Annotated in this window: 57 protein-coding genes and 6 pseudogenes (2 of these 63 running past the window's edge); 30 read left to right on the forward strand and 33 right to left on the reverse strand. The window is 68.8% G+C overall.

Annotation, left to right across the window (positions count from 1 at the left end):
* From ACGFY5_RS42885 to ACGFY5_RS42900, 4 genes are all read left to right on the forward strand, one after another.
* A protein-coding gene (locus ACGFY5_RS42885) for an Acg family FMN-binding oxidoreductase (RefSeq protein WP_392730541.1) crosses the window boundary here: on the forward strand, positions 1 to 860 show its 3' portion. The gene continues 154 nt to the left of window position 1, outside the view; the window shows 860 of its 1,014 coding nt (coding positions 155-1,014); the start codon falls outside the window, past its left edge; the stop codon is at positions 858 to 860.
* Complete coding sequence (locus ACGFY5_RS42890; protein WP_392730544.1) at positions 857 to 1,861, forward strand: Acg family FMN-binding oxidoreductase; 1,005 nt, start codon at positions 857 to 859, stop codon at positions 1,859 to 1,861. Before ACGFY5_RS42885 ends, ACGFY5_RS42890 begins: the two co-directional genes overlap by 4 nt.
* Before the next feature lie 43 nt (positions 1,862 to 1,904).
* The gene (locus tag ACGFY5_RS42895) at positions 1,905 to 2,888 is read left to right on the forward strand and encodes an Acg family FMN-binding oxidoreductase (protein ID WP_392730547.1); all 984 of its coding nucleotides are present in this window, start codon (positions 1,905 to 1,907) and stop codon (positions 2,886 to 2,888) included.
* Between the two features lie 98 nt (positions 2,889 to 2,986).
* Positions 2,987 to 3,196, forward strand: a complete 210-nt coding sequence (locus ACGFY5_RS42900; RefSeq protein ID WP_392730704.1) for a hypothetical protein — start codon at positions 2,987 to 2,989, stop codon at positions 3,194 to 3,196.
* A 45-nt stretch (positions 3,197 to 3,241) separates the two neighbouring features.
* On the opposite strand, the pseudogene ACGFY5_RS42905 reads toward ACGFY5_RS42900, so the two are convergent.
* Together ACGFY5_RS42905 and ACGFY5_RS42910 are read right to left on the reverse strand one after the other, a co-directional pair.
* A pseudogene (locus tag ACGFY5_RS42905) lies at positions 3,242 to 4,717 on the reverse strand (DUF6745 domain-containing protein); the annotation flags it as partial.
* 10 nt (positions 4,718 to 4,727) lie between these two features.
* Positions 4,728 to 5,540: a hypothetical protein gene (locus tag ACGFY5_RS42910; protein WP_392730549.1), complete on the reverse strand. Its 813-nt coding sequence runs from the start codon at positions 5,538 to 5,540 to the stop codon at positions 4,728 to 4,730.
* 174 nt (positions 5,541 to 5,714) lie between these two features.
* Between ACGFY5_RS42910 and ACGFY5_RS42915 the strand changes: the two genes are divergently transcribed.
* Positions 5,715 to 6,365, forward strand: coding sequence for a response regulator (locus ACGFY5_RS42915; RefSeq protein ID WP_392730551.1), 651 nt, complete (start codon positions 5,715 to 5,717; stop codon positions 6,363 to 6,365).
* Positions 6,366 to 6,526: 161 nt separating this feature from the next.
* Here the strand turns inward: ACGFY5_RS42915 and ACGFY5_RS42920 are convergent, their stop codons facing one another.
* Entirely contained in the window at positions 6,527 to 7,318 is a 792-nt protein-coding gene (locus tag ACGFY5_RS42920) for a CPBP family intramembrane glutamic endopeptidase (protein ID WP_392730554.1), read from the reverse strand.
* A gap of 299 nt (positions 7,319 to 7,617) precedes the next feature.
* Between ACGFY5_RS42920 and ACGFY5_RS42925 the strand changes: the two genes are divergently transcribed.
* Positions 7,618 to 8,265 carry a tyrosine-type recombinase/integrase gene (locus ACGFY5_RS42925; RefSeq protein ID WP_392730556.1) on the forward strand — a complete coding sequence of 216 codons (648 nt, stop codon included), beginning with the start codon at positions 7,618 to 7,620 and terminating at the stop codon, positions 8,263 to 8,265.
* Positions 8,266 to 8,478: 213 nt separating this feature from the next.
* On the opposite strand, the gene ACGFY5_RS42930 is transcribed toward ACGFY5_RS42925, so the two are convergent.
* The gene (locus ACGFY5_RS42930; RefSeq protein ID WP_392730706.1) at positions 8,479 to 9,045 is read right to left on the reverse strand and encodes a TetR/AcrR family transcriptional regulator; all 567 of its coding nucleotides are present in this window, start codon (positions 9,043 to 9,045) and stop codon (positions 8,479 to 8,481) included.
* A 178-nt stretch (positions 9,046 to 9,223) separates the two neighbouring features.
* On the opposite strand from ACGFY5_RS42930, the gene ACGFY5_RS42935 reads away from it, so the two are divergent.
* Entirely contained in the window at positions 9,224 to 10,561 is a 1,338-nt protein-coding gene (locus tag ACGFY5_RS42935) for an FAD-binding oxidoreductase (protein ID WP_392730558.1), read from the forward strand.
* A gap of 147 nt (positions 10,562 to 10,708) precedes the next feature.
* The gene (locus ACGFY5_RS42940; protein ID WP_392730560.1) at positions 10,709 to 11,071 is read left to right on the forward strand and encodes a DUF4267 domain-containing protein; all 363 of its coding nucleotides are present in this window, start codon (positions 10,709 to 10,711) and stop codon (positions 11,069 to 11,071) included.
* A gap of 242 nt (positions 11,072 to 11,313) precedes the next feature.
* Here ACGFY5_RS42940 and ACGFY5_RS42945 read toward each other — a convergent pair whose 3' ends face one another.
* From ACGFY5_RS42945 to ACGFY5_RS42960, 4 genes are all read right to left on the reverse strand, one after another.
* The gene (locus tag ACGFY5_RS42945; RefSeq protein WP_392730563.1) at positions 11,314 to 12,162 is read right to left on the reverse strand and encodes an alpha/beta fold hydrolase; all 849 of its coding nucleotides are present in this window, start codon (positions 12,160 to 12,162) and stop codon (positions 11,314 to 11,316) included.
* A gap of 5 nt (positions 12,163 to 12,167) precedes the next feature.
* Positions 12,168 to 12,824, reverse strand: coding sequence for an NAD(P)-dependent oxidoreductase (locus tag ACGFY5_RS42950; RefSeq protein WP_392730566.1), 657 nt, complete (start codon positions 12,822 to 12,824; stop codon positions 12,168 to 12,170).
* On the reverse strand, positions 12,821 to 13,609 hold the full coding sequence (locus ACGFY5_RS42955; protein WP_392730569.1) for an inositol monophosphatase family protein: 789 nt from the start codon (positions 13,607 to 13,609) through the stop codon (positions 12,821 to 12,823). Before ACGFY5_RS42955 ends, ACGFY5_RS42950 begins: the two co-directional genes overlap by 4 nt.
* Positions 13,610 to 14,154: 545 nt before the next feature.
* Positions 14,155 to 15,333 carry an alpha/beta hydrolase family protein gene (locus ACGFY5_RS42960; protein ID WP_392730571.1) on the reverse strand — a complete coding sequence of 393 codons (1,179 nt, stop codon included), beginning with the start codon at positions 15,331 to 15,333 and terminating at the stop codon, positions 14,155 to 14,157.
* Between the two features lie 255 nt (positions 15,334 to 15,588).
* On the opposite strand from ACGFY5_RS42960, the gene ACGFY5_RS42965 reads away from it, so the two are divergent.
* The gene (locus ACGFY5_RS42965; RefSeq protein WP_392730574.1) at positions 15,589 to 16,209 is read left to right on the forward strand and encodes a TetR family transcriptional regulator; all 621 of its coding nucleotides are present in this window, start codon (positions 15,589 to 15,591) and stop codon (positions 16,207 to 16,209) included.
* A 48-nt stretch (positions 16,210 to 16,257) separates the two neighbouring features.
* On the opposite strand, the gene ACGFY5_RS42970 is transcribed toward ACGFY5_RS42965, so the two are convergent.
* A complete protein-coding gene (locus ACGFY5_RS42970) occupies positions 16,258 to 17,112 on the reverse strand; it encodes an SDR family NAD(P)-dependent oxidoreductase (RefSeq protein WP_392730576.1) in 855 nt (284 codons plus the stop codon).
* Positions 17,113 to 17,200: 88 nt separating this feature from the next.
* Between ACGFY5_RS42970 and ACGFY5_RS42975 the strand changes: the two genes are divergently transcribed.
* Positions 17,201 to 17,788 (forward strand): TetR family transcriptional regulator, encoded by a 588-nt coding sequence (locus ACGFY5_RS42975; protein ID WP_392730579.1) that lies wholly within the window; start codon positions 17,201 to 17,203, stop codon positions 17,786 to 17,788.
* 1,879 nt (positions 17,789 to 19,667) lie between these two features.
* On the opposite strand, the gene ACGFY5_RS42980 is transcribed toward ACGFY5_RS42975, so the two are convergent.
* The 7 genes from ACGFY5_RS42980 to ACGFY5_RS43010 form a co-directional block, all read right to left on the reverse strand.
* Positions 19,668 to 20,015, reverse strand: a complete 348-nt coding sequence (locus ACGFY5_RS42980; protein WP_392730581.1) for a hypothetical protein — start codon at positions 20,013 to 20,015, stop codon at positions 19,668 to 19,670.
* Between the two features lie 62 nt (positions 20,016 to 20,077).
* A complete protein-coding gene (locus ACGFY5_RS42985; RefSeq protein WP_392730584.1) occupies positions 20,078 to 20,641 on the reverse strand; it encodes a TetR/AcrR family transcriptional regulator in 564 nt (187 codons plus the stop codon).
* Between the two features lie 18 nt (positions 20,642 to 20,659).
* The gene (locus ACGFY5_RS42990) at positions 20,660 to 22,012 is read right to left on the reverse strand and encodes an MFS transporter (RefSeq protein ID WP_392730587.1); all 1,353 of its coding nucleotides are present in this window, start codon (positions 22,010 to 22,012) and stop codon (positions 20,660 to 20,662) included.
* A 7-nt stretch (positions 22,013 to 22,019) separates the two neighbouring features.
* Positions 22,020 to 23,363, reverse strand: coding sequence for a carotenoid oxygenase family protein (locus tag ACGFY5_RS42995; RefSeq protein WP_392730590.1), 1,344 nt, complete (start codon positions 23,361 to 23,363; stop codon positions 22,020 to 22,022).
* Positions 23,364 to 23,404: 41 nt separating this feature from the next.
* Entirely contained in the window at positions 23,405 to 24,061 is a 657-nt protein-coding gene (locus ACGFY5_RS43000; protein ID WP_392730593.1) for a CPBP family intramembrane glutamic endopeptidase, read from the reverse strand.
* The gene (locus ACGFY5_RS43005) at positions 24,004 to 24,375 is read right to left on the reverse strand and encodes a hypothetical protein (protein ID WP_392730596.1); all 372 of its coding nucleotides are present in this window, start codon (positions 24,373 to 24,375) and stop codon (positions 24,004 to 24,006) included. Before ACGFY5_RS43005 ends, ACGFY5_RS43000 begins: the two co-directional genes overlap by 58 nt.
* Positions 24,376 to 24,896: 521 nt before the next feature.
* On the reverse strand, positions 24,897 to 25,823 hold the full coding sequence (locus ACGFY5_RS43010; protein WP_392730598.1) for a LysR family transcriptional regulator: 927 nt from the start codon (positions 25,821 to 25,823) through the stop codon (positions 24,897 to 24,899).
* 87 nt (positions 25,824 to 25,910) lie between these two features.
* On the opposite strand from ACGFY5_RS43010, the gene ACGFY5_RS43015 reads away from it, so the two are divergent.
* The 10 genes and pseudogenes from ACGFY5_RS43015 to ACGFY5_RS43060 all read left to right on the forward strand — a co-directional run.
* On the forward strand, positions 25,911 to 26,864 hold the full coding sequence (locus ACGFY5_RS43015; protein WP_392730601.1) for an amidohydrolase family protein: 954 nt from the start codon (positions 25,911 to 25,913) through the stop codon (positions 26,862 to 26,864).
* 8 nt (positions 26,865 to 26,872) lie between these two features.
* Positions 26,873 to 27,631 (forward strand): SDR family NAD(P)-dependent oxidoreductase, encoded by a 759-nt coding sequence (locus tag ACGFY5_RS43020; protein ID WP_392730604.1) that lies wholly within the window; start codon positions 26,873 to 26,875, stop codon positions 27,629 to 27,631.
* A gap of 47 nt (positions 27,632 to 27,678) precedes the next feature.
* Entirely contained in the window at positions 27,679 to 29,157 is a 1,479-nt protein-coding gene (locus ACGFY5_RS43025) for an aldehyde dehydrogenase family protein (RefSeq protein ID WP_392730607.1), read from the forward strand.
* 6 nt (positions 29,158 to 29,163) lie between these two features.
* Positions 29,164 to 30,720, forward strand: coding sequence for an FAD-dependent monooxygenase (locus ACGFY5_RS43030; protein ID WP_392730609.1), 1,557 nt, complete (start codon positions 29,164 to 29,166; stop codon positions 30,718 to 30,720).
* A gap of 37 nt (positions 30,721 to 30,757) precedes the next feature.
* Positions 30,758 to 31,732: an ABC transporter substrate-binding protein gene (locus ACGFY5_RS43035; RefSeq protein WP_392730612.1), complete on the forward strand. Its 975-nt coding sequence runs from the start codon at positions 30,758 to 30,760 to the stop codon at positions 31,730 to 31,732.
* Positions 31,733 to 31,743: 11 nt separating this feature from the next.
* Positions 31,744 to 32,565: an ABC transporter ATP-binding protein gene (locus tag ACGFY5_RS43040; protein WP_392730615.1), complete on the forward strand. Its 822-nt coding sequence runs from the start codon at positions 31,744 to 31,746 to the stop codon at positions 32,563 to 32,565.
* Positions 32,562 to 33,317, forward strand: a complete 756-nt coding sequence (locus tag ACGFY5_RS43045; protein WP_392730617.1) for an ABC transporter permease — start codon at positions 32,562 to 32,564, stop codon at positions 33,315 to 33,317. The genes ACGFY5_RS43040 and ACGFY5_RS43045 overlap by 4 nt, the downstream gene beginning before the upstream one ends.
* Positions 33,314 to 34,090 carry an ABC transporter permease gene (locus tag ACGFY5_RS43050; protein WP_392730620.1) on the forward strand — a complete coding sequence of 259 codons (777 nt, stop codon included), beginning with the start codon at positions 33,314 to 33,316 and terminating at the stop codon, positions 34,088 to 34,090. Before ACGFY5_RS43045 ends, ACGFY5_RS43050 begins: the two co-directional genes overlap by 4 nt.
* A 78-nt stretch (positions 34,091 to 34,168) precedes the next feature.
* The gene (locus ACGFY5_RS43055; protein WP_392730622.1) at positions 34,169 to 34,507 is read left to right on the forward strand and encodes a hypothetical protein; all 339 of its coding nucleotides are present in this window, start codon (positions 34,169 to 34,171) and stop codon (positions 34,505 to 34,507) included.
* Positions 34,508 to 34,650: 143 nt separating this feature from the next.
* Positions 34,651 to 35,159: pseudogene (locus ACGFY5_RS43060) on the forward strand (cytochrome P450); the annotation flags it as partial.
* A 160-nt stretch (positions 35,160 to 35,319) separates the two neighbouring features.
* Here the strand turns inward: ACGFY5_RS43060 and ACGFY5_RS43065 are convergent.
* The 12 genes and pseudogenes from ACGFY5_RS43065 to ACGFY5_RS43120 form a co-directional block, all read right to left on the reverse strand.
* Complete coding sequence (locus ACGFY5_RS43065) at positions 35,320 to 36,756, reverse strand: APC family permease (RefSeq protein WP_392730625.1); 1,437 nt, start codon at positions 36,754 to 36,756, stop codon at positions 35,320 to 35,322.
* Between the two features lie 32 nt (positions 36,757 to 36,788).
* A complete protein-coding gene (locus tag ACGFY5_RS43070) occupies positions 36,789 to 37,232 on the reverse strand; it encodes a hypothetical protein (protein WP_392730628.1) in 444 nt (147 codons plus the stop codon).
* Positions 37,233 to 37,237: 5 nt separating this feature from the next.
* The gene (locus tag ACGFY5_RS43075; RefSeq protein WP_392730630.1) at positions 37,238 to 37,804 is read right to left on the reverse strand and encodes a VOC family protein; all 567 of its coding nucleotides are present in this window, start codon (positions 37,802 to 37,804) and stop codon (positions 37,238 to 37,240) included.
* A gap of 10 nt (positions 37,805 to 37,814) precedes the next feature.
* Positions 37,815 to 39,431, reverse strand: coding sequence for an FAD-dependent monooxygenase (locus ACGFY5_RS43080; RefSeq protein WP_392730632.1), 1,617 nt, complete (start codon positions 39,429 to 39,431; stop codon positions 37,815 to 37,817).
* Positions 39,428 to 40,300 carry an alpha/beta hydrolase gene (locus ACGFY5_RS43085; protein WP_392730635.1) on the reverse strand — a complete coding sequence of 291 codons (873 nt, stop codon included), beginning with the start codon at positions 40,298 to 40,300 and terminating at the stop codon, positions 39,428 to 39,430. Before ACGFY5_RS43085 ends, ACGFY5_RS43080 begins: the two co-directional genes overlap by 4 nt.
* 28 nt (positions 40,301 to 40,328) lie before the next feature.
* Positions 40,329 to 41,519: an amidohydrolase family protein gene (locus ACGFY5_RS43090; RefSeq protein ID WP_392730638.1), complete on the reverse strand. Its 1,191-nt coding sequence runs from the start codon at positions 41,517 to 41,519 to the stop codon at positions 40,329 to 40,331.
* A 40-nt stretch (positions 41,520 to 41,559) separates the two neighbouring features.
* A complete protein-coding gene (locus ACGFY5_RS43095) occupies positions 41,560 to 42,417 on the reverse strand; it encodes a fumarylacetoacetate hydrolase family protein (protein WP_392730640.1) in 858 nt (285 codons plus the stop codon).
* 99 nt (positions 42,418 to 42,516) lie between these two features.
* Positions 42,517 to 43,248 (reverse strand): GntR family transcriptional regulator, encoded by a 732-nt coding sequence (locus ACGFY5_RS43100; RefSeq protein ID WP_392730642.1) that lies wholly within the window; start codon positions 43,246 to 43,248, stop codon positions 42,517 to 42,519.
* Positions 43,249 to 43,298: 50 nt separating this feature from the next.
* Positions 43,299 to 43,532, reverse strand: a complete 234-nt coding sequence (locus ACGFY5_RS43105) for a hypothetical protein (protein WP_392730643.1) — start codon at positions 43,530 to 43,532, stop codon at positions 43,299 to 43,301.
* Between the two features lie 407 nt (positions 43,533 to 43,939).
* On the reverse strand, positions 43,940 to 44,629 hold the full coding sequence (locus tag ACGFY5_RS43110) for a methyl-accepting chemotaxis protein (protein ID WP_392730709.1): 690 nt from the start codon (positions 44,627 to 44,629) through the stop codon (positions 43,940 to 43,942).
* A 385-nt stretch (positions 44,630 to 45,014) separates the two neighbouring features.
* A pseudogene (locus ACGFY5_RS43115) lies at positions 45,015 to 45,536 on the reverse strand (methyl-accepting chemotaxis protein); the annotation flags it as partial.
* Positions 45,537 to 45,551: 15 nt separating this feature from the next.
* On the reverse strand, positions 45,552 to 45,767 hold the full coding sequence (locus ACGFY5_RS43120) for a hypothetical protein (RefSeq protein ID WP_392730646.1): 216 nt from the start codon (positions 45,765 to 45,767) through the stop codon (positions 45,552 to 45,554).
* A gap of 357 nt (positions 45,768 to 46,124) precedes the next feature.
* Between ACGFY5_RS43120 and ACGFY5_RS43125 the strand changes: the two genes are divergently transcribed.
* The 6 genes and pseudogenes from ACGFY5_RS43125 to ACGFY5_RS43150 form a co-directional block, all read left to right on the forward strand.
* Complete coding sequence (locus tag ACGFY5_RS43125; RefSeq protein WP_392730648.1) at positions 46,125 to 47,678, forward strand: diguanylate cyclase domain-containing protein; 1,554 nt, start codon at positions 46,125 to 46,127, stop codon at positions 47,676 to 47,678.
* Positions 47,679 to 48,099: 421 nt separating this feature from the next.
* Positions 48,100 to 48,864, forward strand: coding sequence for a hypothetical protein (locus ACGFY5_RS43130; protein ID WP_392730649.1), 765 nt, complete (start codon positions 48,100 to 48,102; stop codon positions 48,862 to 48,864).
* 158 nt (positions 48,865 to 49,022) lie between these two features.
* Positions 49,023 to 49,190: pseudogene (locus tag ACGFY5_RS43135) on the forward strand (serine hydrolase); the annotation flags it as partial.
* Positions 49,191 to 49,275: 85 nt separating this feature from the next.
* Positions 49,276 to 49,899 (forward strand): serine hydrolase, encoded by a 624-nt coding sequence (locus tag ACGFY5_RS43140; protein ID WP_392730650.1) that lies wholly within the window; start codon positions 49,276 to 49,278, stop codon positions 49,897 to 49,899.
* On the forward strand, positions 49,850 to 50,074 hold the full coding sequence (locus tag ACGFY5_RS43145) for a diguanylate cyclase domain-containing protein (protein ID WP_392730653.1): 225 nt from the start codon (positions 49,850 to 49,852) through the stop codon (positions 50,072 to 50,074). The genes ACGFY5_RS43140 and ACGFY5_RS43145 overlap by 50 nt, the downstream gene beginning before the upstream one ends.
* Positions 50,026 to 50,319: pseudogene (locus ACGFY5_RS43150) on the forward strand (diguanylate cyclase domain-containing protein); the annotation flags it as partial. The gene ACGFY5_RS43145 and the pseudogene ACGFY5_RS43150, both read left to right, overlap by 49 nt.
* A gap of 157 nt (positions 50,320 to 50,476) precedes the next feature.
* Here ACGFY5_RS43150 and ACGFY5_RS43155 read toward each other — a convergent pair.
* The 3 genes from ACGFY5_RS43155 to ACGFY5_RS43165 form a co-directional block, all read right to left on the reverse strand.
* Complete coding sequence (locus ACGFY5_RS43155) at positions 50,477 to 50,872, reverse strand: DUF3618 domain-containing protein (RefSeq protein ID WP_392730655.1); 396 nt, start codon at positions 50,870 to 50,872, stop codon at positions 50,477 to 50,479.
* Positions 50,869 to 51,291 (reverse strand): phage holin family protein, encoded by a 423-nt coding sequence (locus ACGFY5_RS43160; protein WP_392730658.1) that lies wholly within the window; start codon positions 51,289 to 51,291, stop codon positions 50,869 to 50,871. The genes ACGFY5_RS43155 and ACGFY5_RS43160 overlap by 4 nt, the downstream gene beginning before the upstream one ends.
* 361 nt (positions 51,292 to 51,652) lie before the next feature.
* Positions 51,653 to 52,435: a DUF2382 domain-containing protein gene (locus ACGFY5_RS43165; protein WP_392730660.1), complete on the reverse strand. Its 783-nt coding sequence runs from the start codon at positions 52,433 to 52,435 to the stop codon at positions 51,653 to 51,655.
* Positions 52,436 to 52,817: 382 nt separating this feature from the next.
* On the opposite strand from ACGFY5_RS43165, the gene ACGFY5_RS43170 reads away from it, so the two are divergent.
* On the forward strand, positions 52,818 to 53,090 hold the full coding sequence (locus ACGFY5_RS43170) for a hypothetical protein (protein WP_392730663.1): 273 nt from the start codon (positions 52,818 to 52,820) through the stop codon (positions 53,088 to 53,090).
* 128 nt (positions 53,091 to 53,218) lie between these two features.
* Positions 53,219 to 53,572, forward strand: coding sequence for an STAS domain-containing protein (locus ACGFY5_RS43175; protein ID WP_392730665.1), 354 nt, complete (start codon positions 53,219 to 53,221; stop codon positions 53,570 to 53,572).
* 98 nt (positions 53,573 to 53,670) lie between these two features.
* On the opposite strand, the gene ACGFY5_RS43180 is transcribed toward ACGFY5_RS43175, so the two are convergent.
* Positions 53,671 to 54,081 carry an ATP-binding protein gene (locus tag ACGFY5_RS43180; protein ID WP_392730668.1) on the reverse strand — a complete coding sequence of 137 codons (411 nt, stop codon included), beginning with the start codon at positions 54,079 to 54,081 and terminating at the stop codon, positions 53,671 to 53,673.
* A 247-nt stretch (positions 54,082 to 54,328) separates the two neighbouring features.
* On the opposite strand from ACGFY5_RS43180, the gene ACGFY5_RS43185 reads away from it, so the two are divergent.
* Positions 54,329 to 54,607: a GlsB/YeaQ/YmgE family stress response membrane protein gene (locus ACGFY5_RS43185; protein ID WP_392730669.1), complete on the forward strand. Its 279-nt coding sequence runs from the start codon at positions 54,329 to 54,331 to the stop codon at positions 54,605 to 54,607.
* 115 nt (positions 54,608 to 54,722) lie between these two features.
* Positions 54,723 to 54,917, forward strand: a complete 195-nt coding sequence (locus ACGFY5_RS43190; RefSeq protein WP_392730671.1) for a hypothetical protein — start codon at positions 54,723 to 54,725, stop codon at positions 54,915 to 54,917.
* Between the two features lie 239 nt (positions 54,918 to 55,156).
* Here ACGFY5_RS43190 and ACGFY5_RS43195 read toward each other — a convergent pair.
* Positions 55,157 to 55,294 (reverse strand): annotated as a pseudogene (locus ACGFY5_RS43195) (putative bifunctional diguanylate cyclase/phosphodiesterase); it runs 1,685 nt beyond the window's last position.

Below are 55,294 nucleotides of genomic sequence, written 5' to 3' on the forward strand. Positions count from 1 at the left end.
CCTCCCGCCGCCACCTCACGGCCCTCGATCCCGACAGCCGCATGCTCGTCACCAGCTGCGGCGCCGCCCTCGACCATGCCCTGGTGAGCCTGCGCGCGCAGGGATACTCCGCCCGCGTCGACCTGCTCCCGCGCCCGGACGACCCGGAGCTGCTCGCGATGATCTTCCCGATCGGTCCGCAGCCGATCCGCCCCGAGGACATCCGCCGCTACCAGACCATGTTGCGCCGGCATACCGACCGGCGCCCCTTCGGGTCCGATCCGGTTTCTGCGGCAATGGTCGCAGGCCTGGCCGAGGCCGCCCTGACCTACGGCGTGCACCTCTACGAAGTCCGCGCCGACCAGGTGCCGCCGCTGGCCTCGACCGCCGTTCTCGCCGCGCTGGCCGAAGAGGCCGATCCCGCCGTGCGCGCGGACGCAACACGGTGGTCGCGCCGCCCCGCGGGCGCTCCCGGCGGCGTGACCACCGACGTCACCGTGGCCAGCGCGTCCCGCCCGGTGCCGCTGCGTCCCGCCGCCGAAGGCGCCGAGAATTCGCTCGAGTCCGGGCCGGACGACGACAGCGGGACCCGGTACCTGATCCTGTGGGGAGATCAGGACGGGCGACGCGCCTGGCTGAGCGCCGGGCAGGCGCTCTCCGCGGTGTGGCTGACCGCCGCCGACCTGGGGCTGGCGGTGTCGCCGATGACCGACCTGGTCGAAGTCGCCAGTACCCGGCTGGCGTTGCGGCGCCTGCTCTCCTGGCAGGGGCACCCGTACGTCGTGCTGCGCGTCGGCGTGGCCGCGGCCGACTCCGGTGTCCCGGCGACCTCTCGGCTGCCCCACGGCACCACCGTCGAGGTCGAGGGCCGCTCATCATGAGCACGCAGGTTCTCGACACCGAACGGTTCGCTGAGCTGGTGCGGCTGGCGATCCGCGCGCCGTCGCTGCACAACACGCAGCCGTGGTTGTACCGCCGGGCCGGCGACGCGGTCGAGGTCTTCGCCGACCCGACCCGGGCGCTGCCCGTCACCGACCCGTCGGGTTGGGGCGTCCGGATCGCGCTCGGCGCCGCGACGTACAACCTGCGCCTTGGCTACGCCCTGCTCGGCTGGACCACCGAAACCATGACCTACCCAGATACCGCAATCGACGACCTCGTCGTGCGGGTCGGTCCGGTGGCGCAGCGCCCGGCCACCCCGATCGAGCGGGAGCTGGCCGCCGCCGTCCCCCGGCGGCACACCAATCGGCGCCCCTACCTGGACAACCCCGTCCCCGTGCCGCTGCTGACCATGTTGGCCGAGGCCGCCGCTGCCGAAGCCTGCCGGCTGACCGTGCTCGACCCGCGCGGAGTCAGCGACGTGTCCGACCTGATCCAGCGGGCCGACGACGAACTCGAACACCGTCCCGGCTACGCACAGGAGCGCCACCAGTGGCTGCGCGGCCCGTCCGGCGGGCCAGACGGGGTGCGCTTCGATCGGCTCACCGGCCGCCCGCATCCCGACGAACGCCTGCGGCGGCGGGACTTCGGCGCGCCGGTCGACAGCCCGGACCGGCAGTACGAGAGCGACCCGTGCCTGGCGTTGCTGACCAGCACGGCCGACAGCCGCTACGACGAGCTGCGGGCCGGGCAGGCGCTGCAGCACGTGCTGCTGCGCGCCGCCGCCGCGACACTGACCTCGTCGCTGTACTCCCAGCCGATCGAATCGAAGACCACACGGACACAGCTGCGCGCCCTATGCGGTGGCGACATGCCGCAGATGGTGCTGCGCATCGGCTACGGAGTGGCACACGTCCCCACCCCACGGCGGCCGGTCCACGAGGTGATCCTGCCCGGCACATCAGGGACTTCCGACTCTGCTCCTCGACCCATTCCGCGGTGATTGTGGAGGTCGAAACCCGCACCGAGCCGAGGAGACCGGCACGATGTCCGACACCGCGTTCACCACCGAGGACTTGCTGCGCGGCGCGGCGGAGACCGCGACGCGCGCCCCGTCGATCTTCAACACCCAGCCGTGGCGCTGGCAGGTCGGCGACGGTGTGCTGGAACTGCGAGCCGATCGCGGCCGGCAGCTGGCCGTCACCGATCCGGAAGGCCGGATGCTGACGATCAGCTGTGGCATCGCGCTGCACCACGCCCGCATCAGTCTCGCCGCCGACGGCCAGCAGCCCGTCGTCGACTACCTGCCTGACACCGCGGATCCGGACCTCCTCGCCCGGATCGCGCTGGCCGGTCCCGTGACTCCTGCCGACCCCGCCGATAGCAGGCTGCGTGAGGCGATCGCGCGCCGCCACACCGACCGCCGCCCGTTCACCGACACGCCGGTGCCCGACGGCGTCGTGGACCGGCTGCGGACCGCGGCCGAAGCCCGCGGCGTCTACCTCGCTGAGCTGGGTGGCGACTCGATGGTGCGGTTCCAGGTGACCGCCGCGCGCGCCGGTGACCTGGACCAGAACGATCCGGCCTATCAGGCGGAGCTGGCCGAGTGGACCCACCGCCCGGCCGGCAGCGGCGACGGGATACCCGCAGCGACGACCGTCCCGGCCACCCCCCGCCGAATTCCGCTCCGCGCATTCTTCCCGGACGGTGGCGAGGGACTGCTGCCCGGTCCCGGACGCGACGGTGGCGCCCGCTACCTCGTGCTGTGGACCACCCACGACGGACCGGCGGACTGGCTGGCCGCCGGCGAGGCGACGAGCCTTGCGTTGCTGGAGACGACAGCTTCCGGGCTGGCCGCCTCGCCGATGACCGACGTGATCGAGATACCGGCGTCCCGGACCCTGCTGCACCGGCTGCTCAACAACCTCGGCCACGCCCAGATCGCGCTGCGCATCGGCGTGCCCGCTGACGACACCGCACCGGGAACACCGCGCCGCGCGTCCGCCGAGGTCATCGAGACCGATCATTGACTCTCGACGATTGGCGAGGGGGCACCGTGACCGCGCACCAGCTGCTCGCCGGTGAACTGCGGTCGCTGCGCCGCGCGGCCGGGGCGACCTGCCGCCGGATGGCCGAGGATCTGCGTTGGTCCTGTTCCAAAGTCAGCCGGGCCGAGAACGGGCGCTGCCTGCTCACGCCCACGGACACGTCGGCGTGGCTGGTCTACTGCGCCGCCGAACAAGCGCAGTTCCGGCGGCTGATGGAGCTGGCCGACCTGGCGTGGGAGGAACGTGCGGCTGACCGCAACCGGTCGGTGCACCAGCGGCAACAGTCGTGACCCGGTGGGGGCGCAGGTGCGTCGGCCGAGCTGCCGGTACACCTCGACCGGGCAGTCGTACTGCCACGCCGCGGCTTCCACCGGATCGGAGAAGAACGCCGGGGCCAGCTCGGCGTAGCGCAGGGGCTTGCCGTCGCGGTCCGGGCTGCCGTTGGTCATCACCAGCACCCGCACGTTGCCCAGCCGCCGGAAGTAGTCCTCGTACAGGACCAGCTCGTGCGGCGGGTTGCCGGGATCCGGGGCGGTGGCGACCACGGTCAGCCCGGCGCGTTCGATGTAGGTCATCCAGCCCATGTGCTCGATGGCTGCCCGCCGGATCTCACTGTTGGTCTCCTCGTGGATGATGCGCACGTGCCAGCCGGGTGAGATCAGCTCCGCGGGCACACGCAGCCCGTGCCAGGCGTGCAGTTCGGTGCCGTCCAGCCATCGCGCGGCCGGCCCATCGGCTCGGTGCAGCCGGTAGGCACCGTCTGGACCGGGCTCGACGTGCAGCTCCACGGGATTGTCGCTGACGACGACGAAGTCCGGGTGCGGCCACCTGTCGTACTGCGCCGCCTCCGCGAACGCGTGGAGCACGGCGCGCCGCTCGGCGCCCAGTCGTGCGCGGCCGTGCTGGATCAGCCAGAGCAGCGAGGCGATGCGCCCGGTCTCCTGTGCGCTGGCCACGCCGGGGATCGCGTCGAGGCTCGGTGGTGGGTGCCGCCGGAAGTGCCGCGCCGTCGCGCCTGCGGCTGCCAGCGTTTCCTGGACCAGGGACATCGCCGTCGTGCCCGCCGTGTCATCGTGGGCCGAACGCGCGAGGGAATTGAGGTGCCGGACGGCGGCGCGGATCGGTTCGCCGACCAGTTCCCGCGCCAGCTGCGCGTCCTGCTGGCGCAGCCGGCTCTTCTCGGCGTCGAGGATCGCCCCGGCGATCCGGGAGGACATGCCCGTCAGCTCGGCCGCAGCGTCGGCCGCCTCGGCGCGTCGCTGCTCGGTGACCTCAGCCCGCAGGATGCCGACGCTTTCCCGCAGCCCGGCCAGCGCGCCGATCACCGCGCAGCCCGATGCACCGAGCACCGTCATGTTCACGAGCGCGCCGTAGTCCTCCTCGGCGGCCAGCACCCAGAGCAACCACAGCGGCGCGCTGACGATAAGCCCCGCGATCAGGCCGGCGACGGCGCACAACGACACGAAGGCTGCCCCGTCCCGTGAACGGCGGACGGCGCGGATCAGCCACCGCAGCGCTGTCGCGCCGAGGAGTGCCGGCCATGGCTGGACCGATGCGACAGCGAGATCGCGGCGTCGCCGCCACTCCTCTGCGAGCACGACTGCGGCGACCCGGCCAACTATCGGATTGGGAGCCCACATGATCGTGTCGGGCATCGGGGACCCGGTAGCGGCGTAGCACCGGGCGATCGCCGCCCGCATGCTCGCGCGCCGGTCGTCGTCCAGCAGCGGGGGATCAAGCCGGTCGTGCAGCCGTTGCGCGACGTACGCCCGCGCGGTGCCGGCGATCGCGTCGAGACGCGGGTCAGCCATCGTCGCCGTCCTACCAGGTCAGGGTGAGGATCCCGAGGACACCGGAGGCGATGAGGCCCAGCCCGGGTGGCATGAGGCGACGTCCCCGGCGGCGGTAGCGGGTCGCGTCTGCTATGAGTGCGTCGAGAACGTCGGCGCGGGTCATGCCCCGACGGATCTCCGTGAGCCCGCCGGACGGGCTGAGGTCGAGCACTGTGCAGGGGATCTGGGCGCCGGTGGGCTGGCCGCAGAGGGTCAGGCAAGGCGCGCTGCATGGCCGGCGGGTCTCCGCGCGGTGATCGCGGCCCCAGTTCACCGGACTCCAGGTGTCGCTGAGGCCGCCGTCGTCCCCCCATCGCCCGCGGCCGACGAGGAACAGTGGAGTGTCGGCGGGTGCGGTCCACTCGTCGTATCCGTGCCGGTCGATGGGGTAGTGCCCTACGGATGAGTCGTCGTTTCCGAGTTCGGAGAAGTTGCGAGTGAGGAGTCTTCGGGCGGATCGCCGGCTGAGATAGGCCGTGCCAGTGGCGTCGTGCACCGGCAGGTAGTCGTGCCCGAGGACGACCTCGTGGTGGATCTCCCATCCGCCCTCGTCGGTGGACTGGGTGTGCTGCACGCGCAGGCTGACGAACCAGCCGCACTCGTCTCCCGTTCGCGGCGCGTACAGCGTCTTGATACCGGTCCTGACCTCCACCGCCACCGTTGTGCCGGGTTTCAGCCCGGTGAGGTGCCCTAGTCCCTGGACCGGCGGCTGATGCAGCCGTGAGCGGCGGCGGTCGGCCCGGGACGCGGCCACTAGCGTCAGTACTGCGACGAGCGTCCAGAGCGCGCCGAGACCTGCCACGCATCGCATCACGATCAGCGCGGAGTGCATCACCGATTGTGCGCGGAGCGAACCAGCCGAGCAGCCGAAGCAGTGGGCTCCGGGACATGTCACGACTCGCTCCGGAGAAGGCGGTAGGTTCGGAATTCGGCCGAAGGTGGGGTGGCCGAGGCAGCTGAGGACTGGGAGCGATCGATGATCAGGGTGTATCTCCTCGACGATCACGAGGTCGTTCGTCGCGGCCTGATCGCGCTGCTGGAGTCCAGCGGCGACATCGAGGTGGTCGGGGAATCCGGGTCGGCTCCCGAGGCGGCTCGCCGCATCCCGGCCCTGCGGCCGGACGTCGCCGTGCTCGACGCCCGCCTGCCCGACGGCAACGGCATCGACGTCTGCCGGGACGTCCGCTCGGCCGACCCGTCGATCAAGGCGCTGATCCTGACGTCCTATCAGGACGACGAGGCGTTGTTCAGCGCGATCATGGCCGGCGCGGCGGGCTACGTGCTCAAACAGATCCGTGGCACCGACCTGGTCGACGCGATCCGCCGGGTCGCGGCCGGGCAGAGCCTGCTCGACCCGGCAGTCACCCAGCAGGTACTCACCCGGATCCGGGAGGGTAACGACCACACACCGCCTGAGCTGGCGACGTTGACCGGGCAGGAACGGCGCATCCTCGAGTTGATCGCCCAGGGCATGACCAACCGGCAGATCGGCGAAGAGATGTTCCTCGCCGAGAAGACCGTCAAGAACTACGTGTCCCACCTGCTCAGCAAACTCGGGCTGCAACGACGCACCCAGGCCGCGATCCTGGCGACGAAGCTGTTGGGCCCAGCGGCCTCGGACAGTTGAGCCACCCGTGAGCAACCGGCCCATCAACGGAACGTTCGACCCTCGTCCGCGGCGCGTCACCGGTGGATGCTGACGGCGTCACCGCAGCCGGGAGGGACCCGATGGCGACCGCAGGCACGTCTCGCTAGGCGGCCGAGGACCTGTCGGCCTCTGCCGAATCCTCAAGCCCGGGTGTAACGGTAACGGGCCAGGGTCGCAGGCCCCCAGAGAAACGTCACGACGAAAGCGCTCACCACGAGGACCGGTCCGGTGACGGCCGGATCGTAGTGCGAACCGTTGGCCGGGAACACCGCGGTGGAGACGTTGATCATGGCGTGGAAGAGGCAGGCGACGGCGACGCTGGATCCGGTGGTGTTGTACAGCCACACGATGAGGAGGCGCAGCGCGACGGTCGCCACGCACTGCCACCCGATCCACGCCGCAGAGCGGCCCGCTTGAAGGTACGGCACGACGTGCCACACCGCCCACACCGCTCCGACGAGGAGCGCCGTAACCAGCGCAGAGAATCGCTGTTGGAGCGCGTCGGTGGCGTACGCGGTCCACCCCGCTTCCTCGCAGGCCGCCGCGACCAAGAATGCCGCGACCAGCACCGGCAGCAGCCGCAGATCCACGGTTGCGGCGGGCGCCGCGGTTCCCTTCCAGCGCATCAGCGCGTACGACAGCACCAGGACGCCCGGCATGAGCAGCAGCGCGGGCACGTACCACCACGGTGTGCGGCCGGGGCGAGCGGCGACCGTGCGTCGCAGGAGCGTACGCATTGCTCCCCGCTGATGGCCGCTGCGCAGTACGAAGACGGCGGCGAGGAGCGGGCAGACGAACATCAGCGCGCTGACCGGAAGCCGGAGCGGCAGGCACTCGGAAACCGTGTCGGCAAGGACACCGAGCGCCCAGAACGGCGTCGACCAGACGAAGACGGAGGCGAAGAACAGCCAGATCCGCGCGGTCGGCATCATGCGCGAAGTGTCCGTCCTCGCCATGGACCCTCAGGTTACCGGCGGGTCCCACGGCGGGACCAAGTGCTCTACTCCCACGGGCGCGTGAGCCGAACACTGGAGGTGCTCGGACCCGCTGATCCGCGATTGGGAAGAGGGGCTCATGTCCGCCGGATCGTCTGACCGTCCTCTCGACCACGCCGGGCTGCTGGTGCTCGATGCGGCGGAGTGCCGCCGCTATCTGCGCTGCGAACAGGTCGGCCGGATCGGATTCGTCCGGGCGGGGACTGTGGAGATCTTGCCGGTCAACGCTCAACGCGATGCTCACCGCGCTGGACCACTTCTACGACCACCTCGGCCTGGGCCACGCCGTCGCCCGCCGCGAAGACCTCCCCGCCGCTGCGCCCCGCGCGCTCGACGAGGCCGAGCAGCGCCGGTTCCTCCGCCAGGCCGAGAAGCTGGACTCCGCACGGGACAAGGCCATCGCCTACCTGCTGTTCTACACCGGCATCCGCGTGGCCGAGCTGACCGCGCTCGACGAGGACGACGTGCCGATCAGCGCCCGCAAGGGCAAGGTGATCGTCCGCTCCGGCAAGGGCGACCGGTTCCGCGAGGTGCCGCTGCATGGCGAGCCCCGGCCGATCGTGCAGGCATGGCGGGCCGACCGCGCCGACTGGCCCGGCGCTGGCGAGACGACCGCGCTGTTCCTCAACCGCTACGGCAACCGGCTGTCGGACCGCAGCGTCGATGAGCGGATCGCCCAGCTCGGCACGGACGCCGGCATCGAGGGCCTCACCCCACACGTCCTGCGGCACACCTTCGGCACCCGGCTGCTCCGCGGCGGCGCCGACGTCGTGCTGGTCGCCGAATTGATGGGCCACGCCCGGCTCGGCACCACCCGCCGCTATACCCTGCCCACCGCCGCCGACCGCGAACAGGCCATCGAGCTGCTACTCGTCGACCGCTGAAGACGCCGGTCGCCGTTTGCCTGTGGTGACAGCGCTCTTACCGACGGCCCAACTGGTGCGCAATCTCCGGTCGACCACGCATCCCGGGCAAGGGTGACGTCGTTCGGCGTCCCCACCCGTGGGCGGCGATCGCGCCGATGTGTGAGAGTGCGTCGGCCGGTCCGATGCGGCTGCTCGCCTCGTGGGCGGTTGACGTCGGGTGCTGACTGCTGTTCAACGTTCTGGGGCCGGAGGCAGGGTGCGACCGTTCCCGGGTTTGATGCCGCACATGACGTTCGTGACGAGCCTTCCGGCGAAGGCATCGTCCAGGGGCTGCCACCCGGTGAGGAGTCTGTACATGCAGGCCCCCCACAATTGATCGGACACGACTTCGAGATCGATGTCGACGCGAATCTGCCTTCTTTCCTGGGCGGCGCGGAGAGCGCGGATGCCGATCGACCGTCGTGGCTCCAGGTAGATGCGGCGGAAGGCAGCGGCCATCTCGGGGTCGGTCTGGGCCGCGCCGAGCAGCTCGGCGGTGACCTTGCCTGCGGCCGTATCCCGCAGCAGGCCCACGAAGGTCTTCAAGTGCGCCAGGACGTCGGCTTCGATGTCGCCGGTATCCGGCATGCTCAGAATGTGGTTGACGCTCGCGGAGTAGGCCTCCAGCGCCAGGACACCTTTCGTGGCCCACCACTTGTAGAGCGTCACTTTGCTGGCACCGGAAAGCGCGGCCACGCCCTCCATTGTGAACCCCGCCATGCCCTCGCGCTGCAGCAGTTCGTCGGCTGCGGCCAGAATCCGTGCGCGGACCTGCTGGGACGGCCGTCGGCCCCGGCCCGGCCGAAGTGTGACCTCGGGAGGTTGCGCAACCACAGGCGCAGCTTACAAGGCGGGCGCGCGATGGACGATCAGACCGGAGCGAGTTACTGTACGGACCGTTCATATACACGATGTCCGAAAGCAGAGGTGTAGGACCGTGACTGATTTCGGGGCCGCGCTGTTGCCAGGCCGGGTCTTCGCGCCCGGTTCGGAGCCGTACGAGCGCGCAACGACGCCCCGTAATGCGCGTTCGGTGCAGCGCCCGCTAGCCGTGGTGCGAGCTCAGAACCCGGGCGATGTCACCGTCTGCGTGCGGGCCGCGGCCGCCGCCGGCCTGAAGATCGCGGTGCAGGCCACCGGCCATGGTGCGGCCGCCGACATCCCGCCGGACCACGTGCTGCTCGATCTCTCCGCGCTCGACGCCGTCGAGGTCGACCCTCAGGCTCGGGTGGTCCGCGCCGGGCCGGGTGCCACGTTCGCGAAGATCAACGCCGCCGCGTTCCGGCACGGCTTGCTCGCGCCAGGTGGTACCGCAGGCGACGTCGGCGTGGCTGGCTACACAGCGCTTGGCGGCATCGGCTGGATGCTGCGTCCCCACGGGATGGCCAGCGCGTCCCTGCTCTCCGTCGACGTGATCGACGCCACCGGTCGCCGCCTCCACACCGATGACACCCACGACGCCGAGGTGTTGTGGGCTTGGCGCGGAGGAGGCGGCGTCGGCATCGCGACCCGACTCGAGCTCCGCCTGTTTCCCGCGAATGACCTCCAGGCCGGCCTGATGCTCTGGAGCGCGGGTCACGCCGAGGCGATCATCCCGGCCTGGGGCCGCGCGCTTCCCAACCTCGACCCTTCTCTGACCAGCGCACTCGGAATCTTGAAAGCCCCGGACGCTCCGTTCATTCCGGAGGATCTGCGGGGAAAGCCCGTCGTGCACCTGTCCGCCGCCACCGTCGGGGGCGAGGCCGCCATGCAGACGCTGCGCCGGGCGCTGGGAGCGCTACCGGATCCCTCGCTCGATACGCTGGGTGCCTGCGACGACAAGCGACTGGCGACCATCCACCTCGACCCACCCGTCCCGGTTCCCGCCCTGGGGACCGGACGATGGCTCCGCGCCGAGGCCGGCGCGCATGCGCTCGCTCTACTTGCCGCGGCGGACATCTCGCCTCACTCGCCGCTGGCAAAGGTGGAGCTGCGCCACGTGAGTGCTCCCGCGTCGGCCGTCTCCGGAGCGCTGACGTCCTGCCCGGGGGACCTGGTAGTGCAAGCCGTCGGTCCCGCCAACGACGACGCGGCCGCCACCGCGGTCGGTGCGGCGCTCTCGCGAGTGCTCACCGCCACCCGAACCGTAGACGCCGGCCAGAGCGCGGCCTCGTTCTGCGACGGCCAGGTCCGGGTTCGGGAGGCCTATCCGATCGCCGTCGCAGCTCGTCTCGACACCGTCCGGCGAGCACTTGACCCCGACGGACTGATCTCGGCTTCTCGCCACCTGCGATAGCGAGCTATCCCCTTGCAGTCGCGGAACCCGCGACTGCCTCGACGAGGGTGGCCATCCCCGCGTCTGCCGCCCGGAGCACCTGCGTCCGCTTCGGGAGGGGCCGGAGCGAGGAGGGTGAAATCAACAGATCTAGCGAACGGAACTGCCATGCACCTCGCCGCGCTCATCGTGGCCGTCCTCGGCTGCGCCAGCATCGTCGTCGTCGGCACCCGCTTCCTCCTTACACCACAGCGGGCGACGCACGACTTCGGTGTCGCCGCAGATGACGTCCGCGCCCTGACCGCCATCAAGGGCGTCCGAGACATCACCTCCGGAGCGGTCCCGCTCGTGGTCTGGGCGGCCACCGGTCCGGCCGCTCTCGGCTGGGCGCTGATCGCCGCGGCCCTCACTCCCACGGCGGACGCGGTGATCGTGCTGACGCGTGGCGGGAAGCCCTCCACCGCATTCGGCATCCACGGCCTGACGGCGGCGGTGCTCATCGCGACCGGCCTGGTCCTGGCCCTGTGGTGAGCAACGCGGCCAGCGGATGAACCGCACCGCCCAGTGGTGGGCGATCCAACGACCGATCGACGCGCCCTCTCGGCCGACTCTCCACCGCCCCAGGCGGGGCAGCGCAGTCGCGCTGCCCCGCCTGGGGCACCTCGAACGGCACCCTGACCGCGCTCTCGGACCTGGCTCCGGAACACCCTGCGGCCGGAGCTACGGTGCGAGGTGCTTCCGGCCGTCGACCCCTTCGACGGAGTAGCGGATGGTCAGGATGTCTCCGTGAGGAACGCGAGCAGAGCGTCGTTGACCTCGTCGGCATGCGTCCAGAGCAGGCCGTGGGGCGCGCCGTCGATCTCGACGTAGCGTGCGTCCGGGACGAGTTCGGCGAAGCGGCGTGCCGTTGCCTCGATCGGCAGGATCCGGTCGCCGCTGCCGTGCAGGATCAGCGTCGGCAGGCCGGCTGCCTTGACTGCGTCGACGTCGCCACGGAAGTCTTCGAGCCACGACGGCACGACCGCATAGGCCGCCACCGGGGCGCTGCGGATCGCGGTGTTCCAGCTCGCGCGCAGTGCTTCCTCGGAGATCCGCTTACCGAGGGTCTCGTCGAGGTTGTAGAAGTTGGCATAGAACGCGCTGAACCAGGCGTAGCGATCGTCGCGCGCTTGCTGGGCGATGCCGTCGAAGACCTTCTGCGGGACACCCTCCGGGTTGTCGTCGGTACGCAGCAGGAAGGGCTCCAGCGAGGCCAGGAACGCCAGCTTCGACACCCGCTCCGTACCGTACCGGGAGACATAGCGGGCCACCTCGCCGGTACCCATCGAGAAGCCAGCCAGTACCGCATTGTGCAGGTCGAGGTGGGTCAGCAGGGTGTCGAGGTCCGCAGCGAAGGTGTCGTAGTCGTAGCCGCCCGCGACCTTGGACGACTCACCGAAACCACGCCGGTCGTAGGTGATGACCCGGTAGCCGGTCTCGAGCAGAGCGCGCCGCTGCTTCTCCCAGCTGTCACCGTCGAGCGGGTAACCGTGGATGAGCACGACCGGCTGGCCGCTGCCCTGGTCCTCGTAGTGCAGAACGACGTCGGTGGAGTTCTGACGGTCGACAGAAATGGTGGCCATGGTTCCTATTCCTCGTCACTACTGGGGTTTACGGTTTGGCGGTAGCGCGCCATGATGGTGACCGTCTGACCTGGAAGCCGCCTGCGGACAGCTTCGTCCACCATCGCCTCGGCGACCGTCGCCCGGCTCACTCCGCGTGGAAACAGCCGCCTCGGGGCTTGCGCCAAAGGCAGAGTGGCCCAGGCGGGAGAGGCTGGACCGCTGTTCATCGGGCCCAGGTGGAAGAGCGTCGCTCCTGCGGTGAGGACCATCGAGTCGGCTTCCACTTTGTCGGGTAGCTCGTTTTTCATGATCAAGCCGATCATGGTGCGGGTGAGCACTCCGGCGAAGGCGGCCGACGGGCCGGTTCCCAACGCTCCGAGCCAGACGATGTGTTCGACCCCGGAGGCGACGGCGGCTCGGGCGCCGGCGGTCAGGGTGCCGGGACCGGCACCGTTCGACGAGCCCAGCCCGGACAGCAGGACGTCATGTCCCGCCGCCGCGCGAGCGACCGTCTCTGGGTCGAGCACGTCCGCGGCGACCGTCGTGAGACCGGCCCGAGGAGGGACCCGGTCGGGGCGACGTGCCAGCGCCGTGACCGATAAGCCGCGGGCAAGCGCAGCGGTGACCATCAGTGCGCCGGTCGCGCCGGTGGCGCCGAGGATCGCGATGCGGACCGTCATCGAAGTGCACTCCGCAGTACCTCGAGCGCGGCGCTGTGCACGCCGGGCGCGGCGGCCACATAACCGGTGCTGGTGATCTCCCACGGCTTGCCGTCGAAGTCGGTCACCTCGCCGCCGGCCTCGCGCACGAGCAGAACCGGGCCGATGTGCGAGCGTACGTTCTCCAACTGCCAGTGCACGTCCATCCGGCCGCAGGCGACCTGGGCGAGCTGGTGTCCCACGGGCACCGAGGAGCGGACGTAGAGGGCGGTCTGCATCATCGCGGCGATCGACGCGCCAGCGCCTCGCGCCGTCGCGGGGGAGTGGCTGGGCCGCGCTTGGCCGGTGCCGGTCAGGGCCACGGCGAGGTCGGTTTTCCCGGATACCGTGATGCGCTCGCCGTTGCAGAACGCGCCACCGCCGGCCCTGGCAGTGAACATTTCGTCGGAGAGCGGCGCGTAGAGCACCACGAGTTCGGGGCGACCGTCCCGGACCAGCGTGGCACCGATGTTCCAGTCCGTCATACCGTGGACATGGTTGAGATTGCCGCCGACCGGGTCGACCACCCAGTGGTCACCGGCGGGCATCGGCCCGGTGGCGTGCTCATCGGTCTCCCAGCCGGAGCCGTGCACCGACGCGAGCAACTCGGGCCGCAGTAGCTCGGCCACGGTGGCGTCGTTGCGCCGAAGGGTGGCGAACAGCTCGTCGGACGTGGTGATCCGGCTGGCGGGAGAATAGTCGCGCAGGAGGCGAGCGCCGGCCTCCCGGACGAGCGCAGTCGTGGTGGTGAGCAAATAGTCGGTCATGACCTCATACCTTTGGTTCAGCGATCGCGGCTTCGGCCTCGATCACGTGGTAGACCCGCCGTAGGGGGTAGGGCGCTCTGATGGTTGGGGTCGGCCGTCACGTGCTGTGACGGAGTTTCTGCGACGGACCACTGCGGGCGGTGTCCAGCCTGCGGAGACGTAGGAGGTGGAAAAAGAGCTCAGTGTCCGCCGTACGTTGGGCTCCTCCTGTCATCGCCCGCCGGCCCGGCCGACTTGGCGAGGTCGTCGGGCGTAGTGTCCTGTCTCCACTCATCTCCCCGCTTTCGCGCACGAGCGTGGCTCCGTCTCTATTGAGTTGGTAACGCCACATCCGTCGTCTGAGAAGCGCTCGTCGCCGCACCGTGCCTTGATGCGGTTGGCGCTGCTCTGCGACGCGGACCGCCGTCCCGGGAGTATTTTTCATCGCGATTCCACGGACGTCTTCGCCCCACTGCGGTAGTTGTCGCTACCCCCGAGGAGGTGCGACAGCTCGCGCTCCCCCGAGGGAGGTACTCGGTGCCTGCGTGGGGTCCGGCTGGCGTCGCTCAGCGTGGCGCCGGCCTGACGGGCGGTGCGGCAAGGCCGAACACCTCGTCGAGCCAATCGAACTCGATTTGGGCTTTGAGGCTGGGGTTGTTAAGGCCGCAGTGGGCTTCCCCGCCCTCCTCCGCGGTGATGAGCCGGTCCATCTTCGGAGAGGTCAGCTTCTCGTAAAACGCCTGAGCGCGGGCGCGCATACCCGCGCCCTCACCGCTGCTGCCGATATTAAGGTAGGGGCAGGTGATTCGATCCTCGAGTCCTTCGACGGTGAACAGCCCGGTGTAATCGAGCCACTCGGCCAGCGGGCGTCCGGCGTAGCCGTGCGACACCTGGATTCCTCCGCTGAGCCAGCGCACCACGCTGTTGTTTCCCAGCGTCGATTCCAGATCGCGCGGATAGGGCTCGCTCGGGTCGAGGCCGAGCGCCTCCAGCCATCCGGCCCGGGCGTCGGGCACCGAGGTGAACGCGATCGCGGCCTTGATCCGCTGGTCGAACGCGGCGGCGCGGGGAACGGCGTAACCGCCGTAGCTGTGCCCGATGATCGCGAGCCGGTCGGGATCGACGTCAGGCCGCGCCAACGCATAGTCGATGACACGTCCGATCGGCACTTCGACATCGAATCGGAAGAACAGTTCCGGATCGTGGGTCAGAGCACCGGGCTGGCCGGGGAAGTCGAAAATGAGGGCGTTGTAACCCCGGGCGACCGCGGCCGCGCCGTCTCCCCAGTAGTACAGCTCCTCGCCGCTGGTGTCCCCACCCCCCATGATCAGCAGCGTCGGCCGCCGCCGCTCGCCGCTGGCGCTGGGCGTGAGGAAGTAGCCCGGCAGGGTGCGGCCGTCCTCGTAGGGAATCTCCAAGATCTCGATCGGCGGATCGAATAACTTGGCGGCCTCACGGAAGCAGTCTCGCTGCACCAGGCGGCGCCGTCGGTTTTCCGGGTCGAGGGGGGTGCCGAAGAACGCCGACGCGTGCCAGTAGGAGGACGCTCGCTGAAACGCCGCGCGAGCGCTGACCGGGTGTCCCTTCTGCAGGCTGCTGCGGGCGATCGCCTCGACCCGTGACGCCGTCAACTCCCAGGCCTTGGCCCAGCTCTCGAAGTCTCCGTCCTCGATCCTCTTGACGGTCTCGAAAATTTCGCCCGACTCGGCACCGCCGTGTCCGATGTAGCCGAAGACCTTGGCCACCTGGGCATCAAAGATCGATCGGAAAATGCCCGGTAGTCCTGCCGATGCGGCCCAATACGCTAGCCGCTCGTGTGTGTTCGTACTCTCCGCGTTCACTGTCCCACCTCTTGCTGGCGTCGTCTGTCCGAGGAAGTGTTACTAGTATTTTTTGTTACTAGTAACAGATTATCGGTGTCGAGTAGTCGCGTCAAACGAGGGGGTCCCGCCGTGGGAAGATGCAGCTCCACCCGCGAGAGCCATCAGGAGGAGAGCTCCGTGCCCGCTTCCGGCGGATCGCCCACGCAGGGACTGCGCGAGCGCAAGAAGGCCCGGATGCGCGCCGAGATCCAAGCGGCCGCTCTGCGCCTCTTCCGAAGCCAGGGGTACGACGTCACGACGGTGGATCAGATCGCCGAGGCTGCCGAGATCTCGCGGATGACCTTTTTCCGGTACTTCCCCGGCAAGGCCGACGTGGTGATCGACGACGTGTTCGACGCCGCGTTCGCCGACACGTATCGCCTCCAACCGTCTGACCTGTCACCCGTCCAGGCCATGCGATCCGCGCTGAGAGCCACTCTCCATGCCGCCGCACCCGCCGAGCAGGACCGCATCCACGACCGCGACCTGTTGCTGCACACCGTTCCGGAACTGCGCGCCGCCCTGCAGCAGCGCACGGTCGGCAAGCTCGAACTGCTCACTGACCTCGTCGGCGAACGACTACGCCGTTCTTCAACCGACGTCGAGGTCCTCACCGTGGCCGGGGCCATTATCGGCGTCGGTCAGGCGGCGTGGATCGGTGCGGAAAACGGTTCGCCCGAGGGCTTTCTGCAGCGTTACAGGGTGCTCTTCGACGCTGCGCTAGCCCGGCTCGACGCAGGGCTCATCAGTACTTCCTGACTCAACGGCTGGGGAGCTGCTGCTGCGGTGCGCCTTGTCGGGGCCTGTTCACGCCGGGAAGCGTCCGGCGAGCAGCTCTTCGGAGCGTTCCCATAATCCGCGGGCAAGGTCGTCGTCGAAGGCCTGCGCATTGCGTGGCTTCGTGGGTTTGCGCCGGAAGTAGTAGTCGCCGGACCGCCAGTCCGTTCCCGAAGTGCCCTCGGCGAGCCACACCAGCTGGTCGGCGCCCTGCTCGGGCGTGGAGAGCAGAACGCGCCGCCCGATCGGATTGCTCCCCAGAACTCGAATGAACCGGATGATCGCGCTCGTGGTGTCCGAGCCGAAGTTCGTCGCGACGTTGCCGGGGTAGAAGGAGGCCGTCGAGATGCCGCTCGCGTGATAGCGCCGATGCAGTTCGTTCGTGAACAGGATGTTCTCCAGCTTGGCCGCGCCGTAGGCGTGCACGGCGTCGAAGTGTTCGTCGTTGTCGAGGTCCCGCAGATCGACTTTTCCCGCGAAGCGCACGGTGCTCGAGGTCTGGAGCACGGTGGCCTGGGACGCGATGAGCCTGTCGAGTAGCAGGCGGGTGAGCAGGAACGGCGCGAGATGGTTGATCTGGAACGTCTTCTCGAAGCCATCGACGGTCTTCGTCGGGTCACCGAACACGCCACCGGCATTGTTGGCGAGCACGTCGATGCGCGGATACGCGGCGGTGAGGTCGGCCGCGAGCCGCGCGACGTCGCCGAGGCAGGTGAAGTCGGCGACATGACCGTCGACGCCCAGCTCGGCGGCGACCGCGTGGGTCTTCTCCGGTGACCGGCCGACCACGACCACGGTGTGACCATCCCGGTGTAACCGACGGGCGGCGGCGGCGCCGATGCCGTCGCTCGCCCCGGTGATTACGATCGTTTTCTGCTGTTTCATGACACGCTCCAGCCTTAGAGCCAAGTGTGGAACTGAGTCTCTTAATTGAGACAGGGTTTCATATGTGGAGTGTAGTACCGTCTGAAGGATGAGGTCGACGGGCGGGGCGCGATCGCGGGCAAGGGCAGCGGTGCGGGTCCAGGTGGCCCACCTCGCTGCGGATCTAGTCCTCGAGCGCGGCTACGAGGAAACAACAGTGGACGACATCTGCGCGGCCGCGGAGATCTCGCGCAGCACCTTCTTCCGGTACTTCCCTTCGAAAGATGACGCTCTGTTCGGCGAGACAGCCGATGCCGGCGAACGACTACTGGAAGCGCTGCTCGCTCGCCCCCCTGAGGAGGGGCCATGGGTGGCGATGCGCCGAGCCCTCGACCCGATCATCGCGCGGTACGAGGCCAACGATGAGCGCACCCGACGTCTCGCGCGCCTGATGGTAAATACGCCTGCGCTGGCCGCTCACCACCGGGAGAAGAACGGGCGCTGGCACCAGTTGCTCCGGCCCGAGATCGCACGTCGTCTCGGAGCCGACCCCGCTGAAGCCTCGGATCCTCGAGTCGACGCGGTGATCGGGGCGGCGCGAGGCTGCGTCGAAGCGGCACTCGCAGCCTGGACCGCGAGCGATGAACCGCAGAACCTGCCCGAAATTCTGGACCGCGCCATGGACGCCATCCGCTGATCTGCGGGTTCATGCCGTGGAAGTCCACCGGCGTGAACCCGCGGACGCCCCGACAGCAGGCCACGGTCCGAACGCATCCGGGCGGCGCCGATGGCGCCGTAGGCGATGCGCCCGGCCTGCGGGGAAACCCATCCGCCGAGAGGGCGAACAAGCGGGGAAGGTGCCGACCCTTCTCCGGATGTCAGAGGTCGGCCGGGCGCCCCGCGGAGAGACACGTGCATGCTGGCAGCACCGCTCCACCGGTCTCTCTCAAGAGTTCATCTGGGAGCTCTCGTGACTTCCGGCGCCGCGACGGCATTGGCCCCCGGAGTGCGATATGTCGAGCGCCGACGCGCTGTCAACGACGTCGCCCAGTCGCTACCACGTCTAAGCGGGAGCCCTTGCGGAGAGTTATCGATATCGTGTCAGCGAACCCACCGGGCCGGGTGACGACGTCGAAGTGTCGGTCGTCGTCGAGGCGCGCGTCGAGGTCAGCTCCGTCTGTGGGAATTCTGAGTTCTATCGGCTCTGTCGTTCGATACCGCGCCCGACCTGGCGGCTGGGATGGCGAAGAGTGTTCCGGTCTGGGTACGCAGGGCCGCCGCTGAGGCCAGAGGGACCGTGTGCGGTGGGTGGCGATAGCCGGGACTGCGCCGAAGATGGGGAAAGGTAACAATAACTCCGCGAGGTGAGCCGCGGATCGGCGCCGCAGCGGTGATGCCCAGGAGCGTGAAGACCTTGGGTCTCTATCCATCCAAGTGTGAGGCCGACGGAATCCTCCTCGGCGCGCCTGAAGCCCGGTAACCGCGTCGATCCCATGGGATCCATCGGTTCCTGTGCTGCGCGTGTCCATTGCTGGGGTAATACGTCCGTGGATCGCCGAAGAGGCTGCGGTGTCGTCGACTCGGTGGGAACGCCAGGTGGGTGTTGGGCGCATTTCCGCCATGCGCTTAGCCGGATTCTCGGCCTCCCCGATCAGGCGCCGAACGCCCGTTCGATGCCACTGGATGCCGCCGATCAGGGCCACTTTGACGTTCGTTAGGTCGAGCTCGGCAGGTGGCATCGAGTGCCAGATCAGCGACTTATCGCGCTTCATCAACAATCTCCGGGACCGCCTGGATTCTTCACTGGACGAGACCAAGCTCGCTCGAAGCCATTTTCGGGCGACGGTCAGCGTCGAATATCTGCCGGCTACCCTCACCCTCCTGCATGAAACGGCGGACGTGGCCGACCGGTTGCCGGCCGAGACTCTCGCCCTGGTCGTCTTCACCACCTGCATCATCGCTGCTCCGCGACGGGAGGAGATCACCGGAGGCATCGAACGCGACCTGGCCGTCAACTATCTGAACCGCCTGGTCATGGTCCGGACGATTGGCGGCAGGCTCGGAGCTGCACGATCCGGCTCGAGTTGGAAGGCTCGCATGTTCCTCGTTGGTTGCCCCGGCCACGGTGCGCCCGGCGCGCCCGATGACCTCATCGCCGAGAAGTCGTACCGGAGCATATCCGTGCACATGAACACCGTCGCTGCCAACGAGGCGCTGGTCCTCGACACGGCTCGGCCTACCCGAACCTGGACGTCTTCGGTCTCGAACCCGGCCTGGTGCGGACCGGTAGCCGCAGCAGTCTCATCGGCCGGACACTCTGCGCTACCGGCTCCTGGGAGGTGCCCTCGCACCGTTCGGCACCAGCACCAGCATTTACGCCAGACGTCTCACGCCGCTGCTGATGTCCGCGGACATCGAGGGTCGCATCGGTGCCATGTTCAACCGCAATGGCGCCCCCGATCCTGCCCTCCCTCGGGCTGGATCGGGGACGGGTCGCTGCCTTCGTCGCCGCCTCGGAGGCCTTGGCCGCGCGCGCCGGCGTCGCTGTTCGCTGAGGTCGTGGCCGGTCTGACTTGCTACCGAAGGATCGTCTCGACCAATTCCAGCAGCCACTCGCGTGATCGGGGTAGCGGCCAGTTCAACTCGTCGGTCAGTGTGAAGTACGCCGAGTTGCCGAGGAAGAACAACAGCACGTCGGCTGCCTGGTCGGCGTCGATGCCCTCCCGCAACGCGTCCATCTCCGCCAACCGGCGGGCCGCGCGGTTCAGACCGTTGCGCAAGCTCGCCCGTGCCGTGTCCAGTGCCTCCTGGACGGCCGGCTCCTGCGGCGCGGCGGCCACGACCTGGCGCATGAGGCCGGACCACTGTTCGAACTTCGCCCCGGTGCTGTCCACGACGAGACCGGTGAGGCCGCTGTCCTGCACGGTGGAGCAGCGCAGCTAGTCACCGATTGCAGGGGTGCGCCGCCTTTGCGCGGGGCAGGGTGTCAGTGGCGGATGTTGTGCGCGAGGGCGTGAGCCCACGGTTCGGTGTCGTCGGCGATACCGACGGAGACTACGAGGTGGCAGAGCATGCCGCGGGCGAAGAACAGCTGCACGGCCTCGTCGTCGGCCTGTGACCAGGCCTGGACGTCGCTGACCAGCGCCTGGTACGCGGCGCGGACTACCAGTTGAAGGGCCGGCTCGGCGGCTGCGGCGGCTTGGGCGTGGAGCTGGACGCGCAGTAGCCGGCTGTCGGTGATTAGCTCTGCGTAGGTGCGCGCCATGGCGTCGAGCAGATCCTGCGGTGTGGCCGTCGAGTCAGTGCGGCGTTCCTCGGCAGCGGCGCCGAGCGCTTCGCGGATGAGCCGGAAGGCTTCCTCGATCGCGGCGGTGAACAGTTGCTCGCGGTTGCCGAAGAGCCGGTACACGTAGGGCTCGGAGATGCCGGCCTGGCGTGCGACCGCTTGCACGCTGGCGCCGTGGTAGCCGCGGTCGGCCAGGACGGACACCGCCGCGTCGAGGGCGTCCCCTCGACGGGCGGCGGCGGTGGATCGGGTGGTGGGCGGCATCCCACTTACCGTAGTCATCTATCGCGCGGGTGGCCGCTGGACCAGGGCGCCCAGCCCGGCGGCGATGACGCTGAGCACGCCGGCGGTGACGAATGCGTGTCCGTAGCCGCTGGCCGGTCCGCTGACGGCGATCAGGAGCGCGAGCCCGAGCGCACCGCCGACCTGCCGGGTCGCGTTGATCAGGCCGCTGGCCACGCCCGTCTCGGCTGCCGGCACCCCGGCGGTGGAGAGGGTCGTGAGCCCGACGAACGCCGTGCCGAGCCCGGCGCCGATCAGCAGCGTCGGAGCGATGACATCCGGCAGCGCCGCGGCGTGTTGCGGAGTGCGGGCGAGCCAGAACAGTCCCGCGGCGAGCAGGAGCAAACCCCCGATCAGCGGGGTGCGGTGGCCGAGCCGGGCGGCCAGCCAGGGCGCGCCCGCTGACCCGGTCATGACCATCAGCGCCAGTGGCAGCTGGCTGACGCCGGCGGCCAGCGGCGAGTAGTGCAGCACCTGCTGCTGATACAGCGGCAGGAAGTAGAACAGCCCGATCCAGATCGCGCCGAGTACCAGCATCGACGCGTTCGCCCCGGCGACCGTGCGGATGCCGAGAACACGCGGCGGCACGAGGGGGTCGGTGGCGGTGCGCTGCCGGGCGACGAAGGCGCCCAGCAACAGGAGACCGGCGATCAGCGGGAGCACTGTGCCCCCTCCGGTCCGCAGCGTGGTGAGTGAGTAGGTGAGCGAGAGCAGACCCGCGGTGAGGGTGATCGTGCCGATCACGTCCAGACGCCGGCCGGGTTTGGGCCGGTCTGCCGCCACCATCAGCAGCGCGCCGACGAGAACCACGATCGCCAGGGGAGCGCTGGCGAGAAAGATCGACCGCCACCCCCACCACTGGGTGAGGACACCGCCCAGCAGCACGCCCGCCGCACCGCCGGCGCCCGAGACCGCACCCCACACCCCGAGCGCCACACCCCGGCCACGCCCGGGCGGGAACGCCCCGAGCGTGAGAGCTAGGGCGGCCGGGGCGATGAGGGCGGCGGCCAGACCCTGCACGGCGCGTGCGCTGATCAGCACGGCGGCGTTCGGGGCCAGCCCGGCGGCCACGACCGCCGCGGTGAACACCCCGACACCGGTGAGGAAGATCCGCCGCCGCCCGGCCAGGTCGGCGATCCGTCCGCCCGGCAACAACAGCGCGCCGAACGCCAGGACGTAGGCGTTCACCACCCAGGACAGAGCTGTGCCGGACAGTCCGATGCCGTCGCGCACGGCTGGGAGCGCGATGTTGACGATCGAGGTGCTCAGTACGACCAGGAACTGGGCCGTGGACAGGATCGCCAGCACGGCCCAGGCCCGCGCAGGCACTCGCGTTCCGACTGGAGTGGTCATCGGCCGCTCACCCCAGCCGGGCGTCGGGGATCCAGGAGCCGTGGATACCGCTGGGCACCCGCCGGGGCAGGGTCACCGCGGCGGTCAGGGACAGATCCCGGGCGTGGAGAACGAGCAGTTCGGAGGCGTCGGCCCGCAGATCGCTGACGATCGTGAGGAGATAGCCGTCGTCCTCGCTCCGGGCGTTCTCCGCCGGTACGAAGACGGCTTCGCCGGGCTGGCGTCCCGGGCCGGACGGGCTCACGATCCGCTCGCCGGTGGACGTGTCGAGTTTGACCAGCGCGTACTCGTGCAGACCGGCGCCGGGGAACGCGGCGTGATAGCTGAACGCGCTGGGCCGGCCGAGCACCGTGGGGTTGATGGTGGGAAAATCGGTGGACAGGTAATCCAGCTCCGTCCGGGAGGCAGTCCGGTGGACGGGGTCGAGCACCCAGCGAGTCGCGGTCGCCCCGGTGACCGGGACGTCCGGGCAGCCCGGAAGACCGGCCCACCACTTCCAGGAGGTCTCCCAGCCCGCGCGGTCGTAGCGGGGACCTTCCAGCACCACCGTCCCGTCGGGACCGTCGTAGGCGTTGGTGGTGTGCAGCACCGCGGACGCCTCGACATCGATCCAGGTGACGTCGGTATGCCCGTCGCGATCCATGACACCGATACGGGCCGGGTAATCGTCGTGCCACCGGTAGGGGATGCCCGACTGCTCGGCCGGGTCGAAGACCACCGGCAGGTCCAGCCAGATCACTTTGGTCTCGGTGATCGCGAAGTCGTGCATGAGGCTCGGGCCCGCACCGTCGACCATTTCGGCGCGCACCAGGTCGCCTTTCGCGTCCGCGACGAGGTAGGTGAGATACGGCGGGACCGGCGAGTAGCTGAAGAAGTACAGCGCACCCGTGACCGGGTCTTCCTTCGGGTGCGCGGTCATCGCCGACGTCAGCTTGCCGGCGAAATCGAACGCGCCCACAGTCTCCAGCTCGGGCGTGACCTCGAACGGCAGGTTGGCCTCCTGTAAGGCCAGCAGTCGGCCGCCGTGCTCGATGACATGGGTACCGGCCACGCTGGCGGTGAGGTCGAGCGATCCGTCCTCGCGCATCAGTGGTGCGCCGTCGAGCGCGGGAGTGCGGACCCAGCGATTGCGGTACCAGCGCGCGCGGCCGCCGGCCAGCTCGACGCCGTGCAGCATCCCGCTGCCTTTGAACCAGTGCGTCGGGGTGATCCCGGGCTTCGGGTTGTGTCCGTTGCGCAGGTACCGGCCGTGCAGCTCCGGCGGCAGGGCGCCGCGTACCGGCAAATCGAACGCGGTGATCTCGTCGGGGACTGGGGTGTAGTGGTCGCTGACGTAAGGCTTGGTAACCATGCTTCCACCGTAGCATGTGATTGTGAGGTCACACTCACAACTTAGTCTTGTGGTGGGCTCTGCGGTGTGTGTCGCGAGGTGGCAGCAGCAAAGGTCACCGCGTGTAGGCGTTGTCGGTGTCCGGCTTTCCCGTCTGCGCGGGGTGCTCTTCGGTCTGCACCCACAGGCCGAGTTGGCCGCAGGTGGCGACGATCAGGACGATCCCGGCGACGATGCCGGCCACCAGGTTCACGATCAGCGTGTCGGAGGCCTGGGTGAGCGTGGTTGAACACGGTCGGCCACACGAGGGAGTAGGTGGTGTTGATCGCGGCGTGAAAGACCATGACGATCGGCAGGCTCTGCCCGGTGCGGTTGAAGATCCAGGTCATCACCAGGCTGAGCGGCACGCAGCTGACGACGAACAGGGCCGGGTCGGTCCAGGTGATGTCCGGGTAGCCGCCCCATTCGGTGAGAAACAGCGGCAGGTGCCAGCAGCCCCAGAGCACGCCGAGGATGCTCGTGCCGAGCACCGGGCCGAACTGCTGCTGCAGGCGGGGCAGGGCGAAGTCACGCCAGCCGGGCTCCTCGGCGGTCGCGGTGGTAAGGAATTGAATGACGAGCATCGGCAGGAACGCGGCCAGCACCGTGAGGCTGGGAACGGTCAGGCCGTCGAGAGCTCCAGGGACCACGAATCCCGTAAGCAGGATCGTCGCCGGCACCAGGATGACGATCGCGAGGTACCAAGCCCAGCCGACCCGCCACCGCACCAGGCGCTTGGCCCACTGCGCAGACCGGCCCGGCCCTCGGTGAGCGCGGTGACGACGAACGCCGCGGTCAGCGGACCCAGGTAGGCGCCGGGAAGCATTCCGACCAGTTGACCGGCTGGGCCCGTCGGGAGGTGGAAGTCCGGCTCGACGCCAAGGCCGGTATTGCCGAAGACGTACGGCGTCCACGCCACCCAGCTCAGCCCGAAGGCGAGAGTGAAGAAGCTCAAGACCGGGAAGCGGCGAACGAGCCCGCGCACGCTCTCCATGGGTCCCTCCGAAACAGGACTGTGGCTTGATCGCAGAAGACATTCGCTCGGATGCCCGCAGCCGTGCAAGTGCGATCATCCGTGCCGTGGACTCGGGCGCAGTGACACGTGGCCCGTCTACTGAGCCTCTCGATCCGACACCCACTCGGCCCATCAACGGCTGGCCGGGCCCGACGCCGCGGCCAGGCCGGTAGATGCATACACGTGTACACCGAGGCCAACGGACTTTCCGCACCCCGAATCTCGCTAGCGCTGCGCGGACGTTGGTCGAGCCGATTCACCAGAAGAGGCGAGCCGCCAGCATTAGTTGTCAACCCGGGATGAAAGCCGAGCCGAGGCGCCTGTGTTTGCGACGACGAACTAGCTCAGCGAGAGCGCGAGCCCCGGCGCACCTGCAAAGCAGACGGATTACATAGCGACGCCGATCGTTCGTTCGCACTATGCTGAACTGCTGCATCATCCGCGGGCCAAACTGGGCGTCTGGGCGAGCGCCGCGACAGAGGTCAGGCATTGCGGTGGCCTTACGGCATGGCGTTTGGGGTATCCGATAGTGCGGCGCCCGCGATGGCGACCAACGAACGGACCCATTGATGGACTGGATCGCCGGTGACTCTGGGATGCCAGACCATCGGATAGTTGATGCCGGCGATCTGGGGTGGCGCTTCGGCGATCCGCAGCTCCTCACCGGCATAGCGCCATGCGAGTCGGCGCGGTAGCACGGCGATCAGGGTCGTGCCCTTGGCTGCTGTAGCCGCGGTGCTGAAGAACGGCACCGTGATTCCGGCCTGCGGACGGATGCCGGCCTGCTCGAGCTGGCGGGTGACCAGCCGCTGTTGAGTGTTCATGCCGCCGACCGTCACGAGCGGATAGGAAGCCAGATCCCCGATGCTCAATCGAGCCGCCGTGATGGGGTGCGTACGGGAGAGCGCACAGACGAAGTCCTCGAAGAACAGCTCCTGCTTGTTGAGGTGGTCCGGTGCATCGATCGGAGTGAGGACCAGATCGACGCGGCCTTGGTCGAGGTCGGCGAACGTCGAGGGGAGGACCGGCGTCACGACGAGTGACATGTGTGGTGCCTCGCGAACGAAGCGGGGGAACAACTCGTCGCCGATCACGGTGGCCGCGTAGTCCGACCCGGCGATGCGGACCGTGTCGGTGGCAGTCGACGGATCGAACGAGCTGCCCCGAATCAGCATGCGCAGCCGCGGCATGAGAACAGCGAGTTCGTCCTGGACGGCGCGAGCCCGCGGAGTGAGCTCGTACCCGCCCTGGGTCCGCACCAGAAGCTCGTCACCGAAAGTCTCGCGGAGCCTTGCGAGCGTGCGGCTCATGGCCGATTGGGTGAGGTGCATCCGAGCCGCCGCGCGGGACACATGGCGCTCCTCGAGCAGCACTGCCAGGGCCTTGAGCAGGTTGAGGTCCACGTTCTCCATATGTACCGCACGCATAGTTGATGTTACGAACATGCGTTTGACTCCTGCAAGTCAGTGACCGGAAACTCTCGACATTCGGTCGTTACCTGCAGGAGGAGTTCTATGAAGGTGGTCGCCCTTGAGGAGCACATGTTCCCTCGTGAGGTCCTCGTGTCTGCCGGTCTCGATCTCGGCTCGCGCGCCTCGCGTCGTGCCGCCGAACTCGACGAGGTCGGCGAGGGGCGCCTCGCCGTGATGGACGAAGCAGGCATCGACGTTCAGGTGCTCTCCACGCTCGGCAACATCGTCCAGGAATTCGAGCCGGAAAGGGCGAGCTCGGTCAGCCGTGAGCTCAACGACCGGATGGCCGTCGTCGTCACGAAGCATCCGGACCGCTTCAGGGGCTTCGCGACGATGCCGATGACCGCTCCGGAGGTGGCGGCCGACGAGTTGCGCCGGGGGGTCGAGGAGTTGGGGTTTGTCGGCGCGATGATCCACGGACAGACCCAGGGAGTGTTCCTCGACGACCCGAGCGTTCAGCCCATTCTTGCCACCGCCGAGCGTCTCGGTGTTCCGATCTATCTCCACCCCGGGCTGCCGCCCGCCGCTGTGCACGACGCGTACTACGCGGGGTTCGGCCCCGAGATCTCCGCAGGCCTGGCGGGAGCGGGATGGGGCTGGCATTCCGAATGTGCGCTGCACGTCCTGCGGATGGTCGTCGCCGGCGTTTTCGAGCGGTTTCCCGAACTCCAGCTGATCGTCGGGCACATGGGCGAGGGCCTTCCGTTCCACCTGGACCGCATCGAGACCATGCTGACGCCGTTGGTGGGTCATCACGACCGCACAGTCGGCGAGACGTTGCGAAACAACCTCCACCTCACGACGTCGGGTTACAACACCGCTACCCCGCTGCTGTGCGCGCTGCTGGCATTCGGGGCCGACCGCATCCTGTTCTCCGTCGACCATCCGTTCGCCGACAGCGTCGCGGCGGCCACTTTCTTGCGTCACGCGCCGATCAGTGGGGCCGATCGCGAGAAGCTCGCCTACCGCAACGCCGAGTCCCTGCTTTTCGGCTGAGCGCATCGATGATGCAACTCGACAGTCGACACGTCATCGTCACCGGCGCGGCCCAGGGAATCGGCGCTGCGATCGCCCAGCGACTGGCCGAGCGCGGCGCGCATGTCCATACCGGCGACATCCAGGCCGCCGAGCGAACCATCGCGGCCATCGAGGCGGCTGGGGGCTCGGCGTCGTGCGGCTACTGCGACATCGCCTCGGCGGAGTCGATCGATAGCTTCGTCGCAGGGGCCCTTGCCGAGCGCGGCGACATCCACGGGCTGGTGAGCAACGCTGCGCTGTTCTCCACTCTGAGACCGAAGCCTTTCGGGGAGATCACGGCTGACGAGTTCGACCGAGTGCTCCAGGTCAACGTCCGGGGAACCTTCGAGATGATCAAAGCCGTCGTCCCGAGCATGCGCGAGCGTGGGTACGGAAAGATCGTCACCGTCGGCTCGAGTTCAGTCCTCAAGGGGGCCGCGCTCCTCGCCCAATACGTCTCCTCCAAAGGCGCCGTCCACGCCCTCACCAGGGCGCTGTCCCGCGAGCTGGGTCCCGACGGTATCCGCATCAACTGTCTGGCTCCCGGACTGACTCTCAGCGACGGTGTCCGCGACGCCGGCTACCTCTCGGGTGAGCGCATCTCGGCCGACGCTGCCACGCGCTCGCTGGCCCGCGAGCAGACGCCCCATGACCTCGCCGGAGCGGCCGCGTTCCTGCTGTCTGCGGACAGCGACTTCATGACCGGGCAGCTCGCCGTCGTCTACGGCGGCTCGATGCTCAACTGACCGGCTCCGCTCGTTCTTGACTACTCCTGCCCTACGAGGAGCTTTCCATGACGCAAGCCGCAACTCGGACCTTCGATGTGCCGACCACCCATTTCATTGGCGGTCAATGGGCCGAGGCAACCCGGACCTTCCCCGACCACAACCCCTACGACGGCGAGGTGGTCTTCGAGATCGCGGCCGGTGGGCGTACCGAGGCGGAACAGGCCGTCGCCGCCGCTGCGGCCGCGTTCCCCGGATGGGCGGCGATGCCTCCGGGTGAGCGTCAGCGTCTGTTCCTTCGGGCGGCAGAGATCATCGAGGCACGTCGCGGGGAGACGGTCGGGATCCTCGCCGTCGAGACCGGGTGCAGTGCGACATTCGGGCACTTCCAGGTGTCGTGGTCGTCCAGCCTCATGCGGCAGTCCGCCAACTGGGGCTATCTCCCGCAGGGTGACGTGCTGCGCAGCGACGTCCCCGGTCGGTTCGCGATGGCCGTTCGCAAGCCGCTCGGTGTGGTCGCCGGGTTCACGCCGTGGAACGGTGCGTTCAACCTCGCGTGGCGCACGTTCGCTCTTCCGTTGGCCTTCGGCAACACCGTCGTGGTGAAGCCGTCGGAAGAGGCCCCGGTCTCGGCCGGTCTGTTGCAGGCCGCGATCCTCGAGGAAGCCGGCTTCCCCGCGGGCACGCTCAACGTGGTCACTCATGCGCCGGGCGAGGCCGCGGCCATCGCGGACGTGTTCTTCGAGAGCCGTGCCGTGCGGTGCATCAACTTCACTGGCTCTGACAAGACGGGCCGGATGCTCGCCGAGCGGGCCGGACGTGCGCTGAAGCCGATCGTCCTTGAGCTCGGTGGCTACAACCCGCTGCTCGTCCTCGACGACGCCAACCTCGACAACGCCGTCGACGCGGCGACCTTCGGCGCGTTCATCCATCAGGGCCAGGTCTGCATGTGTACCCGCAAGGTCTACGTCGAGCGGGCCGTTCATGACACGTTCGTCGAGAAATTCGCCGCGAAGACGCGCAGCCTCCCCGCCGGCGACCCGCGGAACCCGGCGACCCTCATCGGTCCTCTGATCAACGAGCGCGCTCTGAGCCAGATCGAGGAACGAGTGCGCGGAGCGATCGCCGACGGCGCCACCGTCGTCACCGGCGGCAGCCGAGAAGGCAACGTGTACGCGCCGACCATCCTCACTGATGTCCCGCCGGAGGCTCCGGTCGCCAACGGCTGCGAGGAGACGTTCGGACCCGTCGTCGTCGTCGAAGTGGTCGACAGCGCCGAGGAAGCACTCGCGAAGGCGCAGGACACCCCTTACGGGCTGAGCGCGGCGATCATGACCGGTGATCAGCAGCGCGGCCTAGACCTGGCGCAGCGCTTCGATGCCGGAATCGTGCACGTGAACAGCGCGACCATGGCGGGCGAGCCTTCCTTGCCCAATGGTGGAGTCAAGGACAGCGGGTGGGGCCGCTCGGGGCACTACGCCATCGAGGACTTCACCGAGATCCGCCTCACGACCCTGACCAGCGACGCTGGTCATTACCCGTTCTGAGCCGGGATGGAGCCCGTTCTCGACACCACCGTGCTGATCGCCGGTGCCGGGCCGTCCGGCCTCGCGTGCGCGGCCGAGCTGAGCCACCACGGCGTCGATTGCCTGGTGATTGAGCCCCGCGAGGTCGTGTCCAACCTGCGACCACGGGCCAAGACGACGAGCGTCCGCACGATGGAGCACTTCCGCCGCTGGGGTGTCGCCGACGCCCTCCGGACCGCGGCGCCCATCCCGCTGTCGTGGTCGAACCAGGTGCTCTTCTGCACCTCGCTGTCCGGACGCGAAATCACCTCGTTCCCGGGTGCCTTCGGCCTGTCGTCGACCCGCGACGACAGGTACGCCGAGAGCAGCCAGGCGATCCCGCAGCCCGTGGTCGAGAACGTCCTGCGTGAACACCTCGCGTGCCGCACCGACGTGGAGTTGGAGCTCGGATCGGCAGTGGTCGGCGTCGTCGAGCAGGACGACCACGTGGTGGCCACCGTGCGGGACAAGCGTGGCGCTACGCGACAGGTCAGGGCACGTTACGCGGTCGGCTGCGACGGCCCCAACAGCGTCGTCCGCCGGGCGATCGGAGTCGGTCTCGTCGGACGCTCGGACCCCCGCCCGAACTTCAACGTCGTCTTCAGCGCGCCGCAGTTGCAGACCCACCTACCGCCGGCCGTCCAGTACTGGGTGATCGGAGCAGAAACCCCCGGTTTGATCGGACGCCTCGACCTCGACGGGACGTGGTGGTCGATCTTCCCCGGTGTCGACGCCGAGTACGGCGAGCGAAACGTCGCCCGGCTGATCGCCAACGTCGTGGGACGGCCCGTGCCGCACGAGGTGGTCGCGGTCGATCCGTGGACCGCCCGCATGCTGATCGCCGACCGGTTCCAAACCGAGCGCATCTTCCTGGTCGGCGAAGCCGCCCACCTGAATCCGCCCTGGGGCGGCCACGGCTACAACACGAGCGTCGGTGACGCGGTCAACCTCGGATGGAAGATCGCGGCCATGGAGCAGGGGTGGGGTGGGCCCAAACTCCTCGCCAGCTACGAGGCCGAGCGACGCCCGGTGGTAGCCCGAACCGTCGGAGTCGCCGAGCGGAACATGGGCGCACTCGCCGGTGACCTCGACGACGTCGGTGAGGCCATCCAGGTGGCCAAGCGCGCCGAGTTCCACAGCCTCGGCCTTGTGCTCGGCTACACCTACGGCGGCTCGCCGATCGTCCAGGACGGGAGCGGCGCCGACCCGGGCGCCGACATCTCGGTGTACGTGCCGACGACCTCGCCCGGCGCGAGGCTTCCGCACACCTGGCTGGCCGACGGGCGCTCGCTGTACGACCTGCTCGGGTGCAGATACACGCTCATCTGCCCGACGGAACGGCGAAGCGGTCCAATTGCTGCGTTCCTGGCGGCCGCCGCGGTGGCAGGTGTACCGGTCGCGTTGCTCGAGGCGCCCGACCCCCGTCCCTGGGCGGACGAACTGATCCTCGTCCGACCCGACCAGCACATCGCTTGGAGCGGGACGGACGTCTCCGACCTCGACCTCTACCAAGTGACCGGCTCTCTCCGGTCGACCCCCGCATGATCCCGCACCGGAATCTCAACGCCGAGAGAAGGAACTGATGACCTACACGAACAGCCGCCGCTTGTTGGCGGTAGCTCTCACGATCACGGCCGGTCTCGCGGTCACCTCCCTGACCGCGTGCTCGTCCTCCGACGATGCCGCCAGTGACGGTTCCGTTCGCCTCGTCATCAATCCTGCGGCACCTCCCGCCCTGCCGCTGATCGCCCAGAAAATCGGAGCCTTCAAGGACAACAACCTCACTGTCACGATCTCGACCCAGCCGACGACCGCGATCACGACCTTCGCCCCGGCGCTCGGTAAGCGGTACGACATCGCCTGGGGCACTCCGGCCGATGTCATCGCGGCCGCGGCAAAGGGCCAGAAGATCAAGGCCATCGCCGGTGCCTACCAAGACACCCAGGAGAGTCAGCAGGGTCAGCTCTTCGCCTCGAAGAGCAGTGGGATCGCGTCGTTGAAAGACCTCAAGGGCAAGCGGGTGGCGACCCCGTCGCTGTCCGGAACGCTCTATCTCGCGCTCCGCACCTCGATCGCCGCGCAAGGCATCGATCCGAACGACGTCACCCTCGTCGAGGTGCCCTTCACCAACATGCTCGACCAGCTCAACGCCAACCGTGTGGACGCGATCGCGCTCATCCAGCCGTTCATCGGCCGGGCCACGGCAGCCGGCCACACGGCGCTCGGTGATCCGTTCCTGTCGGTCGCCTCCCCGGCGCTGGCGGGGATGTGGATCGCCAACACCGAATGGGCTGCGAAGAACAAAAAGACGATCGACTCGTTCACTGCCGCCCTCGACTCCGCGAAGACCTGGGCCGACGGACACCAGGACGAGGCTCGTAAGGACATCGCCGAAGCGCTCGACCTGCCGCCGCAGGTGATGGCAGGCGTTCCGCTGCCCGCGTGGGACACCACGATCACGCCGCAGCTCCTCGAGCCCTGGATCAAAGCCGTCAACGCTGCCGGTCAGGTCAACGGGAAACTTCCTGCGGCGTCCGACCTCGTAGCCGTCTCCTGAGGAGTGCCGAAATGCTTCCACCCGTGCCGCAGACCCACCCCGTGGGGGCCACCGCCGCGGACCACGGCGTACGGCTCCAGGTGCGCGACGTGTCGGTGTCGTTCCAGGTCAAGGGGCGAGCGCGCACGGTACTGAGCGACGTCTCCTGCGACATCGCCACCGGTGAGATCGTCGGGATCGTCGGTCGGTCGGGCACGGGGAAGACGACGTTACTCAATCTGCTGGGCGCGATCCTGCGCCCGACGAGCGGCGAAATCCTGCTCGACGGACAGATCTTCGACCGGCCGACGAACAAGGTCATCACCGTCTTCCAGGATTACGGGCAGGCCCTGCTGCCCTGGAGGACGGTGCGCTGCAACGTATCGCTGGGCATCGAACGTCGCCTGGACAAGGCCACGGTCGCGGAGCGGGTGGCGCGGGCACTGGCGATGACCCAGCTCGAGGCTCACGTGGATGATCTCCCGTGGCAGCTCTCGGGAGGCATGCAGCAGCGCGTTCAAATCGCCAGGGCGATGGTGATGGAGCCCGAGGTGCTCCTCCTCGACGAGCCGTTCGGTGCCCTGGACGCGATGACGCGCGCCACGCTGCAGGACGATCTCCTGCGGCTGCAGCGCGAAGCCGGGTTCACCGTCGTCTTCATCACCCACGACGTCGACGAGGCGGTCTACCTCGCCGATCGGGTGCTGGTTCTCGGCGGATCCCCGGCGGCCGTCGTGCGCGAGGTCCGTGCGGGCCTGCCGCGGGAACGGAACCAGCTCGACACGCGCGAATCGCCGGAGTTCGTCACCGCGCGGCGCGTCCTCGCCGACGAGCTGGGGGGCGGAGCGCAGTGAGAATCAACTACCTCGGGACCGCGACAGCGGTAGCCATCGTCGGTGTGTGGGAGGCGCTCGTCCGCACCGGCGTGCTGACGTTCGACTACCTGCCGGCGCCGAGCAGCATCTTGGCCTCGGTGGGTGAGCTGGTCACGGACGACGATCTCGGCGGGCGCATCCTGCACACGGCCTGGGTGGCGCTGGTCGCCTGGGTGATCGCGCTCGGCGTCGCGTTCGTCGTCGGCGTGGCCGTCGCGTTGTCGCCCAGGACGTGGCGCTACTCGATGGCGTCCATCGAGGTGCTGCGGACGATCCCCGCGGTCGCCCTCGTCCCGGTGGCACTCCTCGTGTTCGGGCCGACCCGCGACGCAGAGATCGTCGTCGCGGTGTACGCCGGGTGCTGGCCCCTGTTGATCAGCGTCAGCGCCGGCGTGCAGGCGACACCGGGGCGACTCCTCGAGGTGGCACGTCAGATGCGGCTCTCCCGTTCCCGGGTCGTCGTGTCGTTGCGGATTCCCGCCGCGGCGCCGCTGATCCTCTCCGGAGCGCGGCTCGCGCTCGCCGTGTGTCTCGTCGTCTGCGTCCTCGCCGAGATGCTCGGCAATCCGGAGGGGCTGGGCGCCGGGATCGTCGAGCGGCAGATCGCGCTGCAGCCCGAGCAGATGTGGGTCTACGTCATCGCGGTCGCGGTGCTCGGCACGGTGCTGAACGCCACGCTGCTCGCGGGATCGCGGATCGCGTTCCCCCGAATCCTGACGAGGCCGGTGTGAGAACCCACCGGACCTTCCCCCCGTTGATCGGGCTGCTTCCGCTCGTGGTGCTGCTCGTCGGGTGGCAGGTCGTCGCGGACCCGGACGCGTCGAATCTTCCGCCCCCGAGCACGTGGTGGGACGCGGTGCGCGCTGTCGACGAGCGCGGACTGCTGGTTCCGGCGGTCGTCCGGACCGTGCTGGTCTTCTTCGCGGCGATCACGATCGCCACCGTCGCGGGTGTCGCGTTCGGCACCGTGCTCGGCGCGTCGTCGCGGGCTCGTGCGGCGTTCGGTCCGCTTGCCGAGTTCCTGCGCAACTTCCCTCCGCCTGCCTCGGTTCCCGTCGCCGTGCTCCTGATCGGTAACAACCTCGCGATGAACCTCGTCGTGATCGTGTCGGCCGCTCTGTGGCCGATCCTGCTCAACACCGAGGGGGCCGTCCGGGACATCCCGCCGGTGCGGATTGCCGTCGGACGGATGTTGCAGTTGTCGCGGACACGGCGGGTCTTCTCGTTGCTCGTGCCGAGTGTGCTCCCGATGGTGATGGTGGGCGTCCGAGTGGCCACGCCGGTGTGCCTGATCGTCACGCTCCTCGCCGAGATGCTCGCCTCGACCGGCGGTATCGGCCAGGTGATCCTGGAGCGGCAGCGCCTGTATGACTCCGCCGGCGTGTTCGGCTTCCTGATCATCGTCGCCGCGCTGGGCCTGCTCGTCACTGCGATCGTCGGCGGACTCGAACGCGTGATCCTGCGCAACTGGCCACCGCGCCACGGAGATCCGCAGCGCCCCTGACGTCCACATCGACAACCTTCGAGTCGCACATGTCGGCAAAGCGCGAACCTTCCCCGTCTTCCGTTCGACCGTCCGGGTGTGCCCGACATCGGGCCGGTCTGGGCGGACCTGCGGTCCCGCCATCCGGTCACCCGGGTGCTGACCCCCGCCGGAGACCCGGCCTGGCTGGTCACCGGTTACGCCGAAGCCAAGACACTGTTCAGTGACCCGCAGCTGGGCCGGTCGCACCGGACATCCGAGACTGCCTCCCGGATGTCCAACGCAGGCTTCATGGGCGGCCCTACGGGAGACTTCGACGCCGAGCCCGCGTTCCACGCCCGGCTGCGCCGGGTGCTGGCCCCGTCGTTTTCCGCGCGCCGCATGGGCCGCCTCGAAGGGGGATACAGCGGCTGGCCGACTCCCTCGTGGACGACATGATGGCGGCCGGCGGCAACGGCGCGCCGGTGGACCTGCACGAAATGCTGTCCCTCCCGCTTCCGATCTACGTGATCTGCCAGTTGCTGGGTGTGCCCTACACCGACCGGGCCTACTTCAAGGGCCTCTCCGAGCGCGCCGCCACGATGACCGGCGAGGATGCGATCGTCGAACTACTCGGCTATGCCGGAGCGCTCGCCGACGCCAAGCGTCAGGAGCCGGGCGAGGACGTCATCACCGACCTCTTCCGCGCCCAGATCGACGACCCGACGTTCACCACCGACGAGCTGACTCAACTGGTCGCGGGTGTCCTGTTCGCCGGACACGAGACGATGGTCAACCGGATCAGTCTCGGCGCCCTGCTGCTGCTGGAGAATCCCGAGGCTCATCGGCGGATGATCGAAGAACCGGCCGTCCGCCCGCAGATCGTCGAGGAGATCCTGCGGTTGGCCGCCCCGGAGAACTTCGGCTTGGCTCGTTACGCCCGCGAGGACATCGTCATCGGCGACGTCACGATCGCGCCGGCGACGCGGTCATCATCGCCACGCTGGCGGGCAACCGCGACCCGGCGGCGTTCCTCGACGCCGAGGCACTCGATCCGGATCGGCCCGCTCTTCCTGCTCACCTGAGCTTCGGGTACGGCGCGCACTACTGCATCGGCGCCAGCCTGGCGCGGGCCGAGCTCAAGACCGCGCTGGCCACGGTGTTCACCCGCCTGCCCGGCCTCCGGCTCGCCACCGGGATCGGTCAGCTCGAGCTGCATTCCGAGCGCCTCACCGGCGGTCTGCACAAGCTACCGGTGACCTGGTAGCCCGTCACCGGCCCCGGCGTACGGAAAGGATGCCGGACCAGACGAGGCCGATCGTGAAGCCGCCGCCGAGGAAGAGCGGGAACACCCAGTCGCGCAGGTCCGCGTCTCCCGGCAGCAGCTCGGGAAGGCGGATGGTCGAGTAGACGACGACGTACGCGAGCACGACCGCCGCGAAACCGGCCGCGACCACCCGCCCCTCCCACCCGACGTAGCCCGAGTCGCCGTCGTCGTTGCGCAGGAACCACGCCGCGGTGGCGAGCGCGGTCAGCGCGAGTACACCGGCCACGCCCAGCCCCGCGCCCAGCGTCAGGTAGAGAGCGGCAGTGGCCGGGTCGTCCTGCAGACCGACGACCAGTGCGACGACCCCGGCGGCCGCGAGCCCGCAATGCCTCGCGGGACGAGGGAGAGCGGTCGGCAGGATCCCGTCCCTGGCGAGACCGCCGACCTGCCGCGCGACCGACTGGGAGATCGTCGTCACGCTCGCGATCGCACCGGTGATCAGCGCGACCGTCATGACATCGACGACCGGCCGCGCCGCACCACCACCGACCAGCTGGGTGGCCAGCGCCGACATGAACGGCTGACGGTCGCCCGCGGTGAGCAGCTCGAGGTGCCCCCGGGCCAGCGGGACGGCATCGAGCGGACCGGTCGCCGTGCTCATCGCCCAGCTGCTCATGACGACGAGCGCGACGACGATCCCGTACGAGAGCAGGACGGCGCGCGGAACGGTCCTCCGCGGCGATCGGACCTCGTCGGCGAACGTGACCCCCACCTCCGGGCCGATGAACGACGTCACGGCGAAGCACAGCGCGACGCTGAACGACCCCCCGAACAGCCACGTCGGATCGAGCGCGTCGACGCTCACCCGGCCACCGGGCGGATTGGCCAGCGCCAGAACGTCGAAGGCGACGACGACGATCACCTGGACGGCGGCGAAGCCGATCAGGACGTGAAGCAGTGACGGCAACCGCAGCGTGCCCAGCCCGGCGATCACGATGACGCCGGCCAAGACTACGAACCACATCGGGAAGCGCACGCCGAACACCGCGGCCACCAGCCCGGTGAGCCAGCCGCCGAAGTACACCAGCATCGCCGACATGAGCGCGACGTAGGACAGCAACGCCACGACGCCGGCGCCCAGTCCGATCGGCGCCCCCAGGCCCTTGGCGACGAAGACACGCAGTCCTCCGGCGGCAGGCATCCGTCCGGCCATGCCGCCGTAAGCGACCGCGAAACAGAGGAGCGCGAGCCCGCCGAGACCGAAGATCAGCGGGGTCGCCACCACACCACCGAACTGGTACGCCGCCGGCACCGCACCCCACAGCAGGAGCAGCGGCGATTGGGTGAGCGTCAGCAGGACGGTCAGCCGGGCGGTCGACAGACCGGTCGGCAGCGATCCCGCGACCCGCTCCCGTGGCGGCGTCGGCGCATCCGTGCGCATGCGTTCTCCAGTCCGGCAGAGTGGCGGAAGGGCTAGCGGCTCAGCGACCCGGCGGCACGCTCGTACGCCTGCCGCACGGTGGGCACCAGCGCGAGTGCGGCGGCGTGGTCCAGGCTGTCCTGGCGCATGCCGAGGATCGCGCCCGCCCTGCGGTGTTCGGGCACGTCCTGGCCGCGGGCCGCGACCAGCGCGTGGAAATGGCGGTGGTTCTCGCCGAAACTCATCAGGTAGACGGCGGGTGCGCCGGTGACCGACTGGACCGCGGCAGTCAGGTCACGGGCGCGGCGCCCCAGCTCGGCCAGCTCCGGCTCGTCCAGCCCGGTCAGCAGTTCCGCGTGCCGGCGGGCGCGCAGGACGAACCATCCCGGTACGTCGTATCCGGGAGCGACCTCGGCGGCCCAGAGGTCGTCCCGGAAGACCACCGCGGCCTCCGGGGCGGCCTCCAGCGAGCAGATGAAACAGGGCGGATTCGGCAACGGAATCAGGAGCCCATCAGTACGGTCATCGGGTCGGGCAGCGACTCCTGCAGCGACCAGCTACGGACGGTCAGTTCCTCGACCGACGCACCTGCGGCCCGGGCGGCGAGCATCCGCTCGGGATCGAACGCCGGCCCTACCGAGTCGCCTGCGTATTCGCTGCCGTTCATGTATGCCGTCGCGTCGTCGGGCGCGGCGAAGTTGTCGATCTGCATCTCGACGAAGTTGCCGTCGGGGTCACGGTAGTACAGGGATGTCGTCACGCCGTGCGCGATGCATACCGCGGGCAGCACGTCTTTGTCGCGCAGAGTGACGTAGCGTTCCAGCAGGTCGTCGAGGTTGTCGAACGTGTAGGCGACGTGGTGCATGCTCGCGGTCGCCGGCGTCTTGCGCTCGGAGGGGATCGGCGGGTGCAGGAGTGCGACGCGGTGGTGCTCCTCGTCGAACGTGATGAACGTGAGGGCCTCGTCGCCGTAGACCACGTGGCCGTCGAGGACGGTGCAGTACCAGTCCCGCATCGGACCGGCCTGGCCGGTCTGGAAGACGACGTGCGCGAATTTCGGTGCGGACATGTCGGTGCTCCTAACGCTCTCGGGCGGATGTGTCGGCAAGGGTGGCGGCGTGATGGCCGGTCAGGGTGTCGATCAGGACATCGGCGTCGGCTGGCGGTTCCGAACCGCACCAGGCGACGACCTGGTCCGGCCGCACGACGACGATCTCGGCGCCGAGCGCGGCCGATTGATCCGGCGTGACCCGGGTGATCGTCGTCGGCATCCGGCGGGCCCACGCGGCGGCGACGATCGGCTGGATGTCGGCCGCGGGCGAGGCGACGACCGTGTAGCCGGATCCGAGCCGGTCGTGGAGCGCGAGACCGGGACCGCACCAGAAGTGGGGCAACCGCCGGCCGCGACCGGCCCGGACCGCCCACTGCCCGGTCGGCTCCGCACCGGGAGGAAGGATCGGCGACGCCTCGTACCGGTGCCCCAGCACGAGGTCGAGGCTGAAGTACTCGGCGGTCTTCGCGCGGACGATGTGTTCGGCGGCCCGGGCCCTAGCCAACGCACCGCGCTGGCCGGGTGCGTCCAGGTCGGCGGTCAGAAGCTCGGTCGCGAGCGTCGCCATGTTCGCTGTCGCCTCGGCGATCACCAGCTGCTGGAGCGGGCGCCGTTCGGCCTCGTGCGAGGCCAGCAGTTCCGGCCCGCCCCAGCCGTCCAGACAGGCCGCGAGCTTCCAGCCCAGATCGACGGCGTCGCCGATGCCGGTGTTCAGGCCGTGCCCGCCGAACGGCGGGTTGAGGTGGGCGGCGTCGCCGATCAGGAAGACCCGGTCCGCGCGCGCCCGGTCGACCAGTTCCATCCTGGCGGTCCACGGATCGGTGCTGACGATCTCCACCGGCAGGTCCTCGCCCAGCGCTCCCTGGACGAGCCCGACCGCGTCGAGGTCCGGTGACGTGCCGTTGACGCCGAACGCGATCAGCCACCACGTACCCGTCCGGTCGATCGGGCCCATCAGTCCCGGGGTGCGCTCGTTCAGCAGCCAGGTCTGGACGGCGGGCCGGTGCGGCAACCGGTGGAGCAGTTCGGTGGACCGGAACACGACGCCGGTGTTCGGTCGCAGTGCCTGGTTGCCCTCGTATCGGGCACCGATCGCCTCCCGCACGGTGCTGCGGGCCCCGTCAGCCCCGACGACGTAGTCGGCGCGGACATCGACGACGTCCCCGTGCGCGTCGTTGATCCGCACCGCGTCGCCGTCCACCGCGACGACACGGGAGCCCAGCAGGAGCGTGCAGGCCGGGAGCTCGCGCACCACCGCCCGGAGCAGATCCTCGAGCACGTACTGGGGAAGCTGCTGGCCGAGTTCGGGCGAGAAGCCGTCGTCGCTCAGACCCAGAACGCCGGTGAAGCGCGTGATCTCTGGACCCAGCAGTGTGGTGCCGAACGACACGTCCTGCGACCAGGACGTCGGCAACGGCGCCGTGGCCCGCAGCCGATCGGCCAGCCCCCAGCGGCGGAAGTGTTCCATCGTGCGGGTGTTCAGCGTCTTCGCCCGTGGCCGGGAGCGGGTCGGTTTCCGCCGTGGCTCGACCACCAGGCATTCGACGCCACGCAGGCCCAGCTCGACAGCGAGCGACAGGCCGACCGGCCCGCCGCCGGCGACGACGACCGGTACCGCACGCGGTACGCGGGAGCGCGCTGTCATGGGAGCGCGGCCGCGGCGCCGCAGGAGTAGGCGAAAGCTAGTTGCCGGAGGTGGAGCGCGGCGCCGAGGACGTGGTGGTCGATCGAGTGCCCGGTGGCGGGCGCGAGCTCGACGGTGACCGGTGCGGTGAAGCGCGCCGCGAAGTCCGCCCGTGCCTCGGCGGAGCTGTCCCACAGCGCGTCGTGCTCGGCGAGCACGTTGTGCACTGGGACGTCGATCTCGGCGGCGACAGTTGCCAACCGGGTCCGCGCCCACTGCGGAGCCGCGGCGAGTTCGACGAATGGCACCGGCGCGTAGGAGTCGTGAGCGGCCTTCCGGCCCTCGTCGGTGAACGTGCCCGCCGGTCCGAACATGACGCCGTCGCGTTCGGCCACCGGCAGGTCCACGACGCCGGACAGCGGAAGGCTTCCGAGTTGCTCCGCCGCGCCGCCGGACGGGATCCGGGCACCCATGCCGGTCGTGGCGACGCCGATCAGCGGCCAGCGGGGGCGTCTCGCGGCGATCTCCAGGCAGATCATTCCGCCGATCGAGTGGCCCACGAGCACGACGCCGGTGGCCGGTCGGTCGGCGAGGCTCTGCTCTACGGCCCGGTCGAGGATCTCCGCCTGCCGCGCGAACGTGTTCTCCGCCTCGGGCAGGCCGTCGCTCGCGCCGTAGCCTGGCCGGTCGACGGCCAGCACGTCGAAGCCGTTGCGGAAGGCGAGGTCGAGGAACGAGCCGAGCGTCCCCCCGGCCACGCCGAAGTAGGCGCTGGAGTAGGTGCCACCGTGCAGTGCGACGAGCAGCGGTGTGCCGGCGGCGACCGGAGCGGCGGGATGGTAGGTGGTCGCGATCGACAGACCGTCCACGCTGACGATTCGGGATTCCATGCGATCCTCCTGGGAGAGAGAGGCCGGGTCAGCCGGCCGGCGTGTACTCGACGCCGCCGGCCCACACCCGCTGGATGTTGCGCGTCGTGCGGATGTCGGCGGTGGGATCGCCCTCGATGAGCAGCAGGTCGGCCCGGTAGCCAGGCCGGATCGCCCCACGATCGCGGAGCCCGAACGCGGAGGCCGGTACCGACGTCGCGGCGCGCAGCGCGGCCGCGGTCGAGAGCCCGGCGCCCACCAGGAGTTCGAGCTCGCGATGCAGACTGACGCCGAACGCCGGGTTGACCGGGACACCCGGTGTGACGTTGGCGTCCGAGCCGGCCAGGATCTGCACACCGGCCCGCTGCAGCGCGGCGACGCTGTCCCGCGCCGTGGCGTAGCTCCAGCCGGGCACGCCCAGGCCGGCGAAGCCCTCCATCATCGTCAGCGTCGGCACTGACGTCCGGCGTCGGGTGGCGTACTGCCCGACCTGGGTGGCGGTCAGCACGCTGTCGAGCGGGACGTGGTGGATCATGTCCGCGCCGGCAGCGAGTGCCTCGCTGACCGTGGCATTCGCCGCCGCGTGGGCCATGACCTGCTTCCCGGCGGCGTGCGACGCGGAGACCAGGGCGTTCAGGGTCGCCTGCGACAAGCCGGGGACGTCGACGATGACCTTGATGTAGTCCGAGCCCTCACGCACCCGTGCGGCGACGAACTGGCGAGCCTGATCCGGTCCGGCGACGACGCCGTTCGCGGGGTACCCGGGGGCCTGGCTCTGCGGACTGCCCGGCGCGGTCGCGGGTACTCCCGCGCTCCGGATGTCCGTCCGGCCGGGCCTGCGACGGAGCGAATCGACGAGGGACGGCGGCCAGCAGGCCATGTCCAGTGCGGTCGTCACGCCGTAGCGGGTCAGCTGCGACAACGTGTCGAGGTCCCGTAGGTGGACGTGCGAGTCGATCAGACCGGGCAGCAACGTTCCGCCGCGGCCGTCGACGGTGCGTGCGCCGACCGCGGAGCCACCGATGAGCCTCCCGGTGATCACCACGGTGGTCGGAGCGCTCAACGTCCGGCCGTCGAACACCCGGACGTTGGTGAGCGCGGTCCTGGTGGGGAGCGCGGCAGGCTCGGCCGCCGCCACGGCCTCGGCCGTCCCCGTCACCGCCGAAGCCCCGGCCAGAGCGACGCCGGCCGCGGCGGCCGTTGTCAGGAAATCCCGTCTGGTCCAACCCGTGCTGCACATCGTTGTGGTCCTTTCATCGGGTGGGTGAGACGAAGCGCGGTCAGGCGCTGACGAACCGGTGGCGCAGGACGCCGATGCCGCTCACCCAGGAGGTGAGCTCGTCCCCGGCGCGCAGGTACTGCGGGGGAGTGCGGCCGTGTCCGACGCCTGCCGGGGTGCCGGTGAAGATCACGTCGCCGGGCAGCAGTTCGAGGGTCGAGGACAGCTCGGCGACCAGCGTCGATACCGAGAAGACCAGGTCGGCGGTGGTGCCCTTCTGGACCGCGGTGCCGTTGACCTCGCATCCGAGCGTCAGCCGGTCCGGGTCGTCGAACTCGTCCGGCGTGACCAGGACGGGCCCGATCGGGCTGTAGCCCGGAAACGACTTGCCCAGTCCGAACTGGGCCGGCGGCGCGGCGAACTGCGCCGTCCGATCGGAGATGTCCTGGCCGACGGTCAGGCCCGCGACGTGGTTCCAGCCGTCCGCTGCGTCGACCCGGCGAGCCGCCGTGCCGATGACGACGACGAGCTCGACCTCCCAGTCCACGTCGCCGGGGGAGAGCGTGATGTCACCGGTCGGTCCGGTGAAGCTGGAGACGTACTTGGTGAAGACGACCGGCGCCGTCGGCAGGGCGAAGCCCGACTCGGCGGCGTGGTCGCGGTAGTTCAGGCCTATCGCGAAGACCTGGGCCGGTCGCGGTACGACCGGGCCCAGCGCGCTCTCGGCCACCGGGGTGGCGGCGTCACGCTGAGCGCTCTCGGCCCAGGCCCGAAATTCGGCCCAGCGCGCATATATCGCCTGCGGATCGGCGGAGAACAGCCCTTCGCTCGCGGTCTCGACGTCAAGAGCCGGTAACGACCCCTGGGAGGCATCACCGGTGATGAGGACGAGCCGACCGGCGCAGTTCGCAAGACGCATGATTCCTCAGTTCTCGAGCGTGGCCGAGTGGCTCGCGTCACGCTAAGAGATATCTTATAAGTTGTCAACGATTCGCTATGTGGCACGTTGTCGCGGTGGTTAGGCGGTCTCGCTCCGGGCGGCCCAGGTTGGCCCGTGGCTCGCTTCGATGCTGCTCATCCGGTCGAGCATTGTCGTCAAGTTGGACTCGAGGTGCTCACGCAGCTTCGCGCCGACACGCTTGCCGTCGCGCGAGCGGGCGGCGACGACGAGTTCGTCGTGCACGTGCTCGCGGTGGTCGACGAAGGCGTCGGGCTGGTTGACGAAGTCGAAGACCAGGCGGGTGTAGCGCTCCGAGGCGTCCCAGAGCGGCCGGAGAAGGCGCACGTCCCATTCGTTTGCCGCCGGCTCGATGAGCGCGTCGTGGAACTTCCGGTGCGCGCTCCAGAAATCCTCGGCGGGTGCCGTCGCGAAGGCCGTCTGCACCAGCTGGTCGAGCCGGTCGATGGCCCGGTCGCTGCGCAGCGGTGCGGCTCGCGCGGCGAGCTCAGGTTCGATGTTCAGCCGCAAGCGGTAGATCGCGCGGAGGTCGTCGGCGTCCAGCGGAGCGACGATCGCGCTCCGCGACGGGCTCAGGATGACCAGCCCCTGCGCTTCGAGCTGCCGGAGCGCTTCCCGCACCGGCACATGGCTTACGCCGAGCCGTTCGGTGAGGGCGGGCACCGTGAACGGTTGGCCGGGCGGCAGTTCCCCGTTCAGGATTGACCGGCGGATCTCGTGGAGGACCAAATCGACCGCGGACGCCTTGCGATCGGCGACCGACCGCACCCCGCGGGAGTCCTGGGGCGTCACGGGACACCTCCGGGTGTGCTCGACTCGTCGCAGCCAGAAGATAACTTATCTCATCGCGGAGACGGCCCGGAGGGCTCACCCGAACCCCAGCCCGGTGGCGGGTCGGGCAGTTCCAGCCAGTCGAACTGGGTCTCCTCGCCCGGCGGGTGGGCGATGATCGCGATGTCGCGGCCCTTCGCCGCCGAACATGGTCCGCAGTGCGGCCGCAGACGCCGGTCTCGCAGCCCCCGGGTGAAGGACGAATAGCCGCCGCGATAGCCCGAACCGGCGATCTCGTCGAACAACGACGACGCCCAGAGATCCGGATCATCGGCCAGCGCAGCCGGCAGTACTCGACGAACGCCTCGAACGGATCCGGCGTCGACCGGACCCGCTGACCAGGCACTCGCTGCTGATTCAGATACACCCTGATCGTTTTGCGGTCTCGCCCAGATGTCGGGCGATCGCCGAGATCGACCAGCCCTGCTGGCGCAACGCATGCGCCTCCACGGCTTCTCCCACGAGAGCACTCCGGTCCCCCAGCCTCGCGACGACCAACAGTCACGAACCAGGAGAGACGATCTGACCGACGGTCGGATAACCGCCGGAGAGTCGCTCAGGTGGGGAAATCAGTGAGCAGCGCTGGGGAGCCTCAACGAGCGCCAACAGAGGCGACCGGGGTGCTCCTGCTCGGACACCCCGGTCGCGGTGACTAACTGCCCTCTTCTGCTCGACGCACACCCCGCAACGGCAGAGGCTCTGCTAATACCGCCGGGGAACCCCGCTCCCGCCCAAGCAAAATCGTCCTGCTCACCTGAACGAGGTGGCCCGCAGCCGGTACGACGATGTGTCGGTGGCTCGACGCCCGGCCGAGAGTTCTGATGCGAGCGGCGGAGTCTGCCGCATTGGTCAGATGCGGAGGCGAGCCACAAGAGTCTGCAGGTCGCCGGACATGCGGGCGAGGTCGTCGGCTGAGCGCTGGGTGTCGGCGACGTTGCTGGTGGTGGTATGTGCGGCGGGCGACACTGGCGATGTTGTCGGTGATGCTGGTCGACCCGACAGACGCTTCTGCGATGGAGCGGCTCATCTCCTGGGTGGTGGCGGTCTGTTCCTCCACGGCCGAGGCAATCGTCATTTGGTAGTCGTTGATCTGGGCGATGATGCCGGAGATCTGCTCGATCGCGGCGACGGCGGAGTCCGTATCGGCCTGGATCGCCTCGACGCGTCGGGAGAAGTCTTCGGTGGCTTTGGCGGTCTCCTGCGCGAGGTCTTTGACCTCGTTGGCGACGACCGCGAAGCCCTTACCGGCCTCGCCGGCGCGGGCGGCCTCGATGGTCGCATTCAAGGCGAGGAGGTTGGTCTGTTCGGCGATCGAGGTGATGACCTTGACGACGTTGCCGATCTCTACCGACGACTCGCCGAGCTTGGCGACGGTCGCATTGGTCGCGGCCGCGGCAGTGACGGCCTACGACGCGACGCCGGCGGCGTCGTTGGCGGACTGAGAGATCTCCCGGATCGCCGATCCCATTTCCTCCGTGCCGGCCGCGACGGTTTGGACGCTGCGGCTGACGTCCTCGGATGCGGAGGTGAGTACGGCGGTCTGGGCTGAGGCGTCGTGTGCCGTGCCGGAGATGGCGTTCGCCGACGCGGAGAGCTGCTGGGAGGAGTCGGCGAGGGTGCGGGCGGAGTCGGACAGCGCGGCGACGGTGTGCCGGATGGAGTCGATGGCGGTTGACCGCGCGGGCCATGACGCTGACCTCGTCGCCGCCGTTGTCGTGGGCGCGTCGGGTGAGGTCGCTGTCGGCGACGGCATTGAGCACGGCGCCGACGCCGGCGATGCGGCGGGTGATCGACCGGCCGACCCAGGTCACCAGTGCGATGGCCAGGACGAGGCCGATGATGACTACGACCAAAATAAGTGACTTCGCGCTGGTCGCCTGGCTGTCGGCCTCGTCGCCGGCGTGAGCGGCCTGCGACTGCTCGAGGGCGCCGAGTCTGTCGATGGCGGTGTTCATCGCTGCTTCGGCGGTGGTGAACTGCTTGAGCAGCGTGGGCGGGTCGCGGGCGATGTTCAGCCCGACAGGGGCGGCGTCGCCGAAGAACACGTTGTTGAGCAGCGCCTTGTAGGTGGTCCAACCGGTATCGAACGACGCGACTTCGCTCTTCCACGTACCGGAGAAGTTACGGTGGGACCTGTAGTCGGCCAGGGAGTTGTCGACGTCGGTCTGCGCCTTCTTGATCGCGGTCTCGTAGGTGGCCTTCTGTGCGGCGAAGGTCGGATTGATCCACAATGATTCGCCGCGATACATGTCGGCCAAGCCGCCCTAGATCTCGTTCAGGCTGCTCAACCGGGCGATGTTCGCTTCCTTCAGATTCTGGACCTTGTCGTCCAGGCTCCCCAGGCGAGACCGCGCGACGCCGGCGGTGACCAGTGCGACCAGCGCGACGGACACTGTCGCGGTGAACTTCGTGCCGACGCTGAGCCGGCCCCGCCGCCCCGAGTTTTTCCGGGTCTCCATGTCCTGTGCGGGTGCGGTCATCCGAGCCTGGTCTCGTTATTGCCATGCCTCTCCGGAGAGCACGGCACAGTCGTGCTCACTCGATCGGCAACGGCGCCCAACACCTGAGCCAAACAACCGCCGAAAGGCTTGAACACTGCTCGTGAGGTGTCCACACGCTGGCGAGAGCGCATCGACGCCGGAGTCTTTGCTCACGACCGCCGGCAGTAGCCGTCGCCAGACGTCGGTCCTGCACTCTTGGCGACGCGATGCAGGCACCGGTTTGATCAGTGTTCCGTGGATCGTGCCGATTCTGTCCATGTGAGGGCGCGACGACAGATGCAACAGCGCGGTGGACGGCTCAGCCGGAACAGGGTCGGCATAGCGTTGGTTCTCGCGGTGCTCGCGACCGGGGGGCTGCTCACGGCCGTGGCGTTCCAAGCCGTCGAGCGCAGTGAAGACCACTACGCCGGGCGGCTCATGGACAGGCATGCTGCTGACGCGGCGGACGCGGTCAGCGATCGGGTCGGCGCCTACAGCGACACCTTGTACGACCTCGCCGCCGCCGTCGGCGCCCAGCCCCGGCTCAACAAGAGCGACTTCGACCGCATCACCAAGGGCCTGGATGCCACGAGGCTGCCCGGCGCCGCCGGCATCACCTTCGTCGTACCTGCGACCACGGCCGAAGTTGCTGGGGTGCAACAGCAGTGGCGCGCGCGAGGAGCCACCGATCTGACGCTGCGGCCGGTTACATCGCAGACGCGACATGCGTTCGTGGTGTTCGAACGCGCTTTCGACGGGCGCACGGGCATCCCCGGTCTGGATTTGACGCAGAAACTCGAAGTCGATGAAGCTCTGGTTCGCGCCTGGAAGGGATCCACGCTCGCCGTAAGCCCCGCCTACCAGCTCATCCGTGACGAGACAGTCAACGCGAATGAACGCCAAGCATCGTTCGTCTTCGCCGTTCCTGTGTACTCCTCGCAAGGCCTGGCGCTCCCCGACCGGTTCGAGGGTTGGATCGTGCTGCCGGTGCGCGGCCAGGACTTCCTTGCTCAAATCCTGTCCGACCGCACCCAAGGCGCAGTCCAGGTCACTCTTACCGAAGGTAAGGAAGATGGCGCCGTCCTGACCTCGCTAAGAACCGGACAGCGACTGAATGACCAGTCCCTGGTCCGACAACGGACTCTGTTCGTGGGACAACGACGATGGCAACTGGTCTTGTGGCCCACCGATCAGCTCCGGGATGTCACCGACCGCGGCACGAGTCGCCTGACGCTGATCGCGGGCGCGGCACTGACCCTCGTCCTCGCGCTCATGACCGGTCTGCTGGCGGGCAGCCGCAGCCGTGCCTTGCAGAGGGTGGAGGAAGCCACGGCGGCGCTGCGCCAAGACATCGCCCGCCGTGAGCAAGTCGAGGCGCAGCTCCGCGATCGCGAGCGGCAGCTGCAGCACCAGGCGTTCCACGACTCGCTCACCGGCTTGGCCAATCGCGCTCTCTTCTACGATCGCCTCAACCATGCTCTGGCGGCCAGTATCCGCTCCGGACTTTCCGTCGGGCTGCTGTTCATCGACCTCGACGGATTCAAAGAGGTCAACGACAAACACGGACACGCCGCCGGGGACACGGTCCTGCGCGAGACTGCCGACCGATTGCGTGACGGTCTGCGCCCGGCAGATACCGTCGCGCGATTCGGCGGCGACGAGTTCGCGGTGATCCTCACCGACCTCGGCGAGGCGGGCGACGCCTGTACGGCCGCCGAGCGGATCATCCATGTGATTCAGCAGCCGATTGGGACCACAAAACCCCCGATGCAGGTCTTCGCCAGTGTCGGCGTCGCCGTCAGCCGATCCGGCGCCAACGTCGACGATTTTGTCCGCGCGGCGGACACCGCAATGTACGCGGCGAAAAACGCTGGGAAGAACCAGTTCGTTTCGCTGCTCTCGGCCGGGTAAAACCCCCGTCGTCTCGGGGAAGACCGCGAAGGCACGGCCTAGTCCGCACTACGACGCCTGCCGAACTGGCCGCCGGGCGTCCGGTGTCGTTCGGGGCCGTCACCGTAGACGCGGATGGCGTTTTCGGTGGGGCCGGTGTCGGGGGGTGGAAGCACCGTGCCCGGATCACCCGGGAGGGGCATGAGATCTGTGTCTTCCGCGATCACGCGCGGCCGCCGATTGCCTCCCGGTCCATCGGTGAGGCGCACAACAGCCAGCTTCTGCTCGCCGTGGCCTCCCGACGAACTCAAGCCGCCTAAGAGGGCCGCGGGCCTGGACGCGTGGCACGCGATGGTGCATCTGGCCGAGCGGCATGGACGCGGTTGCTGGAACGTCATCGAGCCTCGACTCGAACTGGTGGGACGGAACGAGCGAGGCTGTCATGATTCTCAAGGCTCACCACCGCGGTTCGACCGAGGAGCGGCTGATGACCGATCGGCGCGACGCAACGATTCTGTTGGTCCACCGAGGCCGCCCGATTCCACTGGGCTGTGTGAAAGTTATGTTGGGGGTGCTGTTGTTCGCAGCCGCGATCGCGGGGGTGTTTTTCATCCGCGCATCGGGCGGCGGAGTGCTGTTCTATCTGCTCTGGGTGTTGCCCGGTGTATTTCTGGTCGACTGGGGATCGCCGATGCTGGCCGACGGCGTCACCGATCTGGTGACGCGTCGCAGTTGGCGGACGATCGAAAGCGGCCGGGCGCTGGAAATAGGCCCAGACGGTGTCCGGTATTTCGGTGCGTTCCCGCTGCGGCTGGGCGCTGCGGTGGGTCGACCCGATGTGGTGGCTGGGTGGGCCGAGGTGTCGGCCGCAGGGTTCCGTCCAGGTGAGGCGGAGTCGTGGTGGTGGTGCCTGGATCTGGCACCGGAGGCATGGCCGACCGAGCAACGGGCGGAGCATCTGACTGTGCGCGACCGTCTCATTGCGGGATCTGCGCCGGATGAGTCGACCGCACGGCGGCGGATCACGGAAAACGTGCTTCGAGTCGGAACGCCGATCGCTGTGAATCCGCTGATCTGTCCGGGTGTGAGCGTGCGCCGGATCGATCGCACGATCCGGGCGTGCAGCGGCGGCAGGTTGCGTTGTCGGCCGGTGGAGCGGCCGTGGTGGTGGCCTCCTCGCCTGCCCTGGCGTGCGACGGCAGGTTAGGTGACCCGGTGGTCAGCGGAAAAGATCCAGGTCATGGCCAGGCTGAGCGAAAGGCAGCTGACGACGAACAGCGCCGGGTCGGTCGGGTGACGTCCGGGAGTCGCCCCACTCGGGCCTCCGCGCGGCAGCCGCCTGACCTCGCCGTTTAGCATGCTCGGATGTTGGAAGATCGCTTTGTCCGCGCCGGTGCCCACGGCTTCCTCCACGTCCGGGAGACCGGCGGATCCGAGGCCATCGATCTGCGGGCCGACGAGCCGGTGGTCCTGGCCTCGGTCGTCAAAATCATAATCGCGGTGGCCTTCGCCCGCGCGGTCGTGGCCGGTGCCCTGGACCCGGCCGAGCAAGTCACCGTGCCGGCCAGGGTCCGGATCGGCGGCGCGGGAACGGCCGGCTGCACCCTACCCGGTCACCATGGCCCTGGGCGACCTGGCGCTGTTCATGCTGACCGTGAGCGACAACGCCGCCACCGACGTCCTCTACCACCGCGTCGGCCAGCCCGCGATCGACGCGGTCGTCACCAATCTGGGCCTGCGTGCGACGAAGGTCTGCACCGATATCGGAACGATCGTCGCCGCCGTTGTCACTGAGCTTCGCCTCGACGACCCCGCGGAGCTGGACGCCAAGATCGCGGACGCCGGCCCGGCTGCCGTCTGGGGCCCTGTCCTGCATAGACCCCGCCCTGACCAACGTGGCAACGCCCCGCGAGATCGGCATTCTGGTGGAAGCGATCTGGACCGACCGAGCCGGACCCGCGGCGGCCTGCGCGATGGTCCGGGGCGGATGTCGCAAACGATGACCGCTCATGGTTTGTCCGCGGCCTTCCCCGACAGGGTGTCGATCGCTTCCAAGACCGGCACGCTTCCTGTCGTCCGCAACGAAGCGGGCGTCCTCACCTACCCCGACGGCCGCCGTTATGTGGGGGCCGCCTTCACCCGGGCCGTCACGCTCACCAACCGCCAGCCGGCAATCGACGACGCCATCGGCCATGCCGCCCGTGCCGCAGTCGACAAGCTCCGTCCAACCCAGTCGGACTGACGCGCACCTGACTCCCGGTCTGCTCTACCTCGATCTAGACGGATTCGAGCCGGTCAATGATGCGCTGGGTCACGGCGCCGGCGATGCGGTGCCAGTCGCGATCGCTAACCGGTCGCGAGAAGTGTTCGGGGCGGCGATGTGGTGGCGCGGCTCGGCGGTGACCAGTTCGCAGTAGTGCAGCCGGGCAGCACGGATGCGGCGGCGCAGTCGGTCGCCGACCGGATTCTCGCCGCACTGACCAAACCCGTGCCGATGCTCGGCCGGGACGTCACGATCGGGGCGAGCGTCGGGGTCATCAGTGCGAACAACGTAGTTGACTCGGAGCAGCAGCTGCGCCGCGCGGACAGCGCGACATACGCCGCGAAGGCCGCTGGGCGAGGCCGAGCGGTACATAGCTCGCAGGGACGTAAACAGCCGTGACTTAAGTGTGCACAAAAAACAATATCGTCGCCGCGGCGACGCCACCGATTCGGCGACGGCCGATGCTGCACCGCGGCCAGGCGCGTGTGCTGTCTTCCGAGCAAGTCAGGCGGGTATGGTCCGCCCGCCTGACCACGGATCCACCCGACGTCTGTCCTCAGCGCCGCCGGTACCAGGGGGCACGGGCTGCCTGCCGCCGCCGACGGACACCGACGAGGACCAGAACCAGCAGGGTGACCGCACCGGCGCCGGACAGGGCACGAGTGCGCGGGCTGCTGTCGGTGGCGGCCTGCCGCGCGGTGGCGGTGTAGCCGCGCGCTTTCTCGACGGCGGGTCCGGCCTTGGCTCGCGCGGTGACGGCGGCCGGGGCGGATGTCTGCCGGGCGCGGGCCCGGGTGTCGGCGAGCCGGGCCTGCGCCCGGCCGCGAAGGTCTGTCTTGGCGGCCAGCGCGTCGACGGTGTCACCTAGCTCGGCGCGGTTTTCGGCGATTTCGGCGCGCAGCGCGTCCGGGTCGGTCGACGGGTCCGACTTGGCCGGAGGGGAGGTCGTCATCGGTGTGCGTGCTCCTTGATGATCCGAGCGTCGGTCTTGACGCCTTCGACGGCTTCGGCCGGCACCGGCGGTGTGGCCTGCGAAAGGTTCTTCTTCCCGAGGAGGGCGACGACGCCCGCGACGACGAAGAGGATGGCTGCGACGATCAGCGCGGTGGCCCAGACCGGTAGCACCAGGGCGAGTGCCGCGATAGCGGCAGTCAGCAGAGCGCCGACGCCATAGAGCGCCGCGACGCTCGCGCCGCCGAACAGCCCGGCGCCCACTCCGGCCTTCTTGCCTTTCTCGGTGAGCTCGGCGCGGGCCAGCGCGAGCTCGTCGCGAACCAGGGTGGAGACCTGTCCGGTGATCCGGGTGACGAGTTCGCCGGTGGACAGCTCGCCGGGTGGAGTAGAGGCTGACGCTGGGGTGGGACTGGCCATGAGGTACCTCCTAAAACCGGGGACGGGACGCAACGCCGCGCCGAGGTAAGCGATCAACCGGATTCGGTAACGAAGCCGACTTACCGCTGTCCGGGAGCCGCAGTTGTTGGCCAGGGGATCGCAGCCGGGCGCGCTGAGCGCAAGGCAGTAACGCTGCGCGCGTCGCGGTGTCGCCTGCCCTCCGCTGCCATCGCCATGGCAGTTCCTTCCTGCGGTGGTTCACTCGCAGGTACCCGGGTGCTCAGATTCTCAATCGATTACGAGTGGCGGCCAGCGCTACACGCCGAGGTTGACACACCCGCGCCGGGCTCCCCGAATTCGGGAAGCCCGGCGCGCGCACACCGGAGCGATGGGGGAGCGGTCAGCGGCTCTCGTCGACGCCGTCGGTGTCGATGCGCTCCTTACGGACTTCGCCGCCGACGGTGCGCTGCTCGGTGACGGTCTCGGTGCCCAGCCGAACCCGCTCGACCGGAACGGCTTCCTTCTCCACGACCGGCTTTTCGGCGTGCAGGGTGACCTCGTGCTCGGCTTCGGAGATGGCAGGGCCATCGAAGGCCTGGCCGCGGTTGGCCTCGGTGATCGGCTCGCGTTCGATCCGGACCTCTTCGTGGCTGACCGGAACGGTCGTCTGCACGTTCTCGGTGACGACGTACTTGCGCAGCCGCGCCCGGCCGGCCTCATGGGTCTCGGTGCCGACGTTGAGCCGCTCTTCCGACCGGGTCATCGCGTTGTCGTCACCGGAGTGACGGCCGCGTTCGGTCTCGTGCCGGGCGTCGGCGCCCTCCTGCCGGCCGGCGTACGTGTCGCGGGTGCCGGTGGCCTGCGACGGGATGCGGTAGTGCTGGTAGAGCTCGGCGACCTGCTCCGGGGTCAGCGCGCCGTCGTGGCCGTCCGGGTCGATGCTCGGGGCGTCTTTGACTTGCTGCTTGTCGACGGCCACGACGACGCGGTCACCGTCGACCTGGGCGCTCTCGAGCGGTACGAAAGTTTCCTTCAGCCCGAACAGGCCGGTGTGGACGGTGGCGAACTGCGGCTGGTCGGTCCGGTCGTCGAGGTAGACCTGCTTGATCGAACCGATCTTGTCGCCCGACGGGTCGTAGGCGGTCGCGTCGATCAGTGCGGTAATCTGCTCCTGGCTCAGCACAGTTCTGGTTCCTCTCGAGCTTTCGGCTATCGGCTGCGGACAGCCGGTTGAACACGGCCCGGTGATAGCACCGCCCGAAAGTCGCTAAACAGCACGGATCGTCGCGCATTATTCTAATCAGGACATTTACATTCGCGCGTGGCAAAGTTCGGTCGTCGCCTCCTCTGCGCCGTCACCTGCGGCGACGTGGTGGCGATTGCTGGTCGAGTCGGTGGCGCGGAGGTGCGGAGTACCGCTAAAGGAATTGTTCGAATACCACTATGGACCGTTCTGGCCGCCGGTGTTCGCTCGAGGCATTCGTGTGCGACTCCGGGTCTGAGGGCATAGTCGCCCGCTGCCGGGCTATCCGATGGCATCATCGACTGACCAATGGAGGAGCATCGTGGCTTCCAACAGCGGCGCGCGGGTCACCGACAACAGCATCAAGGTCCGGCAGGTCAGCCACTACCAGTTCAGCTTCGTCGCCGGCAGCAACACCGAACCCGGCCTGTGGACACTGCAGCTGGTCTGCGACGAGGGCGCCTGGGAGGAGGTCATCTCGGTGACCGCCGAAGACGCCGACAATCTCCAGGATGTCCTCAAACGCCAAGACACCGTGTACTACGACGTCGAGCGCCGGGTCTTGATGTTCGGGGTGGCCAAGCCCGGCAGCTGAGCTTGCCTGATGTACTCGACTGGGGTTCGGCGCCTGGAAAGGGCGCCGAACCCCAGCGTGGGCGTGCCCATGCGGGCCGGACGCCAGCCGCGCGTTTCGACCGATCCTCCAGCAGCGAATCTGCCGTCGTGAGCGACGACACGCTGGAGTACACCGTCCGCCGGCACGTCGACGGGCAGACGGTCACCGCCACAGTGATCGGCGAGTGGGGCGCCCTCTCCGACGGAAGCCTTCCCGCCCAGCTGCACGCGCTGCTCGAAGAGGGCTTCCGCAACATCATCATCGACGCGACCCGGCTGGCGTTCTGCGACTCCAGCTGCCTCGGCGCGCTGGTCGGTCTTCACCAGGCGACCGCCGCGCGCGGTGGCTCCCTGCAGGTAGCGGCAACCCCGTACGCCGTTCGCCGCCCGATGGCCTTGACCGGTCTCGATCAGGTTATCCAGATCACCGACTCCGCCGACGAGTCGGCCCGGTCACGGTAATCAGTCCACCGAGGCCCCAGCGATACAGCTGTACCGCTGCTCGGCCTTCCGGATTGGCCCAGAACTGCACAGCATTGCATCTCGCGCGCGCCAATGTTTCACACCGGTATCGCGGCCCATACTGTTTTCCCGGGCTCCTCTGTCTGGCAGCCCCAGTTCTCGGACATCGCAGCGATCAGCTGCACTCCCCGGCGCCGGGAAGCACCGGTGTCGTGTGCTCGCGGACTGATCGGCGCTGCGCTGTAATCGCGGATACACACCTTTACTGCCGGTCCGCAGAGCTGGGCGGCCAGCCGGAACGGCGTCCGGGCGTGGTCGACGACATTGGACACCATTTCCTGGACCACTAGCACCGTGTCCTCCGCGGAGGTCCCCGGGATTTTCCAGTCGCCGAGCAGGCGCCGGACCCGCTGGCGAATGGTGCGGGCCACCGCTGGGTCAGGACGAAACGTCTCCTCCCATAGCGAGAGCGGCACCCGATCGGAGCCTTGCTCGTGCGACCCGGTCATGGTTGGTCCTTCCCGTCGCCGGAGCGGTAGCCACAGTCGGTATGACTCCGCGGCGACGAGGCGAAACCCTCGACCACTCCCGGATGCAAAGGGTCACCGAATCTGCGGTGAACACGGTCGCCGGAGACGCCCGTAACTGCCGAATGGGGGCGGTCAAAGTAGTCGACGTGTTTGCCTAAACGGTGCCCGGGCATTATGCCGACCGATACGCCGCGTGCCGCGCGGCAGCGAAGAGAGGCTGTTTCCAGTGACTGTTGCCGGCATCATTTCCGCACTCGTCGTCGGCTTGATCATCGGCGCCCTGGGGCGCCTGGTCGTTCCGGGCAAGCAGAATCTCCCGATCTGGCTGACCATTGTCATCGGCATCGTCGCTGCTCTGCTCGGTACCGCGATCGCCCGCGGTGTCGGCGTGGCCGACACCAAGGGTTTCGACTGGATCGAGCTGATCTTCCAGATCGTGCTGGCTGCCGTCGGGGTCGCGCTGGTCGCCGGGTTCTGGGGCCGCCGCGGTCACCGCGCGGTCTGATCGCTGTCGTCGTCGAGGGCCGGTCGCGCTGTGCGGCCGGCCCTCACTCATGAGCACTGCGCCGCGCCCGCGGCTGTGGTGAGACTGCAACCGTGGCACGGCACAATCAACCGATGTGTTGAGCTCCGGCCGCTGGCGAATCGATCAGATCGACCTTTCCCGAGGCGGGACGGCCAGTGCGGCGCGATCGGCCTTCCGGGTCAGCCACGCGGGCCGGACCGTGGTCGACTGCTACTCCTTGGCCGAGTTGGCGATGGTGATCGATCAGACGCCGGAGGTGCCGGCGTTGACGGATTGGCTCTCGTCCTAGATCTGCCGGTGCTCGGGCAGCGGCACCACCTGGTGGTTCTGGCGGTTCCTAGCGTTACCGACCGGGGACTGCAGACGCGTCAGCAGACGATGCGTGCGGACAGCATCCTGGTGGCATCTCAGATGCTCTTCGGTCTGACGGATCCGGGAACGCTGGCTGTCCGAATTCAGGGCGGGCGCTCGATTCGAGCCGGGTGGCTTTGTCGACGAGAACCGATCACACGGACATAGCCAGCCGGGCTACGTCATCGAGACCTTGAGGTGCGGCGCGACGGGTGGGTGAGGGCCGGCGGGTTGGGGTTTGCCGAACATCCAGCCTTGGAGCCGGTCGGCGCCGGCGGCGATGAGTGCGTTGGCTTGGGCCTGTTCCTCGACGCC

The organism is Cryptosporangium sp. NPDC048952 (assembly GCF_043197895.1).
Classification (GTDB): domain Bacteria; phylum Actinomycetota; class Actinomycetes; order Mycobacteriales; family Cryptosporangiaceae; genus Cryptosporangium.

Bases quoted from the DNA above. Each gene is read 5' to 3' on its own strand.
- ACGFY5_RS42890 (WP_392730544.1), top strand. From the start codon at position 857: ATGAGCACGCAGGTTCTCGACACCGAACGGTTCGCTGAGCTGGTGCGG.
- ACGFY5_RS42895 (WP_392730547.1), top strand. From the start codon at position 1,905: ATGTCCGACACCGCGTTCACCACCGAGGACTTGCTGCGCGGCGCGGCG.
- ACGFY5_RS42900 (WP_392730704.1), top strand. From the start codon at position 2,987: ATGGCCGAGGATCTGCGTTGGTCCTGTTCCAAAGTCAGCCGGGCCGAG.
- ACGFY5_RS42915 (WP_392730551.1), top strand. From the start codon at position 5,715: ATGATCAGGGTGTATCTCCTCGACGATCACGAGGTCGTTCGTCGCGGC.
- ACGFY5_RS42920 (WP_392730554.1), bottom strand. From the start codon at position 7,318: ATGATGCCGACCGCGCGGATCTGGCTGTTCTTCGCCTCCGTCTTCGTC.
- ACGFY5_RS42925 (WP_392730556.1), top strand. From the start codon at position 7,618: ATGCTCACCGCGCTGGACCACTTCTACGACCACCTCGGCCTGGGCCAC.
- ACGFY5_RS42940 (WP_392730560.1), top strand. From the start codon at position 10,709: ATGCACCTCGCCGCGCTCATCGTGGCCGTCCTCGGCTGCGCCAGCATC.
- ACGFY5_RS42945 (WP_392730563.1), bottom strand. From the start codon at position 12,162: ATGGCCACCATTTCTGTCGACCGTCAGAACTCCACCGACGTCGTTCTG.
- ACGFY5_RS42950 (WP_392730566.1), bottom strand. From the start codon at position 12,824: ATGACGGTCCGCATCGCGATCCTCGGCGCCACCGGCGCGACCGGCGCA.
- ACGFY5_RS42955 (WP_392730569.1), bottom strand. From the start codon at position 13,609: ATGACCGACTATTTGCTCACCACCACGACTGCGCTCGTCCGGGAGGCC.
- ACGFY5_RS42970 (WP_392730576.1), bottom strand. From the start codon at position 17,112: ATGAAACAGCAGAAAACGATCGTAATCACCGGGGCGAGCGACGGCATC.
- ACGFY5_RS42975 (WP_392730579.1), top strand. From the start codon at position 17,201: ATGAGGTCGACGGGCGGGGCGCGATCGCGGGCAAGGGCAGCGGTGCGG.
- ACGFY5_RS42985 (WP_392730584.1), bottom strand. From the start codon at position 20,641: ATGCCGCCCACCACCCGATCCACCGCCGCCGCCCGTCGAGGGGACGCC.
- ACGFY5_RS42990 (WP_392730587.1), bottom strand. From the start codon at position 22,012: ATGACCACTCCAGTCGGAACGCGAGTGCCTGCGCGGGCCTGGGCCGTG.
- ACGFY5_RS42995 (WP_392730590.1), bottom strand. From the start codon at position 23,363: ATGGTTACCAAGCCTTACGTCAGCGACCACTACACCCCAGTCCCCGAC.
- ACGFY5_RS43005 (WP_392730596.1), bottom strand. From the start codon at position 24,375: ATGGAGAGCGTGCGCGGGCTCGTTCGCCGCTTCCCGGTCTTGAGCTTC.
- ACGFY5_RS43010 (WP_392730598.1), bottom strand. From the start codon at position 25,823: ATGCGTGCGGTACATATGGAGAACGTGGACCTCAACCTGCTCAAGGCC.
- ACGFY5_RS43015 (WP_392730601.1), top strand. From the start codon at position 25,911: ATGAAGGTGGTCGCCCTTGAGGAGCACATGTTCCCTCGTGAGGTCCTC.
- ACGFY5_RS43020 (WP_392730604.1), top strand. From the start codon at position 26,873: ATGATGCAACTCGACAGTCGACACGTCATCGTCACCGGCGCGGCCCAG.
- ACGFY5_RS43025 (WP_392730607.1), top strand. From the start codon at position 27,679: ATGACGCAAGCCGCAACTCGGACCTTCGATGTGCCGACCACCCATTTC.
- ACGFY5_RS43030 (WP_392730609.1), top strand. From the start codon at position 29,164: ATGGAGCCCGTTCTCGACACCACCGTGCTGATCGCCGGTGCCGGGCCG.
- ACGFY5_RS43035 (WP_392730612.1), top strand. From the start codon at position 30,758: ATGACCTACACGAACAGCCGCCGCTTGTTGGCGGTAGCTCTCACGATC.
- ACGFY5_RS43040 (WP_392730615.1), top strand. From the start codon at position 31,744: ATGCTTCCACCCGTGCCGCAGACCCACCCCGTGGGGGCCACCGCCGCG.
- ACGFY5_RS43065 (WP_392730625.1), bottom strand. From the start codon at position 36,756: ATGCGCACGGATGCGCCGACGCCGCCACGGGAGCGGGTCGCGGGATCG.
- ACGFY5_RS43075 (WP_392730630.1), bottom strand. From the start codon at position 37,804: ATGTCCGCACCGAAATTCGCGCACGTCGTCTTCCAGACCGGCCAGGCC.
- ACGFY5_RS43080 (WP_392730632.1), bottom strand. From the start codon at position 39,431: ATGACAGCGCGCTCCCGCGTACCGCGTGCGGTACCGGTCGTCGTCGCC.
- ACGFY5_RS43085 (WP_392730635.1), bottom strand. From the start codon at position 40,300: ATGGAATCCCGAATCGTCAGCGTGGACGGTCTGTCGATCGCGACCACC.
- ACGFY5_RS43090 (WP_392730638.1), bottom strand. From the start codon at position 41,519: ATGTGCAGCACGGGTTGGACCAGACGGGATTTCCTGACAACGGCCGCC.
- ACGFY5_RS43095 (WP_392730640.1), bottom strand. From the start codon at position 42,417: ATGCGTCTTGCGAACTGCGCCGGTCGGCTCGTCCTCATCACCGGTGAT.
- ACGFY5_RS43120 (WP_392730646.1), bottom strand. From the start codon at position 45,767: ATGACCGCACCCGCACAGGACATGGAGACCCGGAAAAACTCGGGGCGG.
- ACGFY5_RS43130 (WP_392730649.1), top strand. From the start codon at position 48,100: ATGATTCTCAAGGCTCACCACCGCGGTTCGACCGAGGAGCGGCTGATG.
- ACGFY5_RS43140 (WP_392730650.1), top strand. From the start codon at position 49,276: ATGGCCCTGGGCGACCTGGCGCTGTTCATGCTGACCGTGAGCGACAAC.
- ACGFY5_RS43145 (WP_392730653.1), top strand. From the start codon at position 49,850: ATGCCGCCCGTGCCGCAGTCGACAAGCTCCGTCCAACCCAGTCGGACT.
- ACGFY5_RS43155 (WP_392730655.1), bottom strand. From the start codon at position 50,872: ATGACGACCTCCCCTCCGGCCAAGTCGGACCCGTCGACCGACCCGGAC.
- ACGFY5_RS43160 (WP_392730658.1), bottom strand. From the start codon at position 51,291: ATGGCCAGTCCCACCCCAGCGTCAGCCTCTACTCCACCCGGCGAGCTG.
- ACGFY5_RS43180 (WP_392730668.1), bottom strand. From the start codon at position 54,081: ATGACCGGGTCGCACGAGCAAGGCTCCGATCGGGTGCCGCTCTCGCTA.